Genomic DNA, 57,671 nt, shown 5'->3' with positions numbered 1-57,671 from the left:
TTTGGTAATCAAGTCTCTTTAACATTGTTATTTACTGTAAGTTTTGCTGCTTTGGGGCTTTATTTTGTAGATCAATTAATTCCTGCTTTTGGAGGTAAAGGTGCTATTTTTGATCCAGCAAAAGTGTACTACGAGATTATCCTGTACGGAGTTCCTGTTTTGGGTTTTGTAATGATGGGTAATAGTGTAATACGTGCAGAAGGTAAACCCAAATTTGCAATGTATGCTATGCTAATTCCTTCCGTTGGAAATTTAGTATTAGATTATATTTTTATTGGAGTATTAGATATGGGAATGTCTGGTGCTGCTTGGGCTACAACAGGCTCATATATCGTGTCATTTTTGTTTATTTTCTGGTATTTTTTATCAGATAATTCTGAATTAAAAATAAACGTTTCTCATTTTAAATTACATAAAAAAATAGTTGCCGAAATCGGTTCGTTAGGTTTTGTAACCCTATCAAGACAAGCTGTAGTTAGTGTTACTTTTTTACTAGTTAATAATACGTTGTTTGATTTTGGTGGTGAAACATCTGTAACAGCCTATGCAATTGTAGGAAGGATGAGTATGTTTGCGTTATTTCCTGTGTTTGGTATTACGCAAGGATTTATTCCTATAGCAGGTTACAATTATGGATCAGAGCAGTATGATCGTGTTAAACAGGTAATTTATGTTGCTATTAAATATGCGACTATTTTAGCAACTATAGTTTTTGCTATTTTAATGTTGTTTCCAGAAGCTATTACTAAATTATTTACAACAGATATACAGGTTTTAAAAGTTACACCAAACAACATGCGTTGGGCTTTTGCTGCCATTCCTATATTAGCAATTCAGTTAATTGGAGCTGCTTATTTTCAGGCAGTAGGGAAGGCTTTACCTGCGTTATTCTTAACATTAACAAGACAGGCTATTTTCTTTATTCCTTTGATGTATATATTACCAATGTATTTTGGCGAATTTGGTATTTGGGTGTCCTTTCCAATTTCGGATATTTTATCTACAATCGTAACCGCTTTCTTTTTACGTAGGGAAGTAAGGCTTAAATTAAATTAGTAATTGCCTATATTTAACTAGTTATTTTTAAAAAAAACTATGGAGTACTATAATTACATTAAATCATTACATCTCATATTTGTAGTCACGTGGTTTGCTGGTTTATTTTATATACCAAGATTATTTGTTTATCAAATAGAAGCATTTTATAAACCCTCTCCAGATAAAGAAATTTTAGGTGAGCAGTTAAAGCTTATGGCTAAACGCTTGTGGTTTATTATTACTTGGCCTAGTGCTATATTAGCTACAATTTTTGCAGTTTGGTTATTAATTTTACAACCGTTTTGGTTGCAGCAACCTTGGATGCATGTTAAGTTAACCTTTGTGGTATTGTTATTTTTATATCAATTTCAAACACATATTTACTTTAAACAATTACAAAATGATGTGGTTAAAAAATCTTCAAATTTTATGCGTATGTATAATGAAGGTGCCACATTTATACTTTTTGCAGTTGTCTTTTTAGTAATACTTAAAAGTGCCATAAATTGGATGTTTGGCGTTATAGGTATTTTTGTTTTAGGGGTTTTACTTATGTTAGGCTTTAAGGTTTATAAGCGCATCAGAGAGAAAAATCCAAAAGCTTAATCTAAGCATTGCTAAATCTTATGTTTTTGGTGTGATTATTGTTATATTTAAACAATGAAAATTACTAGACTTTCTTTACGACTTCGCATCTTTTTTGCGATGATTTTTTTGGTCCTTTTGGCATCCATTTTAATTGCATTAGTTGCTGCTTATCAGTATAGCGAAGAAACTCAAGATTACCATAAGTTACGTTTAGAAAGAAAAGAAATTAGCATAAAACGTCACATTAACTTTATTATTAAAGAAACCTCTTTTGAGGTGGTTCCAGAAAAGTTACCCTTAATTTTTAAAGATGAAATCTATAAAATAGCTAACGTACATGGACTTCAGGTTAACTTGTACGATTTAGAAGGGTCCTTGCTAATTTCTTCCAAAGCAGCATTGCCTTATGATATTGCAGAAAAATGCGTAAAAGCGGAAGCGCTTAATACATTATCTAATACCACTACGCATAGATTTGTCGAGTTAAGAGAAGAAAAAGGAGAAAGTTTTAGATCGTCTTATACCTACATTGTCGATGAGAAATTTAAACCACTAGCCATATTAAATTTACCTTATTTAGAAAATGACGACTTTTTATCTAAAGAGTTAAATGAATTTTTTGAGCGTTTGGGATATACCTACCTTTTAATGTTAATTATAGCAATTGTTTTAGCTTATTTTTTGTCAAAATATATAACTAAAACATTAAAAACTATTAGTGATAAAATGAATCAAACACGTTTAGAAAAACGTAATGAAAAGATAGAAATTGAAAGTACAACAGAAGAAATCTCTACTTTAGTAAAAGCATATAATAGCATGATTGATCAGTTAGAAGAAAGTGCTGTTAAGCTTGCTAAAAGCGAGCGCGAACAAGCTTGGAGAGAAATGGCTAAACAGGTAGCTCATGAGATTAAAAATCCATTAACACCAATGCGTTTAACAGTTCAAAGTTTTCAGCGTAAGTTTAATCCAGAAGATCCAGATATAGTACAAAAATTGGATGAGTATAGTAAAACACTAATACAGCAAATTGATACTATGAGTGCAATTGCAGGTGCTTTTTCTAATTTTGCTAAAATGCCAGCACAACAAAACGAACTACTTGATGTGGTTAAAATTGTAGACTTAGCGTTGGATATTTTTAATGAAGATTATATCCAGTTTGCACCAGAAAAAGACGAAATTATTGCCAAATTTGATCGTACCCAATTAATTAGAGTGATTACCAATTTAGTTAAAAATGCAATACAAGCTATTCCAGATGATAGGATACCTCAAGTTATTGTAAAAGTATTTGAGGATAACAATCGCGTTGTTTTAACCATTTCGGATAACGGAATAGGGATTTCTGATCAAAATAAAGACAAAGTCTTTGAGCCAAAATTTACAACAAAGTCTAGCGGAATGGGTCTTGGTTTGGCAATGGTAAAAAATATAGTAGAAACCTATCAAGGAACAATTACCTTTACATCTGTTAAAGATGTTGGAACAACCTTTACGGTTTCATTTCCAAAAGAATATTAAAACATTTACATATGAATTTCGAAAACATACTTACTAAAACAGCAAACGGAATAACAACTATTACAATTAATAGACCTTCAAAATTAAATGCGTTAAATAAGGCTACTATTACTGAGCTTCATCATGCATTTGATAATGCAAATAAAGACGCAGACACTAAGGTGATTATTATAACCGGAAGCGGAGAAAAAGCATTTGTAGCAGGAGCAGATATTAGCGAGTTTGCAAATTTTACTGTTGAAAATGGTGGTAAATTAGCAGCGCTTGGTCAGGAAATGTTATTTGACTTTGTTCAAAATTTACAAACGCCTGTTATTGCGGCTGTCAATGGTTTTGCGCTTGGTGGAGGATTAGAGTTGGCGATGGCAGCACATTTTAGAATTGCCAGTGATAACGCAAAAATGGGATTGCCAGAAGTAAGTTTAGGTGTAATACCTGGTTATGGTGGTACGCAACGTTTACCGCAATTAGTTGGTAAAGGTCGTGCAATGGAAATGGTTATGACTGCAGGAATGATTGATGCTGATACAGCATTAAACTATGGGTTAGTTAATCACGTTGTAGCTTTAGAAGAATTAATACCTCTTGCCGAAAAAATAGCAAGTAAAATTATGCGTAACTCAAGCGTAGCAATTGGTAAAGCTATTCAAGCAATAAATGCTAACTACACAGATGGTGTTAATGGATTTGATATAGAAATTAAGGAATTTGGTGCTTGTTTTGGTACAGCAGACTTTAAAGAAGGTACAACTGCATTTTTAGAAAAACGTAAAGCAGATTTTCCTGGAAACTAAACAATAGTTTTTTAAATTTTAAACAAAAAAAAGACGCATTATTGCGTCTTTTTTGTTTTTTGGATACTAATACTAAAAGTTGACAATTGATGTAAATGTGCGACCTTCGTAAGTAATAACGACTTTATAATCTTCTTTTTTATCTTCTAATAATTTGAATTTTTTACCAAAATTAATAGCATCTTTAACGGTTTCGGTATGTATTTTTTCAAAATAGCTTCCGTTAGTGTTGTAAAAAATTTCAATTTTATAATCTGTAGGGTTTTGGTTGTTTGATGTCACATACACCATATTGTATTTAGCGCTAACTACAGGTTTATTAATTACCGTTAATTTAGCTTTATTAAAAGTAACTACAGATAAATCTACTTTAAATGGGTAAGTTCTAATTTGATGTTTTTTATCTAATTCAAAAATATAATTTCCATCAGGTAAAGATGTCAAATCAAAGGACTTATTATATTGACCGCTTTTTTCTATAGACTCTTTATATAAAATAATTCCAAAAGCATCTTTAACTAATAATTGATCACCTTGGCTAACGTTTTCAAACATTAATAACGTTTTTCCGTCCTCTTTGTTTGTAAAAGTTACGGCTTCTGTTGCGTTGCTGCTTAGCGTAGCAAATACGATTGCTAAAGCTAAAATGTGTTTCATAATTTTTTTCATAATCTAAATCTTTTTAAGGATTACAGGTGCAAAGTTAATATAGAAGAGTAGTTTTAATAACAAGTCATTTGGCAACTTTATATGCTATTTTAACTTAATTACGTATTACGAAAACGTTATAGGTTAAAATAACACATATTAAAGCTAAATTAGCATACAACCATACTATAAGTTGTTGTAATTTTGTCAAAAGTTTAATGCAGTGAATACTAAACCTACATTTAAAAAAATTACACCTAGTTTTGGAAGCTCTATAATTGCGGTTCAAAAAACTAAAAAACGTAAACGAAGTGATGCATTTTGGCATTTTCATCCAGAGGTAGAGATGGTGTATGTTAATAAAGGAAAAGGAAGACGACATATAGGTAATCACTTGTCTTATTTTAATAATAGTCAGTTAATATTAATTGGTTCCAATTTGCCACATAATGGATTTACAGACCGTTTAACTTCTAAAGGAAAAGAAACCTTAGTGCAATTTCATCCTCAATTTTTAGGTGATGCGCTTAATGCGTTACCAGAAATGAAAAATGTTTTGCAATTGTTGGAGCGCGCAAAAAAGGGAATTCTGTTTAAGCCAGAAATAAAAAAAATAGTAGGTCCTAAAATAGAAAAGCTTCCTAAGTATGAAGGTATAAAGCGAATTACTAAACTTTTAGAAATTCTAGAATTGTTGGCAATAACCAATGATTATACATTACTTAATGAAAACGGTTACGTTTTTGAAACCCAACCGCAAGACACTAATAAGATTGATAAAATTTATAAATACGTTAATAAAAATTTTCAAAATCATATTACATTAGATCAAATAGCGCAGGAGGTAAGTCTTACTGTGCCAGCTTTTTGTCGTTATTTTAAAAAGATTACAGGAAAAACATTTACGCAGTTTGTAAACGAATATCGTGTCTTTTATGCTACAAAATTACTAACAGAAAGCCAAAGTAGTATTACAGATATATGCTTTGAATGTGGTTTTAATAACTTTTCTCATTTTAACAAAGTCTTTAACGAAGTGGTTGGTAAAAGCGCATCAAAATATAGAAGCGAAATAAAATCCATGGTGCAGTCTTAAATTTGTAAATTTTGTTATTTTCGTGACTTATTTAATAATTTAATAAATCAATAATTTATTTATGAAACTAAAATTACAAATTACATTACTTACTGTTTTAGCTGTTTTTATGAGCTGTAGCGAAGATTCTGCTACAGAAGAATTTAACCAAGCAAATCAAAATGCATCAGTTAAATTAATCACTAATTTGTCTGTTGTGTCTGCTCAAGATGCTTCAGAAAACCAATCTGTTACCATTAATTATAACGGAAATAATCAGGTCGCTAACATCACAGATGGTGTAGAAACTAGCATATTAGTTTATGACAATGACAACTTAACAAATGTAACAGGAGAAGGTGAAACATTAAATGTAGAAGAATTGTATGAATCGCCTTATGATGCTTTTGAAACTGGAGAAGTTTTGCAATATGATAGTAACATGAATCCTGTTAGTATTAGATTTTTAGAAGAAGAGTTTGACTTTGTTGCCAATACAATGAGTGTAGTGGAATATTTTGCAGAAATTGAATACGACGCAACACCAAATCCATTTTTTTACACGCTAGAAGCTGCCGGAATTATTGATGTGTTGGATAATGTAGATTTAAACTTTAGTATGGATGTTCAAGCACCAGAAATTGTACAAGCTAGATTATTATTACCTACAAATAACATTAAAAAAATTACGTATAAAGATGAAGATTTAACACCAATCTATCAGATTGTTGCTAATTATGTTTATGATGCTCAAAATTACCCTTCAACAGGAACTGTAACGTCTACAGATTTAGAGGATGACAGCGTAAGTGTTTATACAACTACTTTTACTTATATGGAGTAAGCACATTTAATCAGTAAAAAAGGTTATTTTAATGTTAGTATTGACTAACTTAAAATAACCTTTTTTTATTTCTCACCTTTCCATTCAGCATCAAATTGTTTTAAAAAGTCTACCATATATTGGTGTCGTTGTTTAGCAATTTTATAACCAGTAGTGGTATTCATTTTATCTTTTAAAAGCAGTAATTTTTCGTAAAAATGATTAATTGTTGGAGCGTTAGATGTTTTATATTCTGCTTTAGTCATATTTAAATTAGGCTTAATGTCTGGATTATATAAAGTCCTGTTTTTAAAGCCTCCATAATTAAAAGTGCGCGCAATACCAATAGCTCCTAAAGCATCTAAACGGTCAGCATCTTGCACAACATCCAACTCGATGGACCTAAATGTGTTTTCTAAGCCTATATTAGAACTATAGGAAATGTTTTCAATAATTTTAATAACATGATTAATGGTTGCCGAGTCTACGTTGTGTTTTAACAAAAAAGCACCAGCGACTTTTGGACCAATGGTACTATCACCATCATAAAACTTACTATCTGCAATGTCATGTAGTAAAGCGCCAAGCGCAACAACTAATGGATCAACGGTTTCGCCTTTAGCTATTAGTAGCGCATTTTTATAAACACGCTCCACATGAAACCAATCGTGTCCACCTTCGGCATCTTTTAAAGTGTCTTTTACAAAGGTTTTAGTGGCTTCAATTAGCTCTTGGTTAGACATAAACTATAGTTTGGCTGGTTCAACCCATTTAAATTGATAAGAGTTTTCTGGGATTTTAATTCGGTCTGCCAAACGTAACATTCTGTCTGGAAGTTTCATTAAGTAATCACGTGCTTTTTCAGCGTCGTCGTTAAGGTCTGTTATTTTGTCAATTTCCCAACGTTTAATTAATTTTTGTAAAATGTCTATGTAATCCATAGATGTATAAACACCTATACGTTGTGCAGTATTAGAAAACTCGTCAAAAACAGTGCTAATTTTACCTCCAGACTCTCTTAAAAAGTGAGCAGGCATTGTAATTTTTTGCTTCATCATATATTGAAACGCTAGCATCATTTGGCTTGGATCTACTTTAAAAATGCGCTCTACAAACTCGCTATAAGCATGGTGGTGTCTCATCTCGTCTCCCGAAATTATTTTACACATTCTAGCCAATTGCTTATTACCTTTTTCTTTGGCTAATTTTGCTACACGATTGTGTGAAACATAAGTTGCTAATTCTTGAAAACTGGTATAAACAAAGTTTTTATAAGGATCTCTAGCTGTACCAATATCAAAACCATCTGCAATAAGGTGTTGTGTGGTTTGTTCTATCTCGCGCATGTTAACACGACCAGAAAGGTATAGGTATTTGTTTAAAACATCACCATGACGGTTTTCCTCGCCTGTCCAATGTCTAATCCATTTTGCCCAACCGTTTTTACCATCTTGTTCTACACCTTCTATATCCATCAACCAAGACTCGTAAGTTGGTAAAGCTTCTTCTGTAATCATATCACCAACTAAAACCACCCAAAAATCGTAAGACAATTCTTTAGACAATTCTCTTATTTCTCTTACTTCTTCAAAAAAGTTAGGACCTTCAGAGTTTGGTAAAAAATCAGAAGGTTGCCAAATTTTTTCAACAGGGATTAAATATTTTTCTATTAAAGCATCAATATCTTTTTCTAAAAAAGACATGACTTCTAATCTTACATTTTTTGATGACATAACGTTATATTTTTATGCTATTTTTAATGGTAGTTTCTATGTGATTTAATAACGCTTCAGTAGAGTCAAAATCACTAGGTTTAACCGGTTTGTGTGCTGTAAATGTGATGTTATTTCCAATTCCCATAGGGAATTTTCCATAACGCAAATTTTTCCATGAATTATTGATAGTTACAGGAATAATAATTGCACTAGGCACATATTTTATTAGGGTTTCAAGACCTTTAGTATGGAATGGTTTAGGTTGTCCATCACGACTTCTGGTGCCTTCCGGAAAAATAACAGCAGCACGATTAGTCGATTCTATATAATCTGCAAATTTCCTAATAGCGACAATCGCTTGCCTAGGGTTTTTACGATCAATTAATACAGAGCCACCATGACGTAAATTGTAGGATACACTTGGTAGTCCTTTTCCTAATTCTTTTTTACTAACAAATTTAACATGGTGTTTTCTAAAATACCACATTAATGGAGGTATGTCTGCCATACTTTGATGGTTAGAGACAATTAAAACAGGTTGAGAATTATCTAAAGGATAAGGGTTTATAAATTTATGTGTAGAGCCTAATAGGTTTACGCATCGCATTAAACAAAACTGAAGGTAATCCACACTTTTTTTATGCGCTTTATATCCAAAAACATTAAAACATATCCATTGTATTGGGTGAAAAACAACTAATGTTAACCCAAAAAATAGGAAATAAATAACAGATAAAGGATAGGCAATAATTTTTCTCATTTTGTATTAAAAATTCTATCTATCAAAAATAGAAAAACCACGTTTAAAAAACGTGGTTTTTCTGTAATACTTAGCTTAAGTTGTCCTTTAAAAAAGGCTTAACAATGCTCGTTATAAGCATCAATAAGGTTTTCAGCAATTAATTCTGCTGGTCTACCTTCAATATGGTGACGTTCTAGCATGTGTACTAATTCTCCATCTTTAAACAAGGCCATGCTTGGTGAGCTTGGAGGAAAAGGTACCATGTGTGCTCTTGCTTGATCAACAGCCTCTTTGTCAACACCTGCAAAAACCGTTACTATATGTGTAGGTTTTTTGTCATTTGCTAAACTCATTCTTGCTCCTGGTCTTGCGTTTGCAGCTGCACAACCACAAACCGAATTTACAACCACTAAAGTTGTCCCTTCTTTTGCAATTGCAGTATTTACTGCGTCAGCTGTATGTAATTCTTCAAAACCTACGTTAGTTAAGTCCTCACGCATTGGTTTTACTAATTCTGCTGGATACATATTCTTGTAATTTTTTATTTATAAATCTATCTCATGCAAAGATAATCAAAAACCATGCAAAAATTATTATGGCGTTACCTTATAACACTTATGGTGCCATAAGGTCAGGCTATCGCTACTCGCTCTCTGCGAGGAGCTCAGACAGACCGCTCCATCCTTAACGCACAAAACAGCTAACAACAGTAACAAAAGCAATTAAAAGTATACCAACAAAGTAGTATATTTACTTTTTTAAAAATTAGAACAAAATTTATGGCTGGATTAAAATGGATAGGTGCAACTTTAGGATGGACGTTAGGTGGTCCAATTGGTGCAATTATAGGGTTGGCAATTGGTAGTCTAGGAGATGCTATGTCAGAAAAAGGAAACCTTTTAGGAAATGGTAACCCAAACAAACAGCAAAAAAGAGAACCAAATTACAGAACACAACCTAATTACAGAACCCAACAACAACGTCGTGCGCAAACAACGTCAGGAGATTTTGAGGTGAGTTTACTAATCTTAGCATCTGTAATTATAAAAGCAGATGGTGTCCAAGACCAACGCGAATTGGATTTTGTGCGCAACAAATTTGTTGAGCTTTACGGTAAAGATCGTGCTAATAAGGCTTTTAAATTATTTAAAAATATAAGTAACCAAAACGTGTCTACAAGAGATGTCTGTGGCCAAATCCAACAAATGATGGACCATGCATCACGTTTGCAATTATTGCATTTTTTATTCGGAATTGCAAAAGCAGATGGCATGGTTACCGATGATGAAGAGGATCAAATTAATAGAATTGCCAACTATTTAGGCATTAGTAGTCGTGACTATTCTAGTATTAAAGCTATGTTTTATAACAGCAGCAATAATGCTTATACTATTTTAGAAATAGACAAAACAGCCACAGTAGATCAAATTAAAAAGGCTTACCGTAATATGGCTAAAAAATACCATCCAGATCGTGTGGAGCATCTTGGAGAAGAGCATAGAAAAGGAGCAGAGGATAAGTTTAAACAAGTCCAAAAAGCTTACGAATTTTTACAAAAAGAAAGACGATTTTAATAAAACTATAGGAGACCTTTTTATGTTTTGACCATTAAAGAATAAAGATATTTTATGAATGATAAAAAAATATTAGAATTCTTTAAAACAGGTCAACGCGACAAAGCGTTTAAACAACTGTATAGTTTATATCCCAGAATAGAAAAACTAGTCTTATCCAAAGGTGGAAAACAATCTGATGCACAAGATGTGTTTCAGGAAGCATTAATAATCCTAAATCGTAATTTAGAACAGTCTGATTTTAAATTAACAGCTTCGTTTTACACCTATTTATATTCCGTATCTAGATTTGTATGGAAGGATATGCAATCTAAGTTTACTACTCAAGAGCTTCACGATTTAAAAGATAACGAAGTCTCAATATTTCAACATGTATTAGAAGAAAAAAAATATCGCTTTGCCGAGAACGCTTTTCGCGAATTAGGAGAACGATGTCAGCAACTACTTCAGCTATTTTATTTAAAAAGAATTCCTTTTAAAGAGATAGCAGTTACAATGCAATTTAAATCAGAAAAAATTGCTAAAAACCAGAAGTATAAATGCTTGAAAAAAGCAAAAGACATCTTTCATCAAAATTATCAATCTTAATTCGGCTCAGACATGGAAAATTACACACAACATATAGACTTAATCAATCAATATTTAAATAAAGAATTATCAAATACAGAGGTTTTAGCTTTTGAAAACAAACTTAAAACTGATGCGGAATTTAATGCAATTTACCAAGAGCATTTAATAGTCTTAGAAGGTATAAAACGCACGCAACTTAAAGCTGAAATTGCTTCTGCAAAAACCAGTTATATTCAACTAAAATGGATTAAAACTATTGGCTTAATAAGTGTTATTGCTTTAGTTTTAATCTTAGCTTATAACTTGTTTTTAAAAACAGAAACAACTCAAGATTTTGATCATAAAAATCAAAATTTAATTGAAACTAATATTGATTCAATTCCTATTATTGATAAAGTAGAAATCTTAAAACAAATTGATAGTTCAAAAAAGAAATTTGTAGTTGTAAAAAGAATAGTAAAACAAGTAGAAGTAGATAGTTTAACTAATCTTTATGGAGGAATAACAGTTGTAAAGGATACTATTATAATTGAAAAAATAGGATCTTATACTAAACAAGAATTTGAAAAAAACTTCCCAACTTATAAGCATATAATTCCAAAAAACGATTCAATTATTATAAATATTCAAAAAGTTGAAAGAGAATTTGGATCTACTGAAACCATTGTAAATTCAAATACTAAAAAACTTGAAGAAATTACTGAAACAAAATTTATTAACGACCAGTTATCATCATTTTATAATTCAGTAAAAAAACAACCCGAAATACAAACGATTAATAACGAAAAAGAAACGACTATAACCTTTAAAGAAGGTATCGTTTTAATCATTCCAGCAAAATGTTTTATTGATGCAAACGGGAAATTAGCTAGAGGAAAGGTTAATATAGAAGTTACAGAGTATTATAAATTATCAGATATGTTGCTAGCCAATCTAACAACTAAATCTGATGACAACCAATTGGAAACAGGAGGAATGCTGTTTATAAAAGCATTAAAAGACAACAAACAATTACAGTTAAAACCTGGAAGTAGTATTGAATATATATTCTCTTCAGACGCAAGTAAGAAAAAAGATATGCAGCTTTTTTTAGGTGAAGAAATTAAAAATGGCATTAATTGGACTTTAGATAAAGTCACACACAAAAGTAATGCTGTTTCAACTTCTACTGAAATGGTTTTAATTGAAGAAGACGACGTGGAAGTACCTATTCAATATGTGGAAGAAGTTCCTGTGTTTCCTGGATGTGAAAATGGTACAAACACAGCGAAAAAACAATGTTTTGATCAAGCACTTTCAAAACTAATATCCAAAAACTTTAATGCTAGTATAGCTGAAGATTTAAAGTTAAGTGGAAAACATAAAATTTTAACATCGTTTAAAATTGATAAAGAAGGAGAAGTTGTTGATATTCAGGCTTCTGCAGCGCATACTTTATTGGCTAAAGAGGCTATTAGAGTTTTAAAATTGATACCCAAACTAAAACCAGGGAAGCAACGTGATTATACTGTAATTGTACCTTATAGCTTACCAATTAATTTTAATGTTGATGGTAGCACAAAAAATAATCCAAGTGCTATTACTATAAAAGATAAAACGTCTTTTGAGAAAAAATTTGAAGAGCGATTACAAAATAAAGATTCCACGACCAAAGGATTAGTTGGTACTGTAACAGCTAGCGATGTGTCTAGATATGCTTTTTATGGTTCAAAGTTAGGTTGGATTAATTGTGATCGTTTTATTAGAAGTAATAAAGATGCTATAAAATTTAAACTAAAAATAAAGGATGCAGATGGCGCAGATGTCAAAATGGTGTTTAAATCTTATAATTCTATTTTACCAAGTAAAAGGGTTAAAGATGTTTACGATTTTGGTACTGTAGTTTTAAATGAAGAGGTTGTTTTAGTTGCGATAAAGATGATTGAGGATAATTTGTTTTTAGGGATTACAAACGCTACAACTAAAGAGATTTCAGAGCTTAAATTTGATTTTAAAGCAGTGAGTTTAGACCAGTTAAAATCTGAATTGCAAAAATTGAATAATGATTTTAATTAGCGTCTATTGACGAGGTGCAAGTGTCATTGCGAGGGACGAAGCAATCTAAGAATATAGTTAACGACAAGCAGATTGCTTCGTCCCTCGCAATGACTTTATCCTCTAAACAAAAAGAAATCGTCTTTCATGTCCTCTATCTGTGCATCTTTATTTGTAATAATATAATCAATTGCTTTGGAGGTAAAGGTGTCTCCCTTTTTAGTCAACGATACAATATCATTATTAACAATAATCATATTATTTTTAAGAGCCAATTCTAATACAGTTTTGGCTCTTACTTTTTGCCAATTTATGTGTTCTCTTAAATGGTTTACGTGACGTTCTTCAACCTCATTATGGTTTTTTAAATGCAGTAAAAAGGTCAATAGACTAACTTCAGTACGTTGTTGTTTTTCGCGATACATAACTGCTATTACACCTTTGTTTGGTGCAAATAAGTACACAGCTAAAAATATTAAACCTAACATTGTGGTAATAGATCCTGCAATGGATGCGTCTAACAAATGCGCCAACCAATAACCTGAAATGGCACTAAATATTCCAAAAAACATAGCTAAAGCTAGCATCTTTTTTAGATTGGTAGTAAGTAAATAAGCAGTTGCAGCAGGAGCAATCATTAATGCTACAACTAAAATAGCACCAACAGCATCAAAAGCACCAACAGTTGTTACGGAAGATACTGTCATTAATCCATAATGAATAATAGCAGGAGAAAAACCTAATGAAGCAGCTAAACCTTTGTCAAACGTACTTACTTTTAATTCTTTAAAAAAGGCAATCAAAAGTGTAATTGTAATTAGTAATATTATGCCAATAATCCACAACGATTTTGGGCCTATATCCACACCAGAAACGATTAGCCTATCAAAAGGCGCTAAAGCTAGTTCGCCAACCAAAACAGCATCAACGTCCAAGTGGACGTCATTAGCATTTTTAGCAATTAAAATAACACCAATACTAAACAAAGCCGGAAAAACTAATCCTATGGCAGTGTCTTCCTTTACTAAGCCTGTTTTTTGAATATACTCGACTAAAACCACGGTTATTACTCCTGTAAAAGCAGCTAAAACTATAAGTAGAGGCGAATTTAAATCCTGTGTGATAAAAAACCCAATTACAATACCAGGTAAGATAGAATGGCTTATGGCATCGCTAATCATTGCCATTTTACGTAGCACTAAAAAGGTTCCAGGAATAGCACATGCAATAGCAACTAAACTTGCAATTAACTGTATTTCTATTTGAGCACTATTCATCTTCTGTAGTTTGTTTAGTGTAAAGGTTGGAAGCAGTTTCAAAACCTGTTTTTGTTAAACTCCACATGTTTCCATCTAGTGTTACGTAATTTTTTTCGACTAACTTTTGAAGAGTTTTACGTGTAAATCCTTGAAAGTTATTAAGAAGCTTTATGGTATGTGGATGCGAAATATTTTCGTGTGTTTCAGCAATATGATACATAAAGGCTAAGGTTTTATGAAGTTCTAAATCGCGTCTATTTTTTATAAATCTAATCTGTTTAAATAATAAACCACGACTAGGAGAAAACACAAACGAGAATACTACAAACACAGCAGCTACTAATACAATAACAGGTCCTGTGGATAGATTAGTTTGACTAGCACTTATAGCTGTTCCAAAAACTCCAGAAAACGCTCCGAATATAGCTGCTAGAAGTACCATTTTTGACAATCTATTAGTCCATTGTCTTGCTGCTGCTGCTGGAGCTAGTAACATGGCACTCATTAAAACAACACCTACGGTTTGTAGTCCTAAAACTATAGCTAAGACAATAAAACTGGTAATTAAAATATCGATGACTTTAGTATTAAAACCTAAAGTTTTAGTGTAATCAGCATCAAAGAGTAAAATTTTAAATTCTTTCCAAAATAGCAATAATACAAATAAGCATAATCCTGTAACTATAGCCATTAGCCAAACATCGCTTTCAACTAAAGTTGCAGCTTGACCAAATAAATATTTATCTAAACCTGCTTGATTAGCATTGGGTTGTTTTTGAATAAAAGTCAGTAATAACATCCCAAACCCAAAAAACAGCGATAATATTAATCCTAAAGCGGTATCACTTTTTAGATGTGTTTTTTTTACAATACCTCTAATCCAAAAGGTTCCAATTAATCCGCTTACTAAAGCTCCTAAAAGTAATGTATTACTGTCTTTTGCACCTGTAATTAAAAATGCAATTGCAATTCCTGGTAAAGCAGCATGTGATATGGCGTCACCTAACAGACTTTGTTTTCTAAGTACAGCAAAACTACCTAACATGCCAGTGACTGCACCTAAAATTGCTGTTCCAAGTGTAATGGTTCGAAGTGTGTAGTCACTAAAGACTAAAGAAAAATATTCTTGTATATCCATTATTCTTGAATACTTACTTTGTAGTTAATACCGTAAGTCTTGGTTAAATTATCATCATTAAAGATGTCTTTAACTGGACCTGTTGCAATTTTCTTCACATTTAAAAAAGTAACCCAATCAAAATATTCTGGAACAGTTTGTAAATCATGATGCACTACAATGACTGTTTTTCCCGCTTTACGTAATTCTTTTAAAATATTAATTATTGCAATTTCTGTGGTGGCATCAACACCTTGAAAAGGCTCGTCCATAAAATAGATTGAAGCATTTTGTACTAATGCTCTAGCTAAAAATATACGCTGTTGTTGTCCGCCTGACAGTTGACTAATTTGTCTGCCTTTAAAGGGTAACATGCCTACTTTTTCTAAAGCTTCTAAGGCTGCTTTTTTTTGTTTTTGTCCAGGACGTTTTATCCATCCTAAACTACCATAAGTTCCCATGGTTACAACATCTAAAGCTGTTGTTGGAAAGTCCCAATCTACACTTCCTTTTTGTGGTACGTAAGCGACTAGTTTGCGTTGCTTGTCATAGGGTTTTCCATAAATAGTGACGCTTCCTGCTATAGGTTTTAATATGCCTAAGATAGATTTTATTAGTGTTGATTTTCCAGCTCCATTTGGTCCAACAATAGCCATAAGGACGCCTTCTGGGATTTCTAAATCAATATCCCAAAGTACAGGTTTGTAGTTGTATGCTACTGTCAGGTCATCTACTTTTACTGCTATATTTCCTGAGGAAGCAGTAGTTTTGCTCTTATTGTCACTCATGGTTTTTAATTTGTTTTTATTCATTTTTTGTTTGTTCAAAAAACGAATCAAAAAAGGACATCCAAGTCAAGGAATTTTTCAGTTTTTAAACTGAAAACCAATTCGAAAACTTCGCGTCGAAATGCGTTCTCCTATTTTCGAAGCTTTTCTTCATTTATTCTTCGCCTTGGCTCTCAATTCTTCGAATTGAAATAGGACATTACTTTTTATAAAATTATTGGTTAATCCTAATTTTTTTACTAACTACTAACTTATTTCAAAGCATCAACTATAGTGTTGACATTGTATTTAAACATACCAATATAGGTGCCTTCAACAGTTCCTGCGCTTCCTAAGGCATCAGAATATAATGTGCCTCCAATTTTCACATCATGACCTTTTGAGTTTACTGCTTTTTGTAGCGCTTCAATTGTACGTTTTGGTACAGAGCTTTCAACAAAAATGGCCTTCAGTTGTTTTTCAATTATAAAATTAGCTAAATTTTGAACATCTTTTACTCCTGCTTCAGTTGCTGTAGATAAACCTTGTAAACCTACGACTTCAAATCCGTAATTTTTTCCGAAATAATTAAAAGCATCATGTGCTGTCACTAATATGCGTTTGTCTTTTGGAAGTGTTTCAATTTTAGAGGTAATCGTTTTTTGTAGTGTATTTAACTTTGCTATGTATTCATCTTCATTTGCCTTATAATATTTTGAGTTTTTTGAGTCTTTTTCGATTAAAACAGCAGTAACTTTTTTAGCAAATTGCTTAAAATATTCAATATTAAACCAAACATGTGGATCGTAATTAGAGGCAAAATAATCAGACCCAATCAAGGTTGTTTTATCTATTTCTTCTCCTAAAGCTATTGGTGTTTTTGTTTTACTTCCCATTTTTTCAAATACCTCTACAAGTTTTCCTTCTAGGTGTAATCCGTTATAAAATATAACGTCTGCATTTACTAATTTGGTTACGTCACCTTCGCTTGCTTTGTATAAGTGTGGATCTACACCGCTTCCCATTAAACCATTAACATTTATACTGTCTTTACCAATGTTTTTTACTAAATCAGTAATCATTGTGGTTGTAGTCACAATATTTAACTTCCCGTTATCTTTTGTAGTGTTATTACAGCTAAAAAAACTTAAGGTTATTAAGGAAAGGAGTATTAATTTTTTCATTGGTCTAAATATTTATTACGAAAGTACTAAAGTACAAACAATTAGTTTAATGTATATCTTATACCTAGGAAAACTCGTCTACCTTGGTTTGGTCCATAAACATATGAGGGGTCAAATGTTAATCCATAAGGGTTGTCTGGTGTTGCTTGTGCGTTACCTTGAGCATCAAATTGTACATTATTATCAAAAGGATCATCTGCTCTGGCAATGATAAATGGATTGCCATTATTAGGCGTCCAATTTAGTAGGTTTTTAACACCTCCATAAATTTCAAAATTTTCAAGTCCATCGTAAGTTGCTTGAATGTTTTGGATACTCCACGTAGGTGAATATTCTTGTCTAGGATCTAGATCGCTTAATAATGGTAAGCGCATTGGTCCATAAATGTTTCCTGTATAGTCAAAGGTTAAATTAGTTGGATAGTTTTTATATGAAAAAGACCATGTTCCTGTAAACTTTTCGGTTAAAATTTGTCTTGTTGTTACGTTGTTTTCAGTTTGCTTTACATCCTGAAATGTTACTCCCAAACTTCCTTTTAGACCACTACCAAAAATAGCATCGACATTTAAACTGACTCCTTTTGAGGTAGAATAACCATCTAAATTATCATAAATTATTTGATTAGGATTTGTGTCATAATCTGGTATAATGGCATTTGTAAAATGTGTGTACCATAAGGACGCGTCTACAGTAAAAATCATGCCTTTTGTTGTGTATATTTTTTTTAGGTAGTTAAGGTTGATGTTATACGATTGTTCCGGATTTAAAGCTTCTTCAATAACAACATCTCTTGATCCTGTAAGTGCTGCATGCTCTTCTGTAAATAAATTAACAACTCTAAAGCCTGTTCCTGCATTAATCCTAAATATATCATTATCTGTTGGTTTGTACCTGTAGGCCAACCTTGGTGTAACTATAGAACCATGTCTTTTATCATAGTCATACCTAAGTCCTAATAATAATTTTTGTTTTTCTGTTAACGTTATTTCATCTTGTACAAATACCGAAGGAATAAATATTTTATCGGCCTCAATAGTTGCTGTTGTGTTGTCGTTATAGTAATTGTAGCGTCCTGTTATACCAAATAATAAATCATTTTTTATTGTTGGTTTGTCCCAAGTTAATTGTCCAAAAGCAATACGTTGTTGCGCTAAGTATGGTGTGTCACCATACACTGAATTTTGATCATGATCTGAATATGAAAATTGAAAATTTATGTTTTCTTTTAAAGGAAGTTGGTATTCACCAAGTAGCTCATATCTAGTTGTGTAAATGCTTTCACCATAGACTTCATTTCCTCCTCTGTAACTTTTGTTCCATTGTAGTTCTCCTCCCCAACGATCTTCATAAAAAAAGCGACCAGCAACAGATAATTTTTTATTGTTTTTACGTTTAAAATTCCATTTTTGAAAAACAGAAATACGATCCTGTAATGTTAAGTCTGTAAAATTGTCGTTGTTATTATCAATTGGATTACTGTAGTTAAAATAATTAGCACCTACCAAAACACTTGCTTTTTCACCAACATTAGTTTTAAAACCAACATCTGTATTTATTTCTCCCCAACCACTAACATTGCTGTCTGCAAAAAACAGTGGTGCATTGTCAGGATGTTTAGTAATGACATTTATTAATCCACCAACAGCTTCACTACCATACAAAGACGAAGCAGGACCTTTGACAATTTCGATTTGATCCATTAATGAATTTGGTATTCCTGACAAGCCATAAACCGTAGATAAACCACTAACAATAGGCATTCCGTCTATTAGTACTAAGGTGTAAGGTCCCTCTAAACCATTAATGTGTATGTCTCCAGTGTTACATACGTTACAGTTTAGTTGAGGTCTCACTCCGTTTACATTTTGAAGCGCTTCAAAAATATTTGCAGTAGGATTCTTTTTTAAAAAAGCGCTAGTATATACTTCAACAGGAACAGGACTTTCTAATCTGTTAACAGCTTTTAAAGTTCCAGTAACAACGACTTCGTCTAACGATTGATTTTGTATTAATTCAAAATTTATTTTTAAATTATCGATAACCTCAATTCTTTTTTTAAGGGTATTAAAGCTAGTATACGAAGCGATAAGTGTGTATTGTCCTTCTTTTATATTTTGGATAGTAAAGGATCCATCACTTGATGTTGTAGTCCCTTTTGTTGTGCCTTCAAGATAAACGTTTGCAAAGGGTAGAGGTAGTCCGTTGGAGGTAACTACACCTGATATTTCAAAAGCATTTTGGGCTTGACTGTAAGATGAAAAACAAAACATAATTGCAATAATGTACTTCATGTCTTAAAATATTTTTTTACAAATGTAATAATAAATTTAGACTAGTCTAAATTTATTATTTGTTTTATTTAATTCTTATATTTGTCTTATATCCATACAAGGTTTATGATTACACTTACAGAAGAAAATTATATTAAAGCAATTTATCATTTAGGTAAGCAAGGTGCAGAGGTTGTTAGTACTAATGCTATATCAGAATCTATACAGACTAAAGCGTCTTCGGTTTCTGATATGCTTAAAAAATTATCTGAAAAAGGATACGCTAACTATGTAAAGTACCAAGGTGTTAATTTAACCGAAAAAGGTCAATCCGTTGCTATTAATATTATTAGAAAGCATAGACTTTGGGAAGTGTTTTTGGTAGAAAAATTAAATTTTACTTGGGATGAAGTCCATGAAGTTGCTGAGCATTTAGAACATATCAGATCAGAAAAATTGATTGATGAATTAGATGCTTTTTTAGAATATCCTAATCATGATCCACATGGAGATCCAATTCCGGATAAACATGGAAATTTTAAACACATCGAAAAAATCATGTTATCACAAGCCATTATTGGTAAAACTTATAAATGTGTAGGTGTGGATGATACTTCTTCAGCATTTTTAAAATACTTGGATAGTAATAAAATAGCTTTAGGTACTAAGATTGTCGTTGTCCAAAAAGAGCCTTACGATAACTCAGTTAAAATTAAGTTTGGAGAGCATGAGTTAATGGTCTCTCAAAACGTAGCTAAAAACTTGTTTTTAAAAGAGGTATAGTTGTTTTAAAACTATTTATTGCTAGTGGCAGCCACAGTCGTCAGTACCACATGCTTTTTTTGATTTCGTTTTAACGAAATATTTTTTATAAAGAAAAAATAAAGCAAACCCTAGCGTGATAAATACCAGTATGTTTTGGACAATTGCGTTCATAATTTTATTTTAAAAATTGATAAGCTATTAGTGCAGATATGTATGCAATTGCTGTCATAATTACCAATTGTAACGTTGGCCATTTCCAGGTATTAGTTTCCTTTTTAACAACTGCCAAAGTACTCATGCATTGCATTGCAAAAGCATAAAAAAGTAATAATGAAATACCTGAAGCAAAATTAAATAAAGGACCTCCTAGTATAGGATTAACCTCTCCTGCCATTCGGTTTTTAATAGTGTCTTCATCATCGTTACCAACACTATAAATGGTTGCTAAAGTACCTACAAAAACTTCTCTTGCAGCAAAACTACTAACTATTGCAATTCCTATTTTCCAATCGTAACCTAAAGGTCTAATTACGGGCTCAATAGCATGTCCTGCAATACCAATAAACGAATGCTCTAGTTTGTGAGAAGCGATTTTTTGATTTAGTTCTTCTTCATTTAAATTTTGAGTAGCATACCCTGTAGTAACAATATTTTCTGCATTATTAAATTGTTCTCCTGGACCATAAGATGCTAAAAACCAAAGTATAATTGAAATTGCTAGTATTATTTTTCCAGCTCCAAATACAAACGATTTTGTTTTTTCTAAAACTGTAAGCGCAACGTTTTTAAATAATGGTAATTTGTAGTTTGGCATTTCAACCACAAAAAATGTTTTGCTTTTTATTTTTAATACTTTATTTAAAATATATGCCGATATAACAGCAGCTCCAAAACCTAGTAAATACAATAACATTAAGGTTAAAGCTTGGTAACTTAACCCTAGAAAACGTCCTTCCGGAATAACTAATGCTATTATAATTAAGTATACAGGTAATCTAGCAGAGCATGTTGTAAAAGGTGTTACTAAAATAGTAATCAATCGTTCTTTCCAACTTTCAATATTTCTGGTAGCCATAATTGCAGGAATCGCACATGCAGTTCCAGAAATTAAAGGCACAATACTTTTTCCGCTTAAACCAAAACGACGCATAATTCTGTCCATTAAAAAGACAACGCGACTCATATAACCGGTTTCTTCTAAAATTGCTATAAACAAGAATAAAAAGGCTATCTGAGGAATAAATATAACTATTCCTCCTAAACCAGATATGATACCTTCGGCTAATAAATTAGTAAAAGCACCTTCAGGAAGAGTGTTTTTAACCCAATCACTTAGACTTGCAAACACGCTATCAATAAAGTCCATTGGTACTGTTGACCAGTCATAAATGGCTTGAAAAATAGTTAGTAGTATAAAAAAGAAAATAACATAACCCCAAACTTTGTGCGTAAGTATGCGATCAAATTTAGTGCGTAAATCCTTAGCTTGACTAGCATCAATGGTTTGTCCTTTTTTAAGCGTGTTATTTATAAATTGATAGCGCTTAATGGTTTCTTTTTGTTGTAAACGTTTTAAGTCGCTTTTAGATTTAGTTTTAAAACTAGCAATAGCTTCGACTTCATTACGGTCCATCTTACCAAAATTTACATCTTGGGTAATTACTAACCATAATTTGTAAAGTAATTGGTTAGGGAAGGCTTTTCTTAATTTGTCAAAATATTCTTTATCTATTTCCGATGCATTTAAGCAAGGCGTAGTTGATAGTTCTTTATAATTAGAAATTAACTGTTTTAAGTTATCTATACCTTCATTTTTTCTGGTACTAATAACAGCTATTTTAGTTTGTAATTCTTTTTCTAAATGCTCAATATCCAATGAAATCCCTTTATATTTCATCCTGTCAGCCATATTAATGACTAAGATTGTAGGGATTTCTAAATCTTTTATTTGTGTAAAAAGTAGTAGGTTTCGTTTTAAGTTTTCAACATCACTAACTACGACTGCAACATCCGGAAAATCTTTATCGTTTTTGTTTAGTAATAATTCTATAACTACGTTTTCGTCTAGAGACGATGCGTTTAGGCTATATGTACCAGGAAGGTCAATGATGTGTGCTTTAACACCTCTAGGTAATTTGCAAATCCCTTCTTTTTTCTCAACGGTTATTCCAGGATAGTTTCCTACCTTTTGGTTTAAACCCGTTAAGGCATTAAAAACAGATGTTTTTCCAGTATTTGGGTTACCAATTAAGGCAATGTTGATTTGCTTACTCATTAAACTTCTTTTTCGATAATGATATGAATAGCGGTTTCTTTTCTGATGGCTAAATGACTTCCATTTATATTTAGGTACAATGGGTCTGCAAATGGAGCGACCTGAACCAGCTCTACACTATTGCCTGGTAAACAACCCATTTCTAGGAGTTTTAATGGTATCAAATGTGAAGACACGTCTATAATTATAGCGCGTTCTCCTCTTTTTAATGTGTCTAATGTATGGCTCAAGCTTATTTAGATTGATTTTAAAGAAGCAAAAGTATGGCAAAATTTCAGCTTAAAAAAATTGAAAGCCAAAAACTACTCTTCGTATTCCTTTTTTAACTTTTTAATATCGTTTAAAAGTGTGGTAATATCTTCCGTTTTGGTACCATCGTAATATCCTCTAATTTGACCTTTTTTGTCAATTAGCATAAAGTTTTCAGTATGGACCATCCCATAATCATCAGGCATTCCGTCGTCTTTTACTGCTAAATAACTTTTTCTTGCTAGTCTATATATTTCACCTTTATCTCCAGTTACTAAGTTCCATTTTTTATCATTAACTCCTTTCTTTATAGCGTAGCTTTTTAACTGCTCAACTGTATCAATCTCTGGAGTAACAGAATGAGATAGTAACATAACATCATCATCATTAATAATCTCTTTCTGGATTTTTTCCATATTGTCAGTCATTATTGGGCAAATGGTTTGACAAGTAGTAAAAAAGAAATCTGCTACGTAAATTTTATCCTTATAATCTGCTTGAGTAATTGTTTTACCGTTTTGATTAGTTAAACTAAAGTTGGCTATTTTATGATAATTAATTTGATGTTGGATTGTGCTATCAACCAACTCAGTATTAACCATTGCTGGTTGATAAATTGGTAAAGGCTTTTCTACTTTTAGAATATTGTAAAAAATAGAAATTATTATTATTGAAATTATACCAAAAACAATAGCAAACAACTTATAATCCTTGAAAAAAGAAAGCATTTTGTAGGTTTTAATTTTATAATGCAAAAATACGATGAAAAGTTTAGCAAGTCCCATGACATTACTCATAAAATTTGTTAATTCTTAAAACCATTAAAGCTATTGCTTTTTAAACTAAGTGTAAATACTTACTTTTGGCGATTATTAAAAAGAATAGAAACACTACATGGAGTTTATTATAAAAATTGGACAGTTTTTGTTAAGTCTGTCATTATTAATTGTTTTACACGAATTAGGACATTTTATTCCTGCTAAATTATTTAAAACAAGAGTTGAAAAATTCTATTTATTTTTTGATGTAAAATACTCGTTATTTAAAAAGAAAATTGGAGAAACCGTTTACGGAATTGGTTGGTTACCTTTAGGAGGTTACGTTAAGATTGCAGGAATGATTGATGAGAGTATGGATAAAGAGCAAATGGCTTTACCACCTCAACCATGGGAATTTAGATCTAAACCAGCTTGGCAACGATTAATTATAATGTTAGGTGGTGTTTTTGTAAACTTTGTTTTGGCATTAGTAATTTATATTATTGGATCTTTTGCTTATGGAGACACAGATATAGCTGCCTCTAGTATTAAAGGTGGTTTTTTAATTGAAAATCCATTATTAACAGATTTAGGCTTTAAAACAGGTGATCAAATTATAAAAGTAGACGATGTTGACATCATTAATAGATCTGACATTAGCAAAAATATAATTGGAGCAAACAGCGTGACTTATAAAAGAGAAGGCGTTACTAACACAATAGATCTTCCTGTAGACTTTTTAGGTCAATTGTCTTCAAGTAAGGATAGAAGCTTGTTTGGGATGCGTAAACCTTTTATTGTCAATAAAGTTTTAGATACCTCGTTAAATAAAAATGTAGATATTAAAACTGGAGACATAATGTATGCTTTAAATGGTCAGCCTGCAGAGTTTTATGACCAAATAGAGCCAATTTTAGAAGCTAACAAAGGTCAAACGATAAGCGCTATTTTTAGAAGAGGAAATATGACTATTGGTAGAGAGTTAATCGTTGACGATAAAGGTAAATTGGATATAATGACGTCTGCAAGTGCTAAAGAGTTGCAGTCCTTAGGATATTATGATATAGTAAGACAAGAATATGGGTTTTTTGAAAGTTTTGGAGTAGGAGCTACAAAATTTAAAAGTCAGATCGTCTCATATTTTGGACAATTAAAAGCTATTTTTAATCCAAGCACAGGAGCATATAAAGGTGTAGGAGGCTTTAAAGCTATTTACGATGTGTTTCCAAGTACATGGAGTTGGCCAGACTTTTGGGGTTTAACAGCATTTTTATCAATTATGTTAGGTGTGCTTAATTTACTTCCAATTCCGGCTTTAGATGGAGGACATGTTATGTTTTTATTATACGAAATGATTTCTGGACGTAAGCCAAGTGAAAAGTTTTTAGAGAAAGCACAGCTAGTTGGATTCTTCATTTTGATTGCTTTAGTACTGTTTGCAAACGGTAATGATATCTTTAAAGCAATATTTAATTAAAAAAAATTAATTTTTGTTTTGCAGAAGTCAAAAAACGTTTTATATTTGCACTCGCAATAGCGAAAAACACTCCTCCTTAGCTCAGTTGGTTAGAGCATCTGACTGTTAATCAGAGGGTCCTTAGTTCGAGCCTAAGAGGAGGAGCAAGTTATAAATCCGATACAGAAATGTATCGGATTTTTTTGTTTATAGTGTTGATTTAGATTGCTCTAGCGCTATTGATTAAAGTTAATTAATAGAAGTTTTTAGAATGCTAAAGTAGAAGACATAAAAAAAAGCCACTATACTTAGTGGCTTTTTTAACAATTTTTAAATGATAAACTATTCTGTAAATAAGATTTCACTTTTAGCAGAAATTCCATTTTCATTAAAAGCTTCTACTTGATAGTAATAACTTTGGTCTGTTGTTAATGCTCTTAATTCGTAATTAGGCGAATCGTACATTAATGCAGAAAGGTTTAATTTATCTTTTGAAATTCCCCAATAAATAACATAACCAGTCGCATTGTCTACCTTGTCCCAAGTTAAATTGGTGTTTCTGCGATCCGCTTGTCTTTCTACCTTAAAATTAGCTGGTGTTTGCGGTACAGCTTCAAAACCATTTCCAAAAATTCTAAATTCAGAGATTGATAAATAATTATTGCTACAATACACATGATTATATCTAACATACCTTGCATTCATAGGTTTGTTTAGTTCAATGTAACCATGAGGCATGTCACGAGTGTTTTTAGAGTAGTCTGAGATGGTTTGCCATGATTTACCATCAATTGACCCTTCAATAACAAATTGCTGTCTTAAATCGTCTGGTCTTCCATATATGTCGCTATTAAAATCTTGAAAATTAATTTGAATGGCTTTAACGCTCATTTTCTTTTCTAAATCAACTTGAACGTAAATAGAATCGTCATTAACCTCAGATACCCAATAAGACCTTATTTCTTCATCATTAATTTTAGAAATATCAAATTCTCTAATCTGACCTAACATATAACCACTATCACTTTCATCCACAACATTTATCTCTTTTGTCACTAATCCAGAATTGGTGGTTACTGGTTTATTGTAAGACAATAGCATCCAACCTGTAAAACGCTCTTTATGCTTGTCAACCTTTGTGTCAGGTAAAAAGTGTGGGTAATCACCATAAGCAGTATTAACATACATTTGACCATTGTCTTCAAAACCTGCAGGATACATACCTATTCTGCGTTCAAATTTATAGTTTACAGAAATTGCCATAGTTGCATAATGCCAATATTGACCATTGTTATCCTTTACTGTGCTTCCGTGTCCAGAACCTTTTAAAAAACCACCTGGTTTATAAGATATTGGATTATAAGGTGCATACTCAAAAGGACCAAACGGACTTTTACTAGTTCTTACACCATCAGCATAAACATTCCATTGTGTGCCAGGTGCACCATATTCTAGATAATAGGTATCATTATGTTTTACCATCCAAGGACCTTCTAAATAAGGCTCGATGTCTGATTTATGGTCTTGTCCAAAACGTTCCCAACCATATTTATCAGGATGCAAATTAAATAAATCTTTTTGCTCTCCTTTTGGGACGTAATAATTATCAGCATCCAATTCAACCACACGAATTGGATAGAGGTTAGAGGACTCCTCGTATAAATATACTTTACCATCGTCGTCCACAAACAAATCAGGATCTTGAATGCCTCCAGGCGGATTTAAAACCGCATATTTAGTTTTCCAATCGCCTAACTCTGGATTATCAGTTTCTATAATTGGACCTCTTCCAGAAGGATCGCCATATACTATTATTTTACCGTCTTTTACAGCTGCTGCAGGAGCATTACTGCCTTTAAAATACCAGTTTTGAGGTGTTATAAAAGTCCAATTACTCATATCGTCACTCATCCAATACCCATGAGAGCGTGTGACAAACATGTAATACTTGCCTTTAAAATTTACTAAAGCAGGATCTGCACCAGAACGGTAAGACACTTTATTCTCTGCTCTGTAATGTGACATGTATGAATAATCTATGTCTACTGGATTACAATAAGTTTTGTAATTTCTTTTATTACCATTACTAGCGTTTGATGATTCTGTAGTTTGATTGTCTTTTTCTAATTTACAAGAAAAAATTACTGTTGCTATTAGTAAAAGCGAAAGGCTTCTTATAATTATATTTGATTTTTGCATAAATCTGTTGTCTTATATGTATTAATCTATCAATTCAAAGCTAATTGCAGCTCCTCCACCAGGAGCCAGCTTTAACTTTAAATCAGATTTGCTAGTGACTTCTTTAGTTATAATTTGATAGCTTTTAGGATTGTCTTTCCAATCTGCATCTTTACCATCTAGATATAGGGTTGCTTTGTACTTTTTTCCGGTAGTTAAAAAATCTAAAGAGATAGTTGTTTTTCTAGGGTCTTTATTAGTTATAGCGCCTAAAAACCAACGCTCTGTGTTTTTATCTTTTCTTACTACTGTTAGATATTCTCCTGGTTCTGCTTCTAAGTAAATAGAGTTTTGCCAATCCATTGGTACATCAACTATAAACTGAAATGCATCAAGGTGTTTTTGATAATTTTCAGGTAAGTCTGCTGCCATCTGTAAAGGTGAATACATAGTGACATATAAAGCTAGTTGCTTTGCTATAGTGGTATGTACTTGTTCTGTTTTAGTGCTATCGTAAGTATTCATTTTAATTTCAAATATGCCAGGCGTGTAATCCATTGGTCCACCAAGTAAACGTGTAAAAGGTAAAATGGTTTCGTGATCTGGTGGATTACCATTGCTCCATGCATTAAATTCGTTTCCTCTAGCAGCTTCGGCAGCAATATAATTGGGATAGGTCCTGCTGTATCCAGTAGGTCTAACACTTTCGTGGGAATTAATCATAATTTTAAAATCTGCAGCACGTTCTGCGACAAAATTAAAGTGATTAACCATCGTTTGTCCATCATGAAACTCGCCACGCGGAATTATTTTTCCAACATATCCTGTTTTAACTGCAGGATAACCATACGTTTGCATTAACATGAATGCGCGATCTAAGTAACGTTCGTAATTTGCAACAGATCCAGAGGTTTCATTATGCATTATCATTTTGACGCCTTTTGACTTAGCGTATTTTGAAATTGCCTCAATATCAAAATCAGGATATGGTGTTGTAAAATCAAAAACATCTTCTTTCCATTTGCCATACCAATCTTCCCAACCAGTATTCCAACCTTCTACTAAAACGCCATCAAAACCATATTTAGCAGCAAAATCAATATATTTTTTAGTGTTTTCTGTGGTAGCACCATGTTTTCCGGATGGAATCATTTCACCAAATGCAGTACCAGCATTTTGTGCATTTTGACTTCCAGCATAATCCCAAGTAGATAATCCTACGTGCATTTCCCACCAAATCCCAATATACTTCATAGGTTTAATCCAAGAGGTATCTTCAATTTTGTTGGGTTCGTTTAAATTTAATATCATTTTAGAACTTACAATATCTCTAGCGTCATCACTAACCATTAGTGTTCTCCATGGTGATACAGAAGGTGTTCTTAAATAGGCTTTGTCTCCTAATGCATTTGGCACTAGGTTAGAAGTAAATTGAAAATTATTTACATCAACATCCAAATGCATTATTGGATAATTAACAACAGCTGCTTCAAAAATATTAATATATAAGCCATCACTAGATTTAAGCATTAACGGTGATTGTACACGATATTGACTAGTAATAGATTTTAATCCAACACCATTGTTTAAGTCTATTTTTGAATTATCAATGTCTGATATTTTAGTTTTATTATAGGCATATTCTTGACTATCATAATCTCCAGGAATCCAAAATGCTTCATGATTATTGGTTAGATTAAATTGTGTATTCTCGTTAGAAACAGTAAAATAATTTATAGTGTTGTCCAACGGAAACTCATATCTAAAAGCAACACCTTCATCATAAATTTTAAAAACAATATTCAGCTTATTATTGGTCTCTTTTTGGTTTAAATAAATTCGGGTTTGATTGTACGTATTTAAAATTGAGGATTGCTCTCCTAAAACCGGTTGCCAAGATTCAGAAAAAGAAAGGTTTTCAGTATTAACGACCTCAAAGTTATGTGTTAAATCCTCTGCATCTTTAATGGATAAACCCATTGTACTAGGTGAAACAACAGCTTTGTTTTTGTAAAAGACTTGATATGTAGGTTGGCCTTTTTTGTTTATATCAAAAGTTACTTTAATATTTTTTGAAGGCGAAAATATATTTTGAGCATGTAATCCAGTAAAGATTAAGCATATTAATAGAGTAACTATCGTTTTTTTCATTAATGAAATTATTTAGTTAATTTAAAAGAAGTCTTTAAGGATGCATCCGAATTTGTACCAACAAAAATCTCAAAGTCTCCAGGTTCTGCCACGAAGTCTAAATCGTAATTATAAAACTTTAAATCTTCAACAGAAATATCAAAACTTACCGTCTGAGTTTCTCCTTTTTTAATAAATGCTTTTTTGAAACCCTTTAACTCTTTTACAGGTCTTGTTACAGAGCCTACAACATCTTTAATATATAACTGTATGACTTCTTTTCCATCATAATTTCCAGTGTTTGTTACGTCTACAGTTATGTTGATTTTTCCATCCATTGTGATAGTGGAATTGTTAATTTTTAGGTTATTATATTCAAACGTGGTATAGCTTAAACCATAACCAAAAGGATATAAAGGTTCGTTTCTAACATCTAAATAATTGCTTTTAAATTTTTCAAATTTACCTTCTTTATTTCCTAAAGGTCTTCCTGTATTTTTATGATTATAAAAAATAGGAATTTGACCAACGTTTCTTGGAAAGGTAGCTGTTAGTTTTCCTGATGGATTAACATCTCCAAATAAAACATCTGCTATTGATAAACCAGCCTCACTACCAGGAAACCATACATTTAAAATAGCAGGAACGGTATCGTTTTCTTCGACTAAAACTAGTGGTCTACCAGTAAATAAAACTAAAACAACTGGTTTACCTGTTTTTAATAAGGCGTTTAATAAATCTTTTTGAGCCTGCGGAATTTCTAAATTAGTACGACTACTGCTTTCTCCACTAAACTCGGCTGTTTCGCCTAATGTTGCAACAATAACATCTGCTTTTTTAGCTATTGCCAACGCTTCGTCCAATAATTGTTTGTCCGATCTTCCATCACGCGGAATATCTTTCCCAAACATGGTAGCTCTTTTTTCAAGTTCTAAATCGTAATCTACGTTGCTTCCTTTGGCATATAAAATATTAGCTTTATCGTTAACTACCGATTTTAAACCATCTAAAACAGTTTTAGATTTTTCTTGATCTGTAGCAACGCTCCAAGTACCAGCCATATTTACGCTTGTATTGGCTAATGGTCCAATTAAAGCAATTGTACTAGATTTTTTTATAGGTAATGTTTGGTTTTCATTTTTTAAAAGTACCATGGATTCTGCACCTACTGTACGAGCAAAATCTCTGTTTTTTTGAGTAAAAATTTCTGTTTTAGCTCTATTTGTATCACAATATTTATATGGGTCATCAAATAATCCTAGTTGGTACTTAGCTGTTAAAATACGTTTAACAGCAGTGTCAATATCGTTGATAGATACTTTACCATCTTCTAAAGATTGTTTAAGTGTGTTTAAAAATCCTTCAGCAACCATATCCATATCAGAGCCAGCTATTAAAGATTGAGCAGATACTTGTTGTAAGTCTCCAACACCATGATAAACCATTTCTTCTATTCCTGTATAATCTGTTACGACAAAGCCATCAAATCCCCAATCATCTCTTAATAAATCTGTTAATAACCACTTGTTTCCGGTAGCAGGAACACCATCTACTTCGTTAAATGATGCCATTACAGATCCAACACCTTCATCAATTGCTGCTTTATATGGAGGAAGATATTCGTTATACATTCTAATACGACTCATGTCCACAGTATTATAATCTCTACCAGCTTCTGAGGCTCCATAAAGCGCAAAATGTTTAACACAAGATAATAGTGTATTATTAGCGGTTAAATCGTTTTGTTGGTAACCTCTTACCATCGCTCGCGCTACTTGACTTCCGTAATACGTGTCCTCTCCACTACCTTCAGATACTCTTCCCCAACGTGCATCTCTTGATATGTCTACCATAGGAGAAAAGGTCCAGTTGATTCCATCTGCACTAGCTTCAGTAGCTGCAACTCTTGCTGTTTTCTCAATCATTTCCATGTCCCAACTTGCAGATAACCCTAACGGAATTGGAAATGTTGTTTTGTAACCGTGTATAACGTCCATTCCAAAAATTAAAGGGATACCTAGTCTACTTTTTTCGACAGCTATTTTTTGAACTTCTCTAATTTTCTCGACTGTTTTTATATTGAAAAGACCTCCAACTTTACCATCTTCAATGTTTTTTGCAACATTTGAACTTTCAGATGCTCCTGTAGTAATATCTCCAGATGATGGTAGATTTAATTGACCAAGCTTTTCTTCAATAGTCATTAAATTTAGTATAGAATCTACTTGTGCTTCAAAAGGGTTTTCTGAATTTTTTTTTGTTGAATTACTATTAGTATTGCAAGAAAAAAGGGTTGCAGTAACTAATACTATAGTTGCTGTTTTTAAGTTAAATAGTTTATTCATTTTTAAATTTTGTATTAGAGAATAGCCATGATAATAATTCTGTTTCAGCAAAAGTTGAGTCCCAACTATTGTGATTGTCTTTAGCGTATAATGTAAAGTTTGGTGTGCCACCTGCTTCTAAAATAGCGTTAACCATTGCTAAGGATAGTTGAGGTTTTACCACATCATCCTTTGCGCCATGATAAATGGACATTGGTACTTTTTTGGCAAATAATTTTGCGGTATTTGGATTACCACCACCACAAATAGCGAAAGCAGCTGCAAAAAGGTCTGGTTTTCTGTAAAGAATTTCAAAGGTTCCCATGCCACCCATTGAAAGACCTCCAACATATATTTGGTCTTTATTTACATAAGGTTTTTGAGTCATATCTTCCATTAATTGCATAACTAAATTTAATGCATTAGTAGGAGGAAGGTCAGATGGAAACGTAATAGTTAAAGGATAGGTAGTCCTGTCTACCTCTGCATTAGCCCAATAGTCATTTTTGGGACACTGAGGAAAAATCACTATTGCAGGAAATGAGTCTCTAGCTTCTTGACTTAAAAACAATTTACTACCATGTGCTAGTTGTTTTGTGTTATCATTGCCACGCTCTCCTGCGCCATGAAGAAACAAAACTACAGGGTATTGTTTGTCCTCTGAAAAATCTTTAGGTAGCAATAACCGGTAATTTAAGGTATCATTATCTTTGATGTAGGATTTTTTTGTAAAAGCTTCGGTTTGTGCATTAACCAATGTAGTAATGCTTACAAAAAGGATTAGTAATACTATTTTTAATTTCATTTTAAATGATTTTAATAGTTAAAGCCTAGTGTGTTTAGACCATTTTGAACGTCTTGATTTTGCATAAATAAATTCCAAATTAGTCCAGTCCTGTAGTTTTCTATCATAATTATTTGCGGACCTTGATCTATCGCTAAATAAGCGTCTGCTACCCAATAATCATCTTTTGGGCTAAAGGCATCATAAAAACCTGCAGGTCCCAGTAAAATGTCACTTTTACTATAAAAAAATTGCATTGCTGCTAAAGATTTTTCTGGTGTATATGGTATAGAGCTAATCGCAGCAGTTGGAGATATTACTCCAATATCGTTTCCTGGTTGATGTGCTAAATATCCAATGCTACCATCATCATTGCGTGAGTAGCTGGCTGTTAAACCCCAACAATCTGTGCCATATTTAAAATAATTTAAAGGATTATCAACGCAATAAGCGTAGTTAATGTCTGTGTGGTTTTTGTTTAAAGTCCAATAATTTGCATATTGATCTGATAAATTTGTTGGGTTTAATCCTAAATAGGAGTAGTGTGCCCAAAATAAAGGTCCAGTCCCTGATCCTGCGTGTTCTAAAACCGTAGGGATATTATATTGCGTGTCTGCAGTTACTATAGTTCCATTTGAAGCCCAGCCATCTGTATATACTGAGTTTGATATGCTGTGATCTGGTGAAGCTGCGCCAAGTATGAATGCAATTAGTGTTTCATTATAGCCTTTTAACTCTAGGTTTAAAGCAAATTGATTTGTTGGACTCCAATGCCAATATAGTTTATTTTGACCTTGTGTGTACCAATCCCATTCTACACCTTTCCAAAGGACATCTGCTTGGTTTGCTAGGGTTTGTTCTTGTGTTGATCCATTTTTAAAATATTCTTGGACACAAATTAGTCCTTGTGCTAAAAATGCAGTTTCTACTAAGTCTCCACCATTATCCTCAGGACTAAAAGGGATGACTTGTCCTGAGTTACCATCGATCCAATGTGACCAAGCACCATGAAAACGATCTGCATTTTCAAAAAAGTCGAGTATAGTAGTTAATCTTTGTACGCCTTGGTCTCTTGTAATATAACCTTTTTCAATACCAATAATAATCGCCATTAATCCAAAACCACTACCTCCTGTAGTAACTATATTTTGGTTTAATGAAGGGTTACTAGGATGATAACGTTCCTTAGCTGCTCCTGACGGTGAATTTGCAAAATCCCAGAAGTATTTAAAAGTTTTTTCTTGTACTAAATCCATCAAGGCTTGATCCGTTAATGGCTCAATAACTGGAGTATTGTTGTTAGGAATATAAGGCTCTTGGTAACCTGGTCCATCATCTGATGCGCAAGAAAACAATAGGACTATTGTGATTAATATGAAGTGTATATTTTTCATTTTTAATTTATTTTTTTTAGGCTAAAATCCAATTTGGCAAGTCCGTTTTGTAAATCTTTGTTACCCATAAATAGTTTCCAAAATAAGCCTGTTCTATAATTTTCTATCATTATGGGAATTGGTCCTTGATCAATAGCTAAATATCTTGGCAAATACCATTTGTGTTCTATGCTAAAAGCATCATAAGGACCATATTTGCCGATTAAAGTATCTTGTTTTGTATACATATATCTAAGCATTTGCATACTTTGTTTAGGCGTATATGGAAATGAAGATAATGCAGCAGTTGGACTAATGACTCCTAAATCTGCTCCTGGTCTATGTCCTGAATATCCTTTCATGGAGTAACTAGAAGTTAGTCCCCAAAGACTGTCTCCATAGCCTTTAAATTTGTTAGGGTTTTTTACAGCATATTGATAATGTATCTTTGCATGATTAGTTGTTAATTGCCAATAGTCTGCATATTTATCCTTGATTATTTTTGGGTTTAAACCAAGGTAGGAATAGTGTGCCCAAAATAATGGGCCAATAGGTGAGTCATCATGTTCATAGTAATTTAAGACTAAAGGAATATCGTACATGCTGTCTGATGTTACAATGTCTCCTTTTTTAGCCCAACCATTATCATATACTGATTTTTTGATTGGATGTGTTGGCGAAGCAGCTGCTAGTACATACATAATCAAACATTCATTGTAGCCTCCAACGGGAAAATTCATTTCCCATTGATATTCTGGTGACCAATGCCAGTATAGTGCATCTTCTCCGTTTTTTGTATACCAATCCCATTCTACTTCTTTCCACAATTTGTCTATTCTGTTAACTAATTGTTGTTCTTTTTGGTTTCCGTTTTTAAAATATTCAGAAACCGTTAGAAGTCCTTGAATTAAAAATGAAGTTTCTACTAAATCACCACCATTATCTTTTTTGCTAAAGGGAATTACTTTTCCGGTTTCACCATTAAGCCAATGTGGCCAAGCACCATGAAATCGATCGGCTGTTTCTAAAAATGTAATAGCTTTTAAGTATCTGTCCAATGCTTGCTCTCTTGTAATCCATTGTCTTTCTATCCCAACTAAAATAGCCATTAATCCAAACCCACTTCCTCCAGTTGTTACTGTGTTAATTGGAGTAGTTGGATAGATGTTGTCCATATGAACTCTTTCTCTGGCTAAACCAGAATTTGGGTCTGAAGCTTCCCAAAAATAATCAAACGTTTGTTTTTGTATGGTGTCTAATAATTGGTTATCTGTTAATTGTAATTTGACTGACTTAAAATCTGATATAGGTGTTTCTTTTTTACTTTTACAGCTTGTTAACACTATGAAAATTAAAAAGATAAGGGTAAAGTTTTTAGGAAGGATTTTCATTGAGTTATGAGATTAATTGCCTCAGCTGTATTAAAAACATAATACAGCTAAAGCATAGGAGAACTAAATCAAAATAAAAAGGGTGCTATTAATAAATATTATAACATAGACTGGATTTCAGCCTGTGTAAGTGTTGTGTTATATATACGTAATTCGTCCATTAGACTACTATCAGATAGGTGTCCCCAATAATCAAAGGTTGGTCCACCAGCACCAATAACCATTTGTGTACAACCAGTCCAATCAATACTTGCTCCAAGAGCAGATGTTAGGGTTTCGGCTCCATTAATGTAAATTTTACTTTCAGTAGGAGATACTGTTAAGGCTATGTGTACCCATTGTCCAGCAGTAACATCTATTACGCCTCCATCATTCCAACTTTCAGCAGTACCTGTTCCGATATTAACTTTTATACGTTGTTCTGTCGCGTTACCTTCTCTAAATAATCTAAAGCCTTGGTTTCTGTCATCAGCATCATCGCCTACGGTTAAAATTCCGGATCTATCAGGTGTTGCATTTACCTTATACCAAAAGGTTGTGCTAAACTGGTCGCTACCAAAAAGATTATTTGTAGGGAATGTTAAGTATGAATCTGTTGTCGCTGTAAAAGCGTCGCTTCCAGAATAACTATCAGATGTTGACTGTGGTGTTCCTACTTCTGAAGCAGTTTGTAAGCTAATTAAATCGGTATTACTGCCATCAAAAGGCATGTAAAATGTTTCGCCATTATAGATTGGTGTATATGGATTAGTCACATTAATCATGTTTTGGATTTCTGTTTGTGTCATTGCTATGTTGAATAACCTTAACTCGTCCATTGCGCTATTATCCGATAAATGATTCCAATAACTAAATGTTGGACCTCCTGCACCTATGTTAATATCATTACATCCAGTCCAGTCTATAGGATTAGATAATGCTATAGTGTTTACTGGTACTCCGTTAAAATAAATAACACTCTCTGTTGCCGAAATTGTAAATGCAATATGGATCCACTCTCCAGCAGTAACATCTATTACGCCTCCATCATTCCAACTGTCAGAAGCTCCTGTACCAATATTTATTTTGATACGTTGTTCTGTCGCACTACCTTCTCTAAATAATCTAAAGCCTTGGTTTCTGTCTATTTCATCATCTCCAATAGTTAAAATTCCAGATCTATCAGGAGAAGCATTAACTTTATACCAAAAGGCTCCAGTAAATTGGTTGCCTAAATTGGTTTGATCTAAAGGAAATGTTAGATAAGAATCTGTTGTTGCTTTATAAGAGTTTGTACCTAAAAAGCTTTCTCCTGCAAATGAAGGATTACCTGTTTGCGCTGGATCAGTAATGGTTACCAGCTCAGTAAATGTTCCATCAAATGGCATGTAGAAAAATTCTCCATTAAATAAAGGAGAATAAGGAGGCTCTTTGCTAAAATTAACTAATGTACTAGTTATGTTTCCTGAGATATCTGTAGCGCTAACCTCTACAGTATGTTCACCACTTGTGATTCCGCTATGTGGTACATTTGCATTGAAATTGCGATAGTCTAAAAACGAATTAAAGGTTGCAATTTGATTACCATCTACTTTAACAGAGATGATTTGAATTTCGATATCATCCGAAACTTCAAACTGAATATCAATTGCGCTTTCAATTGCTATGTCTTGAATTGCTGTACCTTCTGTTGGAAAAATCACATTTACAGTTGGTGCTCCAGCATCTGGTCCAGGATTAACCTCTGTTAATGGGTCTATACCTTCGTAGCAAGATGACATTAAGACTAATACAATTAGTGATACTATATATTTACTAATATTTTTCATGATTAAAGGATTTTAATATTATTCTAATGGAAGTAAGTCAAGTTGTGCTTGTGGGTAAGGTAAAAGCTCGTCTTGAGCGGTAAACGTCCTACCTTCGTAGCTTAACTCATCATACTTATTAAGTCTAATCATATCAAAGTATCTGATTCCCCATTCCATACCTAATTCTGCAAATTTTTCATCCATTACATCATTTGTAGTTACTCCAGATAATGGACTCATTCCTACACGATTTCTAACCATGTTGACTGCTTGATCAGCTGTCATAATTGAGCCTGATGCACCATGAGTTAGTGCTTCTGCATACATTAATAATATTTCTGAATATCTTATAACGTTAAAGTTTTTACTAGACCCATAATCGTTTCTTCCAGGAGTTAACTGGTTAGATGGTAAGTAGTGTTTACCACTTGCAAACATTGCTCTAGTGTAGTCATTAAATACGTCTCCATCTGGAGTTGTGTTACTTATATAGCTAGGTAAAGTTGAGTAGCTAGGATCTAACATAATCTCTGCAATACCACGTGGTGTAAAACATACGCTGGTCACAAGACGCGTTTCATCATCTCTATCTATCATAAATTTAATATACTTTAAGCTAGGCTCATAAAAACCCCATCCACCAGAAGCTGTTGACACTGCAGGTGTCCAACTTGAAGGTCCAAAAGGTGCATATAGATGGTTGTTTGTGTTACCTGTATCAGTATTGTAATCAGAAAATTGTAATTCAAATAAACTTTCGTTGCTTAGTTTTCCTGGTTTTTTAAATAATTCGTAAAAATCAGGAAATAAAGTAAACTTATTAGAGCTAATAATTTCTGCAGTAATATCTGCAACAGCTTGATAGTTTTCAAGTTCTAAATTTGCTAAAGCTTTAATGGCTAAGGCTGTGTATTTAGTAACTCCACCAGGAACATCTGTTCTCTCGTTTGGTCTCATGTCAGATAAAAAAGGGATGGCTTCATCCATAAGTTCTGATACGTAAAGCATAACGTCTTCTTTAGTGTCTACACCATTATCTATGTCTGTAGATACGTTAGAGTTAGTTATAATAAAAATATCTCCCCAAAGACGTGACATTTGTAAGTGTTGAAAACCGCTTAATACTTTAGTTTCTGCGATATATTGATCAGCTAAACTTATATTGTCTCCAGTAGCAAACTCTTTATATTTAAGTATTGTTTCTCCAGAGTTTACGATATCTGTAATATCTCCATAAAAGTTTTCCCAAACTTGATTGTACATCCAATAACCATTGTCATAATTGTAAAGGTCAGCGTTAGTAAATCCGCCTTGAGCATCTCCGACACCACCAGCGTTTACGTCATCACCTCGTACGCCTATTAATAATGGATCTTCCCAACCTCTAGAATAGGTTTCAGAATAAGCACCAATTAATGGTAATATCATGTCTTCTGATGCAGTAAAATCTAAATCATCTGCAGACAATTGACCGTCATTTTCCTCTAACTTGTCACTACAAGATACTGTGGTGATAAATGCAACTAACAACAATGCTAGTGGCTTTAAAAGTTGTTTTAAATTTTTCATTTTTAGCATTTTTATATTTTAATATTAACACCAACAGTATAAATTGCTGGGATTGGATATGTTTGTCTGTCTACACCATTTGCAACTTCTGGATTAAATCCATTGTAGCTAAAAGATGTAAATGGACGATCTGCTGTAAAAGTTATTTTAGTTTCTGGTAAGTTTTTACCATCAATTAACTTAGAAGGGATAGTGTAGGCAAGTTGTATGTTTTGTACACGGAAATAAGATCCATTTTCAACAAAGAAAGAACTCATTTTTTGGTTCCAACCTTTTCTTCTACCTTCAGAAGATGGATAGTCATTACTTGTTCCTTCTCCATGCCATCTGTTTATGGCAAAATCTGCATCGATGTTAGTGTCATTAGTAAATAATACTTCACCTCTTTTTCTGTTTAAAATTTCATTACCGCTTTGTCCAGCTATTGCAACAGAAAAATCGAAGTTTTTGTAGCTTACTTGCATATTAGCACCATATGTAAAATCAGGTAAATATGAGCCTAACACCACTCTGTCATCTGCATCAATTTTACCATCATTATTTTGGTCTTTATAAATAAAATCACCTGGTACAAGTTGGTTACTGTTTTCTGAAAGCTCATACTGAGCTGTTGGATCTGCAGCTACTTGTGCTTCGTTTTGATAGACTCCGTCAATTTCCCATCCATAAAAAGCATTTACAGGCTCTCCAACCATTAATCTTTGTCTAAATTCTGCACTACCAGTATCATAATAACCTTGGTCTGTGTTTATTTTTGTTACTTTATTGTCTAAAGTTCCAAAGTTTCCGCCTACCGAAAAGCTCCAATTATCATTAATTGTTTGGCTCCAATTAGCAGCAATTTCTAGACCTTGGTTTCTCATTTCACCAGCATTAACCAATAAAGTGTTACTTACAATTGCTTGATCAACCGGAACGACTAGTTTTTTAGTGTCTCTGATAAAGTAATCTGCTTCTAATGTTAATTTGCTATTAAATAACCTTGCGCTAATACCAAAATTAGTCTCTTCTAGTATTTCTCTTTCTAAATCTGTAAAGTTGCTAGAGCTAATAATTCCATTAGTTTGTGTGTCGTCGATTGCAGTTGTTAATTGAGATACTGTTCTGGTACCAGCACTTCCACCTAATTGTCCATTAGCTAATTGCCCCCAACTTGCACGTAGTTTAAGAAAATCTATAACATTACTATTTTGCATAAAATTTTCTTTAGAGACAACCCATCCTACACCAAATGCAGGTGTTGTTTCCCATATTTTTTTAGGAAATTTTGCATCACCTTCACGTCTTACTGTAGCATTTAACAAGTACTTATCTTTTAAGCTATACTCTAATCTTCCAAAATATGCTAAAGTGTAAAAGCGGTCTCCAATTTCGTTAACTTGACTGGCAAAAGAGGTTGGATCTGCAAAATTTAAATACCAAGAGCTTTCTAAATCTATTCCTTGCACGTCATTACCAGTAGCACTAAAACTATTAGTTTGCTCATCACCATATGACGATCCAGCTAATAATTTAAAACTGTGATCACCAAAGTTGTCTTTATAAGTAAGGGTGTTGTCCCAATACTGGGTAGAGTAGGTTAGATTTGCTCTTCTTATAGAAGACGTCTCTCTTTGTGAGTTTTGTGAAATGAAATATGGTAATCTTACATTACGTTCTGCTATTGTAGAGTAGTCGTGGCTATAAGATGTTTTAAAAGAAAGCTTGTCAGGAACAAGATCATACTCTGCATAAACACTAGCTAATATTTTTTTTATCTTTAATTGGTTGTTATTGTAGGTCATTGAAGGAAAAGGGTTTTGAGATCCTCTGTAACCTAAAAGCGTAGCGTCTGAAAACGGAATTGGCGATGCGTCTGTATTTGCATAGTCATAAACTGGAAGAATTGGCACTGCAAAATAGGCTTGAAACCATGCGCCATTTTCTGGATTATATTTAGTAGCATTACTAAAAATAGAATTTACGCCAATTTTTAATCTGTCTGAAACTTTAAAATCAAGATTGGATTGAAGGTTAAAACGCTCGTATTCGTTTTTCATATCTAAGATACCATCTTGAGAAAAATAACTTGCATTGACACCATAAGATGTAGACTCGCTACCACCATTTATAGCAATATTATGACTTGTAATTGTCGCATCTCGTAACACTTCGTTATACCAGTCTGTGTTTACATTTGGTACGTTAGGATTAATTCTGCTTCTACCAAATCTTTCAATTGCATTTTGTACAAATTGAATATCAGATTCTGATCCAGACTCGTAAGCCATAGTTACAAATTGTTCGGCATTAGCCATTTTTACCACATTTTGTGCATGTTGTATACCTGTATATCCACTATATGTGATTTCTGGTTTTTTCTCAAATTTACCACCATTTGTTTCTATGATAATAACACCATTAACACCACGTCTTCCAAAAATAGCAATTGATGACGCATCTTTTAAAACAGATACGCTTTGTATTTGGCTACTGTCTAGAAAATCGATGTTGTCGTAAAACATTCCGTCAACGACAAATAGAGGTGTTCCACCTGCAGCGTAAGAGTTAACACCACGTATTCTAATAGAAGGCGAATCTCCTGGAGACCCTACGCTTGTCACTTGTACACCAGCAACCTTACCTTGTAAAGATTGCATTACATTACTGTTAGGTGTTTTTTGGATGTCTTCAGATTTTATTGTTGTGATAGCTCCTGTTACATCTGCTTTTTTTTGTGCACCATAACCAATAACAACAACCTCTTCTAGGGATTGTGCATCCACTTCTAAAGCGATGTTTATAACGTTATTATTAGTAATAGTAACATTTTTAGTTTTAAAACCAATGTAACTAAACTCTACTATATTACCTTGAGAAAGTGTGATAGCATAGTTACCATCAAAATCAGTACTTGTTCCTTTAGCTGTACCCTTTACTATAACATTAACGTTTGGTAAGGGTAAACCATCCTCCGCACTTGTAACAACTCCTGTTACAGTTTTGTCTTGAGCTAAAATACTAATGCTCAATAAAAAGAAGAATAGAAAATTAAGTTTTACTTTCATGTATTTTTATTTTAGAATGTTAGTGAAGTAAAATTACTATCTATTTATCTTTAATTTTAAAATACAAATACATTTTGATTACGTCAAGGTTAAGTTAATGTTAACAAAGCTAGTGCTGACGTATTGTAAACCATAGTATTAATCACTAAATAGTACACTAAAACGATATAGTGACGTAGTATTGACGTAGTAATTTATGTTATAATTTAGATAAAAATGCGTTTAAATGAAGCTGTTTAGGTAGTCTGTAAGCGAGTCTTCTGAGCTTAAATTTAATTTTCGTTTTAAACGATATCTGTGTGTTTCAATTCCTCTGGTAGAAATATTCATTAAAGGCGCAATCTCTTTTGTTACTAAATTCATCTTAATATATGCGCATAATTTTAAGTCTTTATGCGATAGTTTAGGATGTTTAATTTTTAATTGATTGAAGAATTTTTCATGCACCTGATTAAAGTTATATTCAAATATTTCCCATTCATCTTTATGACCAATGGTATGATCAATTTTTTTCTGAAGACGTTTGCTAACTTGTTTATTTTGGAACTGACCTTCGTTAATTTGAAGTTCTTTTTTTATTTCTAATAAAGCTTCATTTTTCTTAACCAATGCAATAGCTGTATTTGCTAATTGCTTGCTTTTTAATTTGATCTCGTTTTGAAGTGATTCATTTTTAAGTTTAATAATCTTACGATCATTTTCAATATTTTTTTCTTTTAAAATCTGTTGTTGCTCTTTTTTAAATTCTATTTCTAGTAGTTTTTGTTCTTTCTTCATTTTTCTTTTATGAAGTAAATACATTATACCTAAAGTTAAAATTAAGGCTAATGCGTATATTATAAAACCTGTACTAGACTTGTACCATGGTGGTAATACATGAAGATTTATTGTTTTTACTGGAGAGGTTTCGCCTGCTTTATTGGAAGTCCTGAATAATATTGAAAAGTCTCCGTTTTTGATGTTGGACAATACTAAGTTTTCATTATCTACTTTGTCCCATTTAGTAGGATTTGTGCTTAAACTGTATTCAAAAAAATGATTGTTAGAGTTTGGAGAGGCTATAGATATGCTTAGTTTTCCGTTATTTGGTAACTCTATTACCGAAGTGTCAATCTTTACTCTAATGTCGTTTACTTGTATTTTTTCGATTAGTGGTTTAATTGGTTTTTTAACGGTAAAATTTTGGTTTGCATTTAGTAATAAAAAGCCATTATTTAAGTTAAGCGCATAGATAGAGTCATTAATTTGTGATATGTTTTCATACCCAACAATTAGTCTGTCATCATAATAATCTCTAGTTAAAACCAATTTATCGTTGTTAGTGGCTTTAAGTTGAATGATGCCTTTATTGTTTTTAAAAAATAAGTTATTAGTTAAATCTTCTGATACGACATCAGATTGAGGACCTATTTTGTCGTTTAAAAATTTATATGGAATTATGCTGTCAGCCAATGGCTCGTAGGTTTTCCATCCATCATTGGTTTTAAAGCAAATATTGTTTTTAATTTTATAGACTTTAATGTTGTAGTCGGAAGCAGTTGCTTTTGTGTTATATTCCTTATAATCAATAATGGAATCAAAGGTGTTATTTAACTTTACTTTTATTAAGCCTTTGTAAGCATGTGCTGCCCAAATATTATTTTTGTCTTCAAACTCTAAATATTTTATTGGGATTGTTGGTTGTCCTAAGTAGGATGCAGCCCAGCTTTCTTCTGTTTTATTAAATTTTACTAATCCACCATAAGTACCTTGAACATAGCTGTTGTTATCAGGTATTTTTTTGATTGTCCAACCTCCTGTAAAGTTTGATATTAACTGTATGGTGTTATTTTTTACTAAAAAAGTACCATCATTATGTCCACAAAATAACTGATTATCTATCAGTTTAAGATCCCATACTTGTCCTTGAGACCCTTCAATAAATATTAATTGATGTTGATTGTTTAAATAATATAGACCTGTGTTGCTACCAATATAAATGGTGTCATTATACTTTATTACATCGTAAACTGCACCTAGTTTACCAGAAACATCATTATAGTATGTTATGTTGTTTTTTAAATTTATTTTGGATAATCCATTGTCTAAACAAACCCAAATATTAGCATCATTATCTGCTATTATATTTAAAACGGTGTTGTTAACTAGTCCATTTTCTTTATTAATATTAAATATGACTTGCCCTAAGTTGTTTGTAACATAAATTCCATTTTTTATAGTTCCAAACACCATATTTCCGTTTTCTAATTTTAAAAAACTATTAAGTTGATATTTTTTTATTATATCATTAATTGGAAGCTTAGTTGGTTGTAGGTTGTTATTTATTAACGTAAAGCTTCCTTTTAAAGCAGTTGTAATTAATAAACTATTTTGGTAGTTGGCTATTCCAATAATTTTAGCGTCAACAAGATCATCGCTAAATAAGAAAGGTGTTAAGGTATTGTCTTTTAGTGTAAATATTCCGTTGGTTAATGTATTAACATAAACCGTATTGTTAGATACAGAACAAGAGATGATTGTATCAGTAGATTCAATTTTTGTAATGGTATTGTTGTCTAAAACATAAACGTTTAAAAAAGATCTAAAGATTATTTTGTTGTCATGTTGTAGAATTTGCCAAAACTCCTCATTAAGTGATTTGTTTCGATTAATTAAATGCGACAACGAATGATAAATTAGTTCTCCTTTGTTGTTGTATTGCCAGTAGCCAAACTCTTCATACGAGCCAGTATATATCTTGTCTTTAACAACTAAAACAGAGCGGATTGTAGTTTTGTTGGGTAATGCGTTTAGTTTCCAATTTAAACCATTATATACTAGTAAACCATTATTATTTGCAACATAGACTTTTCCGTTTTCAGCTTTAGAAACGCCCCAGTTTTGGTTTCCTGCATCATATTGCGAAAACGAAAAATTCTCAAAATAAGGAGTATATTGTGCTTGAGCAAGTTGACTTGCTATTAGTACAATAAATAACAGATATATCCTTATTTTCATTATAATTAAACGTTTGTTTCGATAATGTATAAATTTAGTTAGAGATTCTTTTTTAGATATTTAACTATCTACAAATTAGATTATTTAATACAACTAAGACTTTTTACTTAAGTTGCTTAGCATGTCTTTGGTTATTCCATCTAAATCAAATTGATGTTTCCAATCCCATTGTTCTCTAGCTTCAGTGTCATCAATACTACTTGGCCAAGAGTCTGCAATTTGTTGTCTAAAATCAGGCTTATAGCTGATTTTAAATTCTGGAATCTCTTTTTTTATAGATTCTGCAATCTCTTTTGGAGTAAAGCTAATTCCAGAAAGATTATAAGAAGATCTAATTTTTATTTTCTCAGAATTTGCAGACATAATATTTACAGTAGCTTTAATAGCATCATCCATGTACATCATTGGTAGCGCTGTGTTTTCGGTTAAAAAACACTCGTAATTTTTATTTTTTAAAGCTTCATGATAGATTTCTACAGCATAATCTGTTGTTCCTCCACCAGGTAGCGTTTTCCAGCTAATTATTCCTGGATAACGTAAGCTTCTTACATCTACATCATATTTTTCGTGATAATATTCACACCAACGTTCACCAACTTGCTTGGTAATTCCGTAAACAGTAGTTGGTTCCATAACAGTGTATTGAGGAGTGTTTTCTGTTGGAGTAGTAGGTCCAAATACAGCAATACTAGAAGGCCAAAATACTTTTTTAATAGCTTTAGCTTTGGCTAAATTTAATACATGAAAAAGTGATTGCATGTTTAAATCCCAAGCTTTCATTGGATACTTTTCTCCTGTAGCACTTAATAAAGCTGCCATTAGGTAAATTGTATCAATATTATGTTTTTCGCAACATATTTTAATGGATGCATAATCCATAGCATCGATAATCTCAAATGTACCAGAATTGACTAAATCTAGATTATTGTAATTTAAATCACTTGCAATAACATTAGCATCACCATGAATAGCTCTAAGTTTGTAGGTTAATTCTGAACCTATTTGTCCTCCTGCTCCAATAATTAATATTTTTTCGCTCATTTTGTTGGATTATGTGTAAAATATGCGCTCAAAAGTAATAACATTTTAAAGATTTATTAATAAAAAAATTATAAAAGTGGTCAGAATAAACAATTTTAAGTTTTAATAATATTTAACTCTTTAATCTAATATATTTGTGTGTCAAACATTTAATTTTAATCATGAGATTTATAAAATTATTAGTAATTACTGTGTTATTATTTACATCTTGTAAAAAGGAAAACACAGAAATAACAGCTGAAGAGGTATCAAAGCAAAATACAGTTGTAACGGATTCGTTAAAATTAACTAAGAAAGATATTTCTAAAGTTAATTATAAAGACATAGGTTTAGATGCAAAGACTAATAAGGTTATTTCAAACTGGCAACCATATTTAAATGTTGTTAACGGAATAGAAAAAATCAAACTTCCTGATTTTTCATTTTTTAATGCAGATACAGATTTGTTTGTTTCTAGCCTTAAAGATTTAGAAGAAACAATACCTGAAGGTATCAATACTGAGCCTATAAAAGCTAGAGTTTTGGTTTTAAAAACTATGCTTTTTAAGTTTCAAGAAATTGAAAGTTTAAATACAAGTTCAAAAAAAGATAAGTTATTGGCAATACAACAAGTGTTTGTTGCGCTTTCTAATTTAAACCTTCAGATAAACAAAAAGATAGAAAAAGATAGTCAAACTATTATAAAGCCTTATTAAAATGAAATACGTATTTTTTTGTCTAATAAGTCTTACCCTATTGTTTTCGTGTAAAGTAGCAGAAGTGCAAGTGGATGTTGCAAAGCAAAAAGTAGATATAAATTATAGTTTGGAAGCTTGGCATAAAGCTGCTGCAGAAGCCAATTTTGATGCTTATTTTAATTTAATGACCACAGATGGCGTGTTTATAGGTACAGATGCAACCGAAAATTGGCAAAACAATCAATTCAAGGCATTTGCTAAACCTTATTTTGATAAAGGAAAAGCATGGCGTTTTACTACATTATCAAGAAATATTTATGTTTATGAAAATCAAAAATTAGCGTGGTTTGACGAATTATTAGATACACAAATGGAAATTTGCAGAGGATCTGGAATTGTTGAAAAAGTTGGCGATGTATGGAAGGTTAAACATTACGTCTTGTCAATAGCAATTCCAAATGATAATGTAAGTGAAGTGACAAATTTAAAAAAGGCATCAGATAGCATTTTAAAGTTGAAATTATTAAAAAACTACTAAATACTCAAAAAATAATGTATTTTGTCGATGTTTTTTGTTAATACATCAGTAGTTAAATAAAAAACTTCTATTTTTGATTTTAAAATGTTAGAAAAGATGAAAAAAATGTTACTCTTAGTTTTTGTGCTTTTTAGTACTTTAACTTTTGCTCAATTTAATCAAGATGCTCCATGGATGAGTAGTCTTAAGCAAACGTCAAACGATAAATCAAAACCTGCAAAATTTCAGGATATAGTTGACGCCTTTAATACCTATTGGGAAACTAGAGATCCGAATCAAAAAGGGAGTGGTTATAAACCTTTTAAAAGATGGGAAACGTATTGGTCAAATTATGTAAAACCAGACGGTACACTTCCAACATCTTTGGAGTTATGGAATACATATTTAGACGTTGTAAATTCAAAAAGCAACTTAAAAAGCAGCAATATAATGGTTGATGAGAGTGATTGGCAACCTGTTGGTCCTTTCACGCATTCTAATACTGGATCTTGGTCTTCTGGACAAGGTAGAATAAATGTTGTAGTGCAAGATCCAAATATACCTACTACAATTTATGCAGGAGCACCTGCTGGAGGTTTATGGAAGTCTATTGATTCTGGTTTGTCGTGGATTACCACAACAGATGATTTACCTCAAATAGGAGTTTCGGGAATTGCTATTGATAGCAATAATAGTGATATTGTTTATATCGCTACAGGAGATGATGACGCAGGAGATTCTTTTAGTGTAGGTGTAATGAAATCTATAGATGGTGGATTAACTTGGAATACTACAGGATTAAATCCTGGAAACGCACCAAACTCTATGAATGATATTTATATCAATCCATCAAATTCTAATATGTTATGGGTAGCTACTAGTAATGGCGTTTATAAAACTATTGATGGAGGTACAAATTGGAGCAATTTTAATGCGTCTAGCGCATCTAATGGTACTGTAGGATTAAATATTAAAGACATAAAAATTAAGCCAACAGATCCAAATACTTTATACGCAGTATCTAGCAACAGGTTTTATAAATCTGTTGATGGCGGAGAATCGTTTACATTGGTTACTGGAGGTTTACCTTTTAATGGTATTTCTAGAATGGTTATAGATGTAACACCTGCAAATCCTGACGTGGTCTATGTTTTGCTGTCCGATAATAGCTACGGTTTTAGAGGTGTTTATAAATCATCAAATGCTGGTGTTAATTTTACTCAAGTAGCTTCATTGGCTAATAATGGTGATATTTTTGAATCTACGCAGTCTTGGTTCGACCTTGCTTTTGCAGTTTCGGACACAGATGAAAACGAAATTTATACGGGAGTCCTAAATATTTGGAAAGGTAATGTTACCGGAAGTCAAACTAATTTTACAAAAGTTAATAATTGGAATGCACCATTTTCATCTTCTTATTCTCATGCAGACATTCATTTTTTAAGATTTTTTAATGGTGACTTATATGCAGGAACAGATGGTGGTTTTTACAAGTCTCAAAATAAAGGAATAAGTTTTACAGACTTAACAGCAGGAATGCAAATCAGTCAGTTTTATAGAGTAGCAGTATCAAAACAAAGCTCTAATAAAATGGTTGGTGGATTACAAGATAATGGTGGTCATGCTTTTAATAATGGACAGTGGCAAAATTATTATGGAGCAGATGGTATGGATACTGCAATTGATCCAGCAAACTCCAATAATTATTATGGATTTACGCAAAATGGAGGCGGATTATATATATCCTCAAATGCAGGTGGTGCAATAACAGGTAGTGTAGGCTCTCCTGCTGGAGAAGAGGGAAATTGGATTACTCCTTTGGCAATGAGTGTTAATAGTGAGCTATATTCTGGTTTCAATTCATTATACAAACTAGTAGGTAATAATTGGGTAGCAGTGTCGTCTTCATTTGGTTCTAATATTGATGCTATAGAGATCGATCCAATAAATCCAGATAATATCTATGTTGTTATAAATGCTTCATTAAGAAAAAGTACTAATGCAGGAGTTTCTTTTACAAATGTTGCTTCTTTTAGTTCTAATATAACCTCTGTTGAAGTTAATAATTCTGATAATACGATAGTGTACGTTACTACCTCAGGATTTTTAGGTCAAGTTTTAAAATCAGTTGATGGCGGAAACAATTTCACCGACATAACAAGTGGCTTACCAACAGTAACTAAAAATAGTATAAAACATCAAGGATTACATTCTAAAAATCCATTGTTTTTAGGTACAAGTTTAGGCGTTTATAGATATGATGATGATACTTTAACATGGGATTTATTTAACAACGATTTACCTAATGTTGCTGTAACTGATGTAGAAATAAATGTTTTAGACGATAAAATTACTGCAGCTACTTATGGTAGAGGTATATGGCAATCTGTTATTCCAACCGAATTGGCAGCTACAGATGTTAAATTGGTAGCGCTTAATGGTATTAGTGCAGCTGTAGATTGTGATGCTAATATTGTACCACAAGTAGAAATTAAAAACAATGGGTTAAGTCCTATAACATCTGTAGATTTTAACTATTTAATCGATGGTGTTTCTAATGCTTATAATTGGACAGGTAATTTACTATCGGAAACATCAACTTTAGTGGATTTACCAGTATTAAATTTACCTAAAGGAATTTATACATTTAAAGTATCATCAACTATTGCTGGTGATACTTATGCAAGTAATAATGACTCAGAAGAAAAAGTTATTTATGTTAATGATAGTGGTGTAACACAAGTGGTAAACACATTTGAAACAGCTGAAGAAGCATTATTAGTTATTGACGAAAGCGCAGCAACACAATATTGGCAACGAGGTGTTCCAACAGGAGCTGTCTTAAACAACCCATCTTCAGATTTATCTAATCAAGTATATGGTACAAACTTAATAGGAGATTATGATAACAATGTAAAAAGTTATTTAGTGTCACAATGCTTTGATTTAACACCATTATTAAATCCTGAGCTTAAATTTGATATGGCGTTTCAGCTTGAAGATGATTGGGATCTATTATATATGGAGTACTCTATTGATCAGGGATTAAACTGGACTGTCTTAGGTACAGCAACAGATCCAAATTGGTACAATAATGATACTGCACAAGGCGAAAATAACACGTGTTTTAACTGTATTGGGTCTCAATGGTCTGGAACAGATGCACAATCTGCTACAATGTCAGAGTATAGCTATGATTTAACAGCATTAAATGCAGAGACTAGTATTATGTTTAGGTTTGTATTTCAGTCTGATCAAGCTGTTCAGGAAGAAGGTGTTATTATTGATAATTTTGTAATCAGAGGAACCGATAATTTAAGTGTTGACCAATTTGAAACTAACAATTTTATGGTGTATCCAAATCCATCAAAAGGCTTATTCAATATTAAAACACTTTCTAATCAAAGTTTTGATGTTGCGGTTTATGACCTTACAGGAAAGTTAATTTATAATAAATTAGAAGCTAAAACTAATAATAATTTGTATCAATTGGATTTAAGTAGCTTTTCAACAGGAGTTTATTTTTTAAATTTACAAACTAATGTTGGCAGAATAACTAAAAAGCTAATTGTTAATTAAAAGTTAATTTAAACTTAAAAAACGCGCCTTACTACCAGCTAGTAGGCGCGTTTTTTATACCTTAAACAATTATTATACGCGTAATATAAACACTATCAAAAAAATGAAAATCAACCTTAAAAAATCAACTGTAATTGGTATAGTTGGCTGTTTAACCATCATGGGATGTAAAGAAGACAAGCCAGCGGAACCAACTGCAAAATTAGAAGTCGTTCCAGGAATCAATTTAGATTACATGGACAAGTCAACACAACCTAAAGAGGATTTCTTTAGATATGTAAACGGAAAATGGTTAGACAATAACGAGATTCCGGATGATCAAGCTACTTGGGGAAGTTTCCAAGAATTGCGTAAAAAAACAGATGCAGATGCTTTGGCAATTTTAAAAGCAGCAATGTCTGATAATAAAGATCTTGAAAACATTAAAGTATTACCAGGTTCTGACCAAGAAAAGGCAGTTTATTTTTACCAAACTATTATGGACACTATTGGTCGTAATAAGTTAGGTATTGAGCCAGTAAAACCATATTTAGCTAAAATTGAAGCTATAAAAAATATCGAAGACCTACAGGCTTACATGATTGAAATGGAGCCTCAAGGTGGAGGTGGTCTTTATGGATTTGGTGTAGGATCTGATCCTAAAGATAGTAACCGTAACGTTGCCTATTTAGGAGGAGGAAGTACAGGTTTACCAGACAGAGATTATTACATTAAGGATGATGCCGACTCAAAAGAAAAAAGAGAAAAGTATGTAGCACATATCACTAGGATGTTTCAATATTTAGGTGATGATGAAGCAACAGCTAAAGCACAAGCAGAACAAATTTTAGCTTTCGAAACTAGATTAGAAGAGGCTAAAATGGATAAAGTAGATCGTCGTGACGCACGTAAGCGTTACAACCCAAGATCTATTGCAGAGGTTCAAAAAATGGTGCCAGCAGTTAACTGGAAAAAATTTATTTCTGGTATAGGTGTAAAACAATTAGATACAGTAATTATAGGTGATTTAGGTTACTTTAATAGATTACAAGAAGTATTGGCTGATGGTAATGTAGACGATTGGAAAGCATACTTAAAATGGCAAACATTTAATAGTGCTGCTGGTTATTTAAGCACAGATATTGAAACTGCTAACTGGGAGTTTTATGGAAAAGAATTAAATGGATCAAAAGCACAACGTCCAAGAGAAGAGCGTGCTTTAGGTGCATTAAACGGTACAGTTGGAGAAGCATTAGGAAAATTATATGTTGACAAAAAGTTTCCTGCAGAGGCTAAAGTAAAAGCTAAAAAAATGATTGAAAATGTCATTTTAGCGTTTGAGCATCGTATAAATAAATTAGACTGGATGAGTCCAGAAACTAAACAAAAAGCAATCGAAAAACTTAAAGCAACTAAAGTTAAGATTGCTTATCCAGACAAATGGAAAGATTATTCTGAATTAAAAATTAATAGTGTTGAAGAAGGAGGGTCTTATTTACAAAACTCTTTAAATGCTACTGCATGGAATTTTAAAGATGATATCCAAAAATTAGGAAAACCAGTTGATAAGTCGGAATGGTATATGGCTCCTCAAGTGGTAAACGCTTACTTTAATCCAGCTTACAACGAAATTGTTTTTCCAGCTGCTATTTTACAACCACCTTTTTATAATTATACAGCAGATGATGCTGTAAATTATGGAGGAATTGGAGCTGTAATTGGACATGAAATTTCACACAGTTTTGATGATTCAGGATCACGTTATGATAAAGATGGAAACCTAAATAACTGGTGGACCGATGAAGATTTAAAACAATTTGAAGGTTTAGGAAAAGCTTTAGCTGATCAATATTCAGGTATTGAAGTATTACCAGAAACCAATATTAATGGTGCTTTTACATTAGGTGAAAACATTGGAGATTTAGGTGGTGTTTTAGCTGCTTATGATGCTTTGCAAATGAGTTTTGAACAAAATGGAAGACCAGAAGATATTGATGGTTTTACAGCAGAACAACGTTTCTTTATGTCTTGGGCAACCGTTTGGAGAACTAAAATGCGTGATGATGCATTAAAAACTAGAATAAAAACAGATCCACATTCTCCAGGAATGACAAGAGCTGTGCAACCTTTATTAAATATTGATGCATTTTATAAAGCGTTTGATATTAAAGAAGGAGATAAAATGTATATCGCACCAGAAGATCGTGTAAGAATCTGGTAAAATCTTTTTTGTTAAATACATTAATAAGGGCAACTTAATAGTTGCCCTTATTTTGTTTAAATTTACTTTAAAAATTAAAATATAAAGTGAAAGATTTTTAAAAATTAAAAACATATCATTTAACGCATTTCATCCTTTTTTTTTGCACTTCATCGAATATAAAAAGTTTTATTCCCCAATATGTCGGTTATCATAAACATATTAAATATTTTTATTATTTAACATACTATTAACTTAATTGTTAATTCAACCATGTTAAACAATGTGTTGCTAACCAAATGTACATGCTTATGAAAGTTTTTACTTCTAAAAAGTCAAAATTTAATTGTTTATTATTTTCTTTTTTTACTTCTCTATTGTTTTTATCTTCATTTAGCAGTTTTGCTCAATGTGAAATAACTGTTATTTCGACTTCAATGATTTCACCCTGTAATGATGGTGGAACAACTCCTGATCCAAATGACGATACATTTACAGCAAATATTACTGTTATTTTTAATTCTTCTCCTGCTACAGGAACACTTGAAATAACAGGGGATAGTGGTACTTTATCTGTTCCAGTAACAGGTCTTACAACAGCTACATCCCATACTTTTAGTGGTGTTACAATGGTTGCAGATGGCACACCAATCGATATAACTGCTTCATTTGTAGGTGATCCAGTATGTACGTTTACATACAACGAGCCTTCTGCCGGATTAGCGCCTGCATCTTGTAGTCCTGATTGTGTAATAACTAATATATCATCATCAAACGAAAGTATTTGTGACGATCAAGGTACAGTAGGTGATGCTTCCGACGATGTATATACAGCAGACATAACAATTACATTTTCTAATCCACCAGCTAGCGGTCTTTTAAATTTATCAGGTGATGTTGTTAATCCCTCAGGAATAAATGTAGGGGTTGGCGGATTAGATTCAGCTACTAGTCATACATTTGTTGGTGTAGTCTTACCGTCAGATGGGAGTGCATTAGATCTAACAGCAACTTTTGATGCTACTGGCTGTAGTTTTTCTAATTCCAATGTGGCAACAGCTCCAGCTCAATGTAGTATTGCTTCAGGTGACGGAGGTTTGACAATAACTAAGTCCCACTGTGATTGGGGTTATACAACAGACGATAGATACAGAATAAGATATTCTGGAGTACTTACTAACACTGGTACTAATCCAGTTTATAACATAAGTATAACAGATGATTTAGGAACTCCATTTTTAGGAGATGCAAATATTGTAAACATTGTTTCTCGTTCAGCAGGTCCATTAACTTTAGGAGTAACACCTAATGGCTCGTTTAATGGAACCACTGATGAAGAAGTAATTATTATTCCAACATTAAATGAATTAGGTCCAGGACAATCAATAACCTATGGATTCTGTATTGAAGTTGATGCTGTTGCTGCTCTTGATGGTACAACTGTAATAAATGAAATTTTTGCAACTGCAAATGATGCAGTAACTGGAGCTGCTTATGAAACATCTGCAACAGATACCGAACAATTTGAAGAAAACCTTTCAATATTAAGTGCTGGTTTAGAAGTAAATGATGCAACACCTCCTGTTAATACAGATGGTACAGTAGATTTCTTTTACACTATTACTTTAAGAAATTCTGGATCTGGTCCAGCTTCTAATGTGCAATATGTAGATTCTTTCGATCATTTATTTGCTTCAGGAATACCAATTAATACTTTTACTGTAACACAACTATCAGGTACTTTAAATCCAAACCCAGGTTTTGATGGTGGATCAGGTTTAATAGGTACATCTACCGATTTATTAGTACCAGGACAAACTATGGCTGCAGGTACATCAGCCAGTTATAGAATTGATTTAAATGTAGGGCCAACATCTAACCAAACAACAAGAAACACACAAGGTGTATTTTCTGGAGTAGATTCTAACGGAATCGCTGTTTCAGATACCACAAGAAGAAATTTAACAGCAGAACATGATGAAGAACAATGTTTGTGTGAGCAAACACCTGTGAGAATACAATTTGTCCCTGTTCCAATTATTACAAAGACCATTATTAATAATGATCCAGCAGGTACTTTAGGTAATAGAGATATTACTTTTCAAATAGAAATAGAAAATGACCCAACGTCTCCAGTGGATTTATTTAACCTTCAGGTTGTAGATGATATTGAAGCGATGTGTCCTGGTAATATTGTAAGTGTTAGCGCGCCTCAAATTATAACTTCTAATGCTACAGTAGATCCAGTCCTAAATGCGTTTTACACAGGACAAGGGTTAAATAATATTTTTGAAAACAATACAGGACAATTTGCACCTGGAGAAAGATTAATTTTAACCATAGATGTTGAAATTACTTTACCATGTACAGGAAATAATGTTGCAACATTTTCAGCAACAGATCCTAACGGTACTCCGGTTAATCCAGTTACTTCTTCTGTTGGAATTAACAATCCACCACAAGCAGAGGACGATACTGATACAACAAACGTTGATACACCAATCACTATAGATCCTTTAAATAATGATTCAGATCCAGATAGTGATCCAATTATAATTTCTGAAGTAGATGGTATACCAATAACAGATGGTGGTGCGCCAATTCTCTTATCAGATGGAACAATTGTACAATATATAAGTGGTGAATTATTAATCACACCAGCTCTTGGAAGTAGTACTCCAATTTCTTTTCCTTATACTATTCAAGATTCTCTTGGTAATCAGGATACTGCAAATGTTTTTATTACCATAAATACATGTGCTGTAGCAGTTATTTCTTTAACAAATATTCAACCATGTGATTCAAATGGTACTACAGGAGATTCTTCTGATGATACATTTATTGCAGATGTAGTTGTAGATTTTACTAATCCTCCTGGATTAGGTAACCTAGACTTAACAGGTGCTGGTATTAATACATTTGTTCCAGTTTCTGGTTTAGATTCTGCTACACAGCATACATTTTCAGGATTAACTTTTTCTTCTGATGGTGCAAATGTAATTCTTACAGCAACTTTTGATAATCCAAGTGGTTGTACAGATACTCAAAATGCAGGTACTGCACCAGCATCTTGTAGTGTTGCACAAGCTGATGTAGGTGTAACAAAAACATTAAATCAAACAGGACCTTTTGCTCCTGGTGATACAGTGTCTTGGAATATTGTAGTTAGTAATTTAGGAACAGACTTAGCAACAAATGTATTTGTTACAGATACACCTACAAATGTTACAATCACTAATGTAACAGGAGGTGGTTGTGTAACTTTCCCTTGTAATTTAGGAGATATGTTGCCTAATTCACCATTTAGTGATGTAACAATAGTAGTTACAGGAACAATTGACGCTCCTGGTCCATTTACAAATGTTGCTTCAGTTTCTGCAAACGAGGTAGACTCAAACCCAACCAATGATATAGATGATGGTAGTGACGGAAATAATGATGGCATTGCTGTTGGTGAAGCAGATTTAGTAACAGTAAAAACATTATCAAGTGTAGACTCTACTCCAGCTGAAGGAGATACTGTAACATTTACAATTACCGTAACAAATAATGGTCCTGATGACGCAACTAATGTGTCTTTAGCAGATACAATTCCAACAGAATTAACTGCAACAGGAAATAACGGAAATACAGGTGGTGATCAACCTTCAACTTACTCGGCTCCTAATTGGACAATTCCTTTTATAGGTAGTGGACAATTTGTAACACTAACTATTGAGGGTACTGTCAACGCAGGTGAAGACGGAAATGCTATTACAAATACAACTACAGCAGCTATAACTGCAGACCAAACAGATCCTACAACAGCTGGCGATGATTTAACAGAAAGTGTTACTGTTGATGGATGTATAGATACTGATGGTGATGGTGATTGCGATAGTACAGATCCAGATCCAGCTGATCCTTGTAATTTTACACCTGGAAGTATTGCAGATCCAACAAATTCTATTTGGGCAGCAGCCGATTGTGATGGTGATGGTGATCCAAATGGAACAGATCCAAATCCAAAAGACCCTTGTGAATTTACTGCTGGTACAACTGCTCCTTCAGACCCAATGATGTCAGGTACTCCTGCTCAAACAGCTTATGATATATGGGCAGCAGTAGATTGTGATGGTGATGGTGTTACAAATGGACAAGAAGTTATAGATATGACTGATCCTTATGATGAATGTGAATATCTACCTGTTAATCAAGATTACTCAACTACAACTGCTCAATTTCAAGATGCAGATTGTGATGGTGACGGAGTAACAAATGCAAACGAAATAGATCCTGATGGTAATGGTGTTGACGATGGTAATGGAACAGACCCATCAGATCCTTGTGATTACGAACCTTTACTAGTTACTGAAATGCAAACAGGAGCCTGGATATTGGCAGACTGTGATGGTGATGGAGATCCAAACGGAAGTGACCCAGAACCAGCAGACCCATGTGTATTTAGTGTAGGAACAACAACACCTACAGATCCAGGTTTACCCCCTACAGATTCAGAACAAATTGCTTATAATATATGGGCAACAACCGATTGTGATGGAGATGGAACGCCAAATGGAACAGATACAGCTCCTTATGATCCATGTGTAGATGATGGAACAACAGGTGATGAAGATCAAACTAATCCATTATGGATAGCAGCTGATTGTGATGGCGATGGCGAAACAAATGGAACAGAAAACAGTAACGGTTCTGACCCTAATGATCCATGTAGTGTAAGTGGAGCACCAACAATACCAGCACCATCAGATCCAAACTATTCAGTATGGGCAGCAGCTGATTGTGATGGTGATGGTGAAACAAATGGTGAAGAAATAATCAATGGAACCGATCCATTCGATCCATGTAGTGTTACAACATCAACGAC

At 32.7% G+C, this 57,671-nt stretch carries 40 protein-coding genes and 1 tRNA gene (1 of these 41 running past the window's edge); 17 read left to right on the top strand and 24 right to left on the bottom strand.

Annotated features, from left to right (window positions below; genetic code table 11):
- The 4 genes in view from WNY60_RS06470 to WNY60_RS06455 are tightly spaced (at most 54 nt apart) and all read left to right on the top strand, a layout consistent with a single transcriptional unit that may run on beyond the window.
- Positions 1-1,056, top strand: the 3' portion of a protein-coding gene (locus tag WNY60_RS06470) for an MATE family efflux transporter (protein WP_342861892.1). Its footprint begins 285 nt before the window's first position; 1,056 of the gene's 1,341 nt are visible here — the last part of the coding sequence; its start codon lies beyond the left edge, outside the window; it ends in the stop codon at positions 1,054-1,056.
- 39 nt (positions 1,057-1,095) lie between these two features.
- Entirely contained in the window at positions 1,096-1,644 is a 549-nt protein-coding gene (locus WNY60_RS06465; protein ID WP_339807592.1) for a CopD family protein, read from the top strand.
- Positions 1,645-1,698: 54 nt separating this feature from the next.
- The gene (locus WNY60_RS06460; protein ID WP_339807593.1) at positions 1,699-3,153 is read left to right on the top strand and encodes an ATP-binding protein; all 1,455 of its coding nucleotides are present in this window, start codon (positions 1,699-1,701) and stop codon (positions 3,151-3,153) included.
- Positions 3,154-3,164: 11 nt separating this feature from the next.
- Complete coding sequence (locus WNY60_RS06455; protein WP_342861890.1) at positions 3,165-3,947, top strand: enoyl-CoA hydratase-related protein; 783 nt, start codon at positions 3,165-3,167, stop codon at positions 3,945-3,947.
- Between the two features lie 72 nt (positions 3,948-4,019).
- Here WNY60_RS06455 and WNY60_RS06450 read toward each other — a convergent pair whose 3' ends face one another.
- The gene (locus WNY60_RS06450; protein ID WP_342861888.1) at positions 4,020-4,616 is read right to left on the bottom strand and encodes a hypothetical protein; all 597 of its coding nucleotides are present in this window, start codon (positions 4,614-4,616) and stop codon (positions 4,020-4,022) included.
- Between the two features lie 202 nt (positions 4,617-4,818).
- On the opposite strand from WNY60_RS06450, the gene WNY60_RS06445 reads away from it, so the two are divergent.
- Together WNY60_RS06445 and WNY60_RS06440 are read left to right on the top strand one after the other, a co-directional pair.
- Entirely contained in the window at positions 4,819-5,691 is an 873-nt protein-coding gene (locus WNY60_RS06445) for an AraC family transcriptional regulator (protein WP_342861886.1), read from the top strand.
- A 61-nt stretch (positions 5,692-5,752) separates the two neighbouring features.
- Positions 5,753-6,514, top strand: coding sequence for a hypothetical protein (locus WNY60_RS06440; protein WP_145004648.1), 762 nt, complete (start codon positions 5,753-5,755; stop codon positions 6,512-6,514).
- Between the two features lie 65 nt (positions 6,515-6,579).
- Here the strand turns inward: WNY60_RS06440 and WNY60_RS06435 are convergent, their stop codons facing one another.
- The 4 genes from WNY60_RS06435 to WNY60_RS06420 all read right to left on the bottom strand — a co-directional run bounded on the left by WNY60_RS06435 (position 6,580) and on the right by WNY60_RS06420 (position 9,477).
- Positions 6,580-7,236: an HD domain-containing protein gene (locus tag WNY60_RS06435; protein ID WP_191099603.1), complete on the bottom strand. Its 657-nt coding sequence runs from the start codon at positions 7,234-7,236 to the stop codon at positions 6,580-6,582.
- Between the two features lie 3 nt (positions 7,237-7,239).
- Complete coding sequence (locus tag WNY60_RS06430) at positions 7,240-8,226, bottom strand: acyl-ACP desaturase (protein WP_292948810.1); 987 nt, start codon at positions 8,224-8,226, stop codon at positions 7,240-7,242.
- A gap of 4 nt (positions 8,227-8,230) precedes the next feature.
- Entirely contained in the window at positions 8,231-8,968 is a 738-nt protein-coding gene (locus WNY60_RS06425; RefSeq protein ID WP_341587675.1) for a lysophospholipid acyltransferase family protein, read from the bottom strand.
- A gap of 98 nt (positions 8,969-9,066) precedes the next feature.
- Positions 9,067-9,477 (bottom strand): BrxA/BrxB family bacilliredoxin, encoded by a 411-nt coding sequence (locus tag WNY60_RS06420; protein WP_145004630.1) that lies wholly within the window; start codon positions 9,475-9,477, stop codon positions 9,067-9,069.
- A 252-nt stretch (positions 9,478-9,729) separates the two neighbouring features.
- Here WNY60_RS06420 and WNY60_RS06415 point away from each other — a divergent pair, with 252 nt between their 5' ends.
- The 3 genes from WNY60_RS06415 to WNY60_RS06405 are packed head-to-tail and all read left to right on the top strand — an operon-like array spanning position 9,730 to position 13,149.
- Positions 9,730-10,524 (top strand): TerB family tellurite resistance protein, encoded by a 795-nt coding sequence (locus WNY60_RS06415; protein WP_342861883.1) that lies wholly within the window; start codon positions 9,730-9,732, stop codon positions 10,522-10,524.
- 54 nt (positions 10,525-10,578) lie between these two features.
- Positions 10,579-11,112 carry a sigma-70 family RNA polymerase sigma factor gene (locus WNY60_RS06410; protein WP_145004623.1) on the top strand — a complete coding sequence of 178 codons (534 nt, stop codon included), beginning with the start codon at positions 10,579-10,581 and terminating at the stop codon, positions 11,110-11,112.
- Positions 11,113-11,124: 12 nt separating this feature from the next.
- Positions 11,125-13,149 (top strand): hypothetical protein, encoded by a 2,025-nt coding sequence (locus WNY60_RS06405; protein ID WP_342861880.1) that lies wholly within the window; start codon positions 11,125-11,127, stop codon positions 13,147-13,149.
- Positions 13,150-13,244: 95 nt separating this feature from the next.
- Here the strand turns inward: WNY60_RS06405 and WNY60_RS06400 are convergent, their stop codons facing one another.
- The 5 genes from WNY60_RS06400 to WNY60_RS06380 all read right to left on the bottom strand — a co-directional run bounded on the left by WNY60_RS06400 (position 13,245) and on the right by WNY60_RS06380 (position 19,746).
- Entirely contained in the window at positions 13,245-14,405 is a 1,161-nt protein-coding gene (locus WNY60_RS06400) for a metal ABC transporter permease (RefSeq protein ID WP_342861879.1), read from the bottom strand.
- Positions 14,398-15,525, bottom strand: a complete 1,128-nt coding sequence (locus WNY60_RS06395; protein ID WP_342861878.1) for a metal ABC transporter permease — start codon at positions 15,523-15,525, stop codon at positions 14,398-14,400. Before WNY60_RS06395 ends, WNY60_RS06400 begins: the two co-directional genes overlap by 8 nt.
- Positions 15,525-16,292, bottom strand: a complete 768-nt coding sequence (locus tag WNY60_RS06390; protein ID WP_341587853.1) for a metal ABC transporter ATP-binding protein — start codon at positions 16,290-16,292, stop codon at positions 15,525-15,527. The genes WNY60_RS06395 and WNY60_RS06390 overlap by 1 nt, the downstream gene beginning before the upstream one ends.
- 251 nt (positions 16,293-16,543) lie before the next feature.
- Positions 16,544-17,455, bottom strand: coding sequence for a zinc ABC transporter substrate-binding protein (locus WNY60_RS06385; protein ID WP_342861877.1), 912 nt, complete (start codon positions 17,453-17,455; stop codon positions 16,544-16,546).
- A gap of 41 nt (positions 17,456-17,496) precedes the next feature.
- Entirely contained in the window at positions 17,497-19,746 is a 2,250-nt protein-coding gene (locus tag WNY60_RS06380) for a TonB-dependent receptor (protein ID WP_342861876.1), read from the bottom strand.
- A gap of 105 nt (positions 19,747-19,851) precedes the next feature.
- On the opposite strand from WNY60_RS06380, the gene WNY60_RS06375 reads away from it, so the two are divergent.
- Complete coding sequence (locus WNY60_RS06375) at positions 19,852-20,508, top strand: metal-dependent transcriptional regulator (protein WP_342861874.1); 657 nt, start codon at positions 19,852-19,854, stop codon at positions 20,506-20,508.
- 157 nt (positions 20,509-20,665) lie between these two features.
- Here the strand turns inward: WNY60_RS06375 and feoB are convergent, their stop codons facing one another.
- The 3 genes from feoB to WNY60_RS06360 all read right to left on the bottom strand — a co-directional run bounded on the left by feoB (position 20,666) and on the right by WNY60_RS06360 (position 23,742).
- Positions 20,666-22,765, bottom strand: a complete 2,100-nt coding sequence (gene feoB, locus WNY60_RS06370; protein ID WP_342861873.1) for a ferrous iron transport protein B — start codon at positions 22,763-22,765, stop codon at positions 20,666-20,668.
- Positions 22,765-22,995 (bottom strand): FeoA family protein, encoded by a 231-nt coding sequence (locus WNY60_RS06365; RefSeq protein WP_099568540.1) that lies wholly within the window; start codon positions 22,993-22,995, stop codon positions 22,765-22,767. The genes feoB and WNY60_RS06365 overlap by 1 nt, the downstream gene beginning before the upstream one ends.
- A 72-nt stretch (positions 22,996-23,067) precedes the next feature.
- The gene (locus tag WNY60_RS06360; RefSeq protein WP_342861871.1) at positions 23,068-23,742 is read right to left on the bottom strand and encodes an SCO family protein; all 675 of its coding nucleotides are present in this window, start codon (positions 23,740-23,742) and stop codon (positions 23,068-23,070) included.
- A gap of 166 nt (positions 23,743-23,908) precedes the next feature.
- On the opposite strand from WNY60_RS06360, the gene rseP reads away from it, so the two are divergent.
- Positions 23,909-25,249, top strand: coding sequence for an RIP metalloprotease RseP (rseP, locus tag WNY60_RS06355; protein ID WP_342861870.1), 1,341 nt, complete (start codon positions 23,909-23,911; stop codon positions 25,247-25,249).
- Positions 25,250-25,319: 70 nt separating this feature from the next.
- Positions 25,320-25,393, top strand: a tRNA-Asn gene (locus WNY60_RS06350).
- Between the two features lie 177 nt (positions 25,394-25,570).
- On the opposite strand, the gene WNY60_RS06345 is transcribed toward WNY60_RS06350, so the two are convergent.
- The 11 genes from WNY60_RS06345 to WNY60_RS06295 all read right to left on the bottom strand — a co-directional run bounded on the left by WNY60_RS06345 (position 25,571) and on the right by WNY60_RS06295 (position 45,852).
- Positions 25,571-27,427: a family 43 glycosylhydrolase gene (locus tag WNY60_RS06345; protein WP_342861869.1), complete on the bottom strand. Its 1,857-nt coding sequence runs from the start codon at positions 27,425-27,427 to the stop codon at positions 25,571-25,573.
- Positions 27,428-27,448: 21 nt separating this feature from the next.
- Positions 27,449-29,557 carry a glycoside hydrolase family 97 protein gene (locus tag WNY60_RS06340; RefSeq protein WP_342861868.1) on the bottom strand — a complete coding sequence of 703 codons (2,109 nt, stop codon included), beginning with the start codon at positions 29,555-29,557 and terminating at the stop codon, positions 27,449-27,451.
- Positions 29,558-29,565: 8 nt separating this feature from the next.
- Positions 29,566-31,881 carry a beta-glucosidase BglX gene (bglX, locus tag WNY60_RS06335; protein ID WP_342861867.1) on the bottom strand — a complete coding sequence of 772 codons (2,316 nt, stop codon included), beginning with the start codon at positions 31,879-31,881 and terminating at the stop codon, positions 29,566-29,568.
- Complete coding sequence (locus tag WNY60_RS06330; protein ID WP_342861866.1) at positions 31,874-32,665, bottom strand: prolyl oligopeptidase family serine peptidase; 792 nt, start codon at positions 32,663-32,665, stop codon at positions 31,874-31,876. The genes bglX and WNY60_RS06330 overlap by 8 nt, the downstream gene beginning before the upstream one ends.
- A gap of 11 nt (positions 32,666-32,676) precedes the next feature.
- Positions 32,677-34,038: a glucoamylase family protein gene (locus WNY60_RS06325; RefSeq protein WP_342861865.1), complete on the bottom strand. Its 1,362-nt coding sequence runs from the start codon at positions 34,036-34,038 to the stop codon at positions 32,677-32,679.
- Between the two features lie 2 nt (positions 34,039-34,040).
- Positions 34,041-35,408 carry a glucoamylase family protein gene (locus tag WNY60_RS06320; RefSeq protein WP_342861864.1) on the bottom strand — a complete coding sequence of 456 codons (1,368 nt, stop codon included), beginning with the start codon at positions 35,406-35,408 and terminating at the stop codon, positions 34,041-34,043.
- A 98-nt stretch (positions 35,409-35,506) separates the two neighbouring features.
- Positions 35,507-37,216 (bottom strand): LamG domain-containing protein, encoded by a 1,710-nt coding sequence (locus tag WNY60_RS06315; protein WP_342861863.1) that lies wholly within the window; start codon positions 37,214-37,216, stop codon positions 35,507-35,509.
- Positions 37,217-37,234: 18 nt separating this feature from the next.
- A complete protein-coding gene (locus tag WNY60_RS06310) occupies positions 37,235-38,767 on the bottom strand; it encodes a RagB/SusD family nutrient uptake outer membrane protein (RefSeq protein WP_342861861.1) in 1,533 nt (510 codons plus the stop codon).
- Positions 38,768-38,778: 11 nt separating this feature from the next.
- Entirely contained in the window at positions 38,779-41,814 is a 3,036-nt protein-coding gene (locus WNY60_RS06305; protein WP_342861860.1) for a TonB-dependent receptor, read from the bottom strand.
- 222 nt (positions 41,815-42,036) lie between these two features.
- Entirely contained in the window at positions 42,037-44,811 is a 2,775-nt protein-coding gene (locus WNY60_RS06300; RefSeq protein WP_342861859.1) for a LuxR C-terminal-related transcriptional regulator, read from the bottom strand.
- A 93-nt stretch (positions 44,812-44,904) separates the two neighbouring features.
- Entirely contained in the window at positions 44,905-45,852 is a 948-nt protein-coding gene (locus tag WNY60_RS06295) for an NAD-dependent epimerase/dehydratase family protein (RefSeq protein WP_342861858.1), read from the bottom strand.
- A 161-nt stretch (positions 45,853-46,013) separates the two neighbouring features.
- Here WNY60_RS06295 and WNY60_RS06290 point away from each other — a divergent pair, with 161 nt between their 5' ends.
- The 5 genes from WNY60_RS06290 to WNY60_RS06270 all read left to right on the top strand — a co-directional run.
- Positions 46,014-46,547: a hypothetical protein gene (locus WNY60_RS06290; protein ID WP_145004504.1), complete on the top strand. Its 534-nt coding sequence runs from the start codon at positions 46,014-46,016 to the stop codon at positions 46,545-46,547.
- 1 nt (position 46,548) lies between these two features.
- A complete protein-coding gene (locus WNY60_RS06285; RefSeq protein ID WP_342861857.1) occupies positions 46,549-47,067 on the top strand; it encodes a nuclear transport factor 2 family protein in 519 nt (172 codons plus the stop codon).
- Positions 47,068-47,163: 96 nt separating this feature from the next.
- On the top strand, positions 47,164-50,625 hold the full coding sequence (locus tag WNY60_RS06280; RefSeq protein WP_342861856.1) for a T9SS type A sorting domain-containing protein: 3,462 nt from the start codon (positions 47,164-47,166) through the stop codon (positions 50,623-50,625).
- A 160-nt stretch (positions 50,626-50,785) separates the two neighbouring features.
- Positions 50,786-52,825 carry a M13 family metallopeptidase gene (locus WNY60_RS06275; protein ID WP_342861994.1) on the top strand — a complete coding sequence of 680 codons (2,040 nt, stop codon included), beginning with the start codon at positions 50,786-50,788 and terminating at the stop codon, positions 52,823-52,825.
- Positions 52,826-53,241: 416 nt separating this feature from the next.
- A partial coding sequence (locus WNY60_RS06270; RefSeq protein WP_342861855.1) for an Ig-like domain-containing protein occupies positions 53,242-57,671 on the top strand: 4,430 nt, incomplete at its 3' end.

This window comes from Olleya sp. AS48 (genome assembly GCF_038900355.1).
GTDB lineage: Bacteria > Bacteroidota > Bacteroidia > Flavobacteriales > Flavobacteriaceae > Olleya.
The sequence above is the reverse complement of the archived record's forward strand: the minus strand, read 5'-3'. Positions and strand labels throughout refer to the sequence as shown.

Coding starts and splice junctions, on each gene's coding strand:
- WNY60_RS06450 (WP_342861888.1), bottom strand. CDS start 4,616: ATGAAAAAAATTATGAAACACATTTTAGCTTTAGCAATCGTATTTGCT.
- WNY60_RS06375 (WP_342861874.1), top strand. CDS start 19,852: ATGATTACACTTACAGAAGAAAATTATATTAAAGCAATTTATCATTTA.
- WNY60_RS06465 (WP_339807592.1), top strand. CDS start 1,096: ATGGAGTACTATAATTACATTAAATCATTACATCTCATATTTGTAGTC.
- WNY60_RS06430 (WP_292948810.1), bottom strand. CDS start 8,226: ATGTCATCAAAAAATGTAAGATTAGAAGTCATGTCTTTTTTAGAAAAA.
- WNY60_RS06315 (WP_342861863.1), bottom strand. CDS start 37,216: ATGAAAAATATTAGTAAATATATAGTATCACTAATTGTATTAGTCTTA.
- WNY60_RS06435 (WP_191099603.1), bottom strand. CDS start 7,236: ATGTCTAACCAAGAGCTAATTGAAGCCACTAAAACCTTTGTAAAAGAC.
- WNY60_RS06305 (WP_342861860.1), bottom strand. CDS start 41,814: ATGAAAGTAAAACTTAATTTTCTATTCTTCTTTTTATTGAGCATTAGT.
- WNY60_RS06390 (WP_341587853.1), bottom strand. CDS start 16,292: ATGAGTGACAATAAGAGCAAAACTACTGCTTCCTCAGGAAATATAGCA.
- WNY60_RS06300 (WP_342861859.1), bottom strand. CDS start 44,811: ATGAAAATAAGGATATATCTGTTATTTATTGTACTAATAGCAAGTCAA.
- WNY60_RS06410 (WP_145004623.1), top strand. CDS start 10,579: ATGAATGATAAAAAAATATTAGAATTCTTTAAAACAGGTCAACGCGAC.
- WNY60_RS06310 (WP_342861861.1), bottom strand. CDS start 38,767: ATGAAAAATTTAAAACAACTTTTAAAGCCACTAGCATTGTTGTTAGTT.
- WNY60_RS06415 (WP_342861883.1), top strand. CDS start 9,730: ATGGCTGGATTAAAATGGATAGGTGCAACTTTAGGATGGACGTTAGGT.
- WNY60_RS06455 (WP_342861890.1), top strand. CDS start 3,165: ATGAATTTCGAAAACATACTTACTAAAACAGCAAACGGAATAACAACT.
- WNY60_RS06320 (WP_342861864.1), bottom strand. CDS start 35,408: ATGAAAATCCTTCCTAAAAACTTTACCCTTATCTTTTTAATTTTCATA.
- WNY60_RS06380 (WP_342861876.1), bottom strand. CDS start 19,746: ATGAAGTACATTATTGCAATTATGTTTTGTTTTTCATCTTACAGTCAA.
- WNY60_RS06405 (WP_342861880.1), top strand. CDS start 11,125: ATGGAAAATTACACACAACATATAGACTTAATCAATCAATATTTAAAT.
- WNY60_RS06340 (WP_342861868.1), bottom strand. CDS start 29,557: ATGAAAAAAACGATAGTTACTCTATTAATATGCTTAATCTTTACTGGA.
- WNY60_RS06285 (WP_342861857.1), top strand. CDS start 46,549: ATGAAATACGTATTTTTTTGTCTAATAAGTCTTACCCTATTGTTTTCG.
- bglX (WP_342861867.1), bottom strand. CDS start 31,881: ATGAATAAACTATTTAACTTAAAAACAGCAACTATAGTATTAGTTACT.
- WNY60_RS06345 (WP_342861869.1), bottom strand. CDS start 27,427: ATGCAAAAATCAAATATAATTATAAGAAGCCTTTCGCTTTTACTAATA.
- WNY60_RS06400 (WP_342861879.1), bottom strand. CDS start 14,405: ATGAATAGTGCTCAAATAGAAATACAGTTAATTGCAAGTTTAGTTGCT.
- WNY60_RS06460 (WP_339807593.1), top strand. CDS start 1,699: ATGAAAATTACTAGACTTTCTTTACGACTTCGCATCTTTTTTGCGATG.
- WNY60_RS06325 (WP_342861865.1), bottom strand. CDS start 34,038: ATGAAAAATATACACTTCATATTAATCACAATAGTCCTATTGTTTTCT.
- feoB (WP_342861873.1), bottom strand. CDS start 22,765: ATGAGTAAGCAAATCAACATTGCCTTAATTGGTAACCCAAATACTGGA.
- WNY60_RS06295 (WP_342861858.1), bottom strand. CDS start 45,852: ATGAGCGAAAAAATATTAATTATTGGAGCAGGAGGACAAATAGGTTCA.
- rseP (WP_342861870.1), top strand. CDS start 23,909: ATGGAGTTTATTATAAAAATTGGACAGTTTTTGTTAAGTCTGTCATTA.
- WNY60_RS06420 (WP_145004630.1), bottom strand. CDS start 9,477: ATGTATCCAGCAGAATTAGTAAAACCAATGCGTGAGGACTTAACTAAC.
- WNY60_RS06275 (WP_342861994.1), top strand. CDS start 50,786: ATGGGATGTAAAGAAGACAAGCCAGCGGAACCAACTGCAAAATTAGAA.
- WNY60_RS06425 (WP_341587675.1), bottom strand. CDS start 8,968: ATGAGAAAAATTATTGCCTATCCTTTATCTGTTATTTATTTCCTATTT.
- WNY60_RS06330 (WP_342861866.1), bottom strand. CDS start 32,665: ATGAAATTAAAAATAGTATTACTAATCCTTTTTGTAAGCATTACTACA.
- WNY60_RS06440 (WP_145004648.1), top strand. CDS start 5,753: ATGAAACTAAAATTACAAATTACATTACTTACTGTTTTAGCTGTTTTT.
- WNY60_RS06395 (WP_342861878.1), bottom strand. CDS start 15,525: ATGGATATACAAGAATATTTTTCTTTAGTCTTTAGTGACTACACACTT.
- WNY60_RS06290 (WP_145004504.1), top strand. CDS start 46,014: ATGAGATTTATAAAATTATTAGTAATTACTGTGTTATTATTTACATCT.
- WNY60_RS06360 (WP_342861871.1), bottom strand. CDS start 23,742: ATGCTTTCTTTTTTCAAGGATTATAAGTTGTTTGCTATTGTTTTTGGT.
- WNY60_RS06280 (WP_342861856.1), top strand. CDS start 47,164: ATGAAAAAAATGTTACTCTTAGTTTTTGTGCTTTTTAGTACTTTAACT.
- WNY60_RS06385 (WP_342861877.1), bottom strand. CDS start 17,455: ATGAAAAAATTAATACTCCTTTCCTTAATAACCTTAAGTTTTTTTAGC.